The 55,591-nt window shown below is 51.8% G+C and carries 34 protein-coding genes and 1 riboswitch; of the genes, 9 read left to right on the plus strand and 25 right to left on the minus strand.

From position 1 onward, the window contains the following. Positions 1-351: 351 nt before the first annotated feature. The 8 genes from P8N76_23095 to P8N76_23130 all read right to left on the minus strand — a co-directional run bounded on the left by P8N76_23095 (position 352) and on the right by P8N76_23130 (position 8,624). Entirely contained in the window at positions 352-648 is a 297-nt protein-coding gene (locus P8N76_23095) for a hypothetical protein (GenBank protein MDG2384574.1), read from the minus strand. 66 nt (positions 649-714) lie between these two features. Then, entirely contained in the window at positions 715-993 is a 279-nt protein-coding gene (locus tag P8N76_23100; protein MDG2384575.1) for a hypothetical protein, read from the minus strand. Positions 994-1,447: 454 nt separating this feature from the next. Then, entirely contained in the window at positions 1,448-2,260 is an 813-nt protein-coding gene (locus tag P8N76_23105; GenBank protein ID MDG2384576.1) for a PEP-CTERM sorting domain-containing protein, read from the minus strand. A 426-nt stretch (positions 2,261-2,686) separates the two neighbouring features. Further along, positions 2,687-4,459 (minus strand): arsenical pump-driving ATPase, encoded by a 1,773-nt coding sequence (arsA, locus tag P8N76_23110; GenBank protein ID MDG2384577.1) that lies wholly within the window; start codon positions 4,457-4,459, stop codon positions 2,687-2,689. Positions 4,460-4,485: 26 nt separating this feature from the next. Next, positions 4,486-4,854: an arsenite efflux transporter metallochaperone ArsD gene (arsD, locus tag P8N76_23115; GenBank protein ID MDG2384578.1), complete on the minus strand. Its 369-nt coding sequence runs from the start codon at positions 4,852-4,854 to the stop codon at positions 4,486-4,488. A gap of 447 nt (positions 4,855-5,301) precedes the next feature. Continuing rightward, complete coding sequence (locus tag P8N76_23120) at positions 5,302-6,186, minus strand: sulfotransferase (GenBank protein ID MDG2384579.1); 885 nt, start codon at positions 6,184-6,186, stop codon at positions 5,302-5,304. A 221-nt stretch (positions 6,187-6,407) separates the two neighbouring features. Next, the gene (locus P8N76_23125) at positions 6,408-7,940 is read right to left on the minus strand and encodes a sialate O-acetylesterase (protein ID MDG2384580.1); all 1,533 of its coding nucleotides are present in this window, start codon (positions 7,938-7,940) and stop codon (positions 6,408-6,410) included. 267 nt (positions 7,941-8,207) lie between these two features. Then, positions 8,208-8,624 carry a hypothetical protein gene (locus P8N76_23130; GenBank protein MDG2384581.1) on the minus strand — a complete coding sequence of 139 codons (417 nt, stop codon included), beginning with the start codon at positions 8,622-8,624 and terminating at the stop codon, positions 8,208-8,210. Positions 8,625-9,296: 672 nt separating this feature from the next. Here P8N76_23130 and P8N76_23135 point away from each other — a divergent pair. The 3 genes from P8N76_23135 to P8N76_23145 all read left to right on the plus strand — a co-directional run bounded on the left by P8N76_23135 (position 9,297) and on the right by P8N76_23145 (position 17,228). Continuing rightward, a complete protein-coding gene (locus P8N76_23135; GenBank protein MDG2384582.1) occupies positions 9,297-10,883 on the plus strand; it encodes a TolC family protein in 1,587 nt (528 codons plus the stop codon). Between the two features lie 772 nt (positions 10,884-11,655). Next, a complete protein-coding gene (locus P8N76_23140; protein MDG2384583.1) occupies positions 11,656-13,719 on the plus strand; it encodes an efflux RND transporter periplasmic adaptor subunit in 2,064 nt (687 codons plus the stop codon). Continuing rightward, entirely contained in the window at positions 13,716-17,228 is a 3,513-nt protein-coding gene (locus P8N76_23145) for an efflux RND transporter permease subunit (GenBank protein ID MDG2384584.1), read from the plus strand. The genes P8N76_23140 and P8N76_23145 overlap by 4 nt, the downstream gene beginning before the upstream one ends. Before the next feature lie 103 nt (positions 17,229-17,331). Here the strand turns inward: P8N76_23145 and P8N76_23150 are convergent, their stop codons facing one another. The 3 genes from P8N76_23150 to P8N76_23160 form a co-directional block, all read right to left on the minus strand. Further along, entirely contained in the window at positions 17,332-18,969 is a 1,638-nt protein-coding gene (locus P8N76_23150; GenBank protein ID MDG2384585.1) for a sialate O-acetylesterase, read from the minus strand. Positions 18,970-19,096: 127 nt separating this feature from the next. Further along, a complete protein-coding gene (locus P8N76_23155) occupies positions 19,097-19,732 on the minus strand; it encodes a nucleoside monophosphate kinase (GenBank protein ID MDG2384586.1) in 636 nt (211 codons plus the stop codon). A 39-nt stretch (positions 19,733-19,771) separates the two neighbouring features. After that, a complete protein-coding gene (locus P8N76_23160) occupies positions 19,772-21,079 on the minus strand; it encodes a PQQ-binding-like beta-propeller repeat protein (protein ID MDG2384587.1) in 1,308 nt (435 codons plus the stop codon). A 513-nt stretch (positions 21,080-21,592) separates the two neighbouring features. Here P8N76_23160 and P8N76_23165 point away from each other — a divergent pair. Then, positions 21,593-22,273: a zinc-ribbon domain-containing protein gene (locus tag P8N76_23165; GenBank protein ID MDG2384588.1), complete on the plus strand. Its 681-nt coding sequence runs from the start codon at positions 21,593-21,595 to the stop codon at positions 22,271-22,273. Positions 22,274-22,288: 15 nt separating this feature from the next. Here the strand turns inward: P8N76_23165 and P8N76_23170 are convergent, their stop codons facing one another. The 4 genes from P8N76_23170 to P8N76_23185 all read right to left on the minus strand — a co-directional run bounded on the left by P8N76_23170 (position 22,289) and on the right by P8N76_23185 (position 32,104). Continuing rightward, the gene (locus P8N76_23170; protein MDG2384589.1) at positions 22,289-23,632 is read right to left on the minus strand and encodes a hypothetical protein; all 1,344 of its coding nucleotides are present in this window, start codon (positions 23,630-23,632) and stop codon (positions 22,289-22,291) included. Between the two features lie 110 nt (positions 23,633-23,742). After that, a complete protein-coding gene (locus P8N76_23175) occupies positions 23,743-25,392 on the minus strand; it encodes a carboxypeptidase regulatory-like domain-containing protein (protein MDG2384590.1) in 1,650 nt (549 codons plus the stop codon). 135 nt (positions 25,393-25,527) lie between these two features. Beyond that, complete coding sequence (locus tag P8N76_23180; protein MDG2384591.1) at positions 25,528-27,249, minus strand: CocE/NonD family hydrolase; 1,722 nt, start codon at positions 27,247-27,249, stop codon at positions 25,528-25,530. 301 nt (positions 27,250-27,550) lie between these two features. Then, entirely contained in the window at positions 27,551-32,104 is a 4,554-nt protein-coding gene (locus P8N76_23185; protein ID MDG2384592.1) for a CotH kinase family protein, read from the minus strand. Positions 32,105-32,981: 877 nt separating this feature from the next. On the opposite strand from P8N76_23185, the gene P8N76_23190 reads away from it, so the two are divergent. Beyond that, a complete protein-coding gene (locus tag P8N76_23190; GenBank protein MDG2384593.1) occupies positions 32,982-34,049 on the plus strand; it encodes a hypothetical protein in 1,068 nt (355 codons plus the stop codon). Positions 34,050-34,489: 440 nt separating this feature from the next. On the opposite strand, the gene P8N76_23195 is transcribed toward P8N76_23190, so the two are convergent. The 3 genes from P8N76_23195 to P8N76_23205 form a co-directional block, all read right to left on the minus strand. Continuing rightward, positions 34,490-34,762, minus strand: coding sequence for a hypothetical protein (locus P8N76_23195; GenBank protein ID MDG2384594.1), 273 nt, complete (start codon positions 34,760-34,762; stop codon positions 34,490-34,492). 460 nt (positions 34,763-35,222) lie between these two features. Continuing rightward, positions 35,223-35,753: a hypothetical protein gene (locus P8N76_23200; GenBank protein ID MDG2384595.1), complete on the minus strand. Its 531-nt coding sequence runs from the start codon at positions 35,751-35,753 to the stop codon at positions 35,223-35,225. A 438-nt stretch (positions 35,754-36,191) separates the two neighbouring features. After that, a riboswitch (cobalamin riboswitch) is annotated at positions 36,192-36,395 on the minus strand. 209 nt (positions 36,396-36,604) lie between these two features. Then, positions 36,605-37,798: a LamG domain-containing protein gene (locus P8N76_23205; GenBank protein MDG2384596.1), complete on the minus strand. Its 1,194-nt coding sequence runs from the start codon at positions 37,796-37,798 to the stop codon at positions 36,605-36,607. A gap of 245 nt (positions 37,799-38,043) precedes the next feature. Between P8N76_23205 and P8N76_23210 the strand changes: the two genes are divergently transcribed. Further along, a complete protein-coding gene (locus P8N76_23210) occupies positions 38,044-39,900 on the plus strand; it encodes a VCBS repeat-containing protein (protein MDG2384597.1) in 1,857 nt (618 codons plus the stop codon). 21 nt (positions 39,901-39,921) lie between these two features. Beyond that, positions 39,922-41,922 carry an ASPIC/UnbV domain-containing protein gene (locus P8N76_23215; protein ID MDG2384598.1) on the plus strand — a complete coding sequence of 667 codons (2,001 nt, stop codon included), beginning with the start codon at positions 39,922-39,924 and terminating at the stop codon, positions 41,920-41,922. Positions 41,923-42,052: 130 nt separating this feature from the next. On the opposite strand, the gene nrfD is transcribed toward P8N76_23215, so the two are convergent. The 3 genes from nrfD to fdnG are packed head-to-tail and all read right to left on the minus strand — an operon-like array spanning position 42,053 to position 47,112. After that, complete coding sequence (gene nrfD, locus P8N76_23220) at positions 42,053-42,988, minus strand: polysulfide reductase NrfD (protein MDG2384599.1); 936 nt, start codon at positions 42,986-42,988, stop codon at positions 42,053-42,055. A gap of 1 nt (position 42,989) precedes the next feature. After that, positions 42,990-43,940: a 4Fe-4S dicluster domain-containing protein gene (locus tag P8N76_23225; GenBank protein ID MDG2384600.1), complete on the minus strand. Its 951-nt coding sequence runs from the start codon at positions 43,938-43,940 to the stop codon at positions 42,990-42,992. Next, entirely contained in the window at positions 43,930-47,112 is a 3,183-nt protein-coding gene (gene fdnG / locus P8N76_23230; GenBank protein MDG2384601.1) for a formate dehydrogenase-N subunit alpha, read from the minus strand. The genes P8N76_23225 and fdnG overlap by 11 nt, the downstream gene beginning before the upstream one ends. A gap of 330 nt (positions 47,113-47,442) precedes the next feature. On the opposite strand from fdnG, the gene P8N76_23235 reads away from it, so the two are divergent. Further along, positions 47,443-48,303 carry a DUF4159 domain-containing protein gene (locus P8N76_23235; protein ID MDG2384602.1) on the plus strand — a complete coding sequence of 287 codons (861 nt, stop codon included), beginning with the start codon at positions 47,443-47,445 and terminating at the stop codon, positions 48,301-48,303. Positions 48,304-48,338: 35 nt separating this feature from the next. Here P8N76_23235 and P8N76_23240 read toward each other — a convergent pair whose 3' ends face one another. The 4 genes from P8N76_23240 to P8N76_23255 form a co-directional block, all read right to left on the minus strand. Then, on the minus strand, positions 48,339-50,036 hold the full coding sequence (locus tag P8N76_23240; GenBank protein MDG2384603.1) for a thiamine pyrophosphate-binding protein: 1,698 nt from the start codon (positions 50,034-50,036) through the stop codon (positions 48,339-48,341). Between the two features lie 336 nt (positions 50,037-50,372). Further along, on the minus strand, positions 50,373-51,275 hold the full coding sequence (locus tag P8N76_23245; GenBank protein ID MDG2384604.1) for a hypothetical protein: 903 nt from the start codon (positions 51,273-51,275) through the stop codon (positions 50,373-50,375). Positions 51,276-51,288: 13 nt separating this feature from the next. Further along, positions 51,289-52,728, minus strand: a complete 1,440-nt coding sequence (locus P8N76_23250) for a DUF1501 domain-containing protein (GenBank protein ID MDG2384605.1) — start codon at positions 52,726-52,728, stop codon at positions 51,289-51,291. A 500-nt stretch (positions 52,729-53,228) separates the two neighbouring features. After that, positions 53,229-54,338: a cytochrome c peroxidase gene (locus tag P8N76_23255; protein MDG2384606.1), complete on the minus strand. Its 1,110-nt coding sequence runs from the start codon at positions 54,336-54,338 to the stop codon at positions 53,229-53,231. Between the two features lie 195 nt (positions 54,339-54,533). Between P8N76_23255 and P8N76_23260 the strand changes: the two genes are divergently transcribed. Next, the coding region (locus P8N76_23260; protein MDG2384607.1) for a prolyl oligopeptidase family serine peptidase at positions 54,534-55,591 on the plus strand (1,058 nt) is incomplete at its 3' end.

Raw genomic sequence — 55,591 nt, forward strand, 5'->3', positions numbered from 1 at the left:
CGCACGTTGCTCATAAAGCTGGTTAACGCGCTAGCTGAATTACTCAACCGCCAGAATTTATTCCCCTCCATCGGATGGAGGCGATTGCAAGCAGCGTTCTCATCGGTTCCCCCTCGTCCCGTTGAAGTGTGTAGCACGTCCGCCAGTAAACCAACTTGGCAGAATCTTGTACAGCAAATCGCCTGCAGGCGCTTCAGGTACCACCGCCTCAGATGGTCCCTGAAATGGTCGTTTTGCCCCCTGCCCGCAGACGTGATTTCGAGCCTTTTGTAGTAGGTCTAGCGGGTTTTCAAACCACCGAATCCGCACCTAACAAACAACATGACCAGCTGACATGAGCGCCCCAAGAAATCACAACCCTCGTTTTTCTTGGTAAGGCTTCGCATATTCTTCCAAGGACGCTCGAATTGTCGATCGGGTTTCATCACTGGAATGTTTCGCGGTTTGTTCCAACATCTTCATGAAGTGTTCAATGCCGGCAGGCTCCACCGGACAGCCAATATTTCCGTTTGGCCCATCGGCACTAATCAGCTCGTCACCTCCCGCGTCCAAAATCACCATCCACGGTATCCCACCGGTTCGATCACCACGAAGCCGAGTCGCCACTTGTTCGCCATTCGTCATCTCATCCGTGTCAATCTTGACCACGATATAATCCTCAGCCAGCAATGCATGATTCGGCTCGAGAAACTTCTCGAGTACGCCACACCACCCTCACCATGGTGCCCCCAGATGAATGAAGACGTTCTTGTCCTTCACTTTGGCTTCCGTGAGCGCGTTTGCCAAAACAACTTCGGCATCAGAAGATTTCGTATCCGGCTGAGCGGATGCGGCAGACGCAGACCCATCCAGCGGCGGATCGCCAGCCACAACAGACTCTTTGCTGCCCGGATCGACTCGATCAGTCTGGCTGTTTTCCAGAGCAGTTCGACTACAAGCTGAGATCAACAAGAGCACCACCATGCTTGAGTAAAAAGCATCCAAGCGTCTCATCACTTCCCCCTTGAAATGCGTGATGGCTGATTCGATTCACCATCAAAAAATGAAACCCAATTACAGGGGACAAATCCGAACGTTAGCGATCATAAATATCCGCGATTGACCGTTTCAAGGCAAGCGACATCGTTCAGGGACAAATTAAACCTCCCCTCGTTCTTTAGCCCTGAAAATCGCACTCGAAACGATCGCGAACTTTTCTTCACAGATTTCATCTCGTTCATCAAAGATCGATTATCCGTCTCTTCACCCGCTTCCTCAGCGATTCTGACCGGAACAATTCTCGACATGAAATCGCCAACATCGCCTGAGGCGATTCGACGTCTCCCAAATCTCACGATGCATCCGAATCGCTCAACGGCCATTTCTTACCATCACGGCAAGGTAAAAAAAATCCGCTGACCAACGGTCAGCGGATTCGTAATCAAAACTGCTTATCTAAAAATCATCACTAGCTTCGCTTGCGGAAACGCAGCAAACCAGCCAAGCCGATGAAAACGATCGTCAACGACGACGGTTCCGGAATCGACAGCGGCGATGCGCCTGCGGCCAAGCTCGCAACTTGACCGTCGCTTAAGGCGAAATCATAGATCGCAGCATCATCGATGTTACCCAAGAAGTTACAGCAATCACTTCCACGGAGAATACCACCAAGGGTCGTAGTGTCCGGTGCGAAACCATCATTGACGAACGAAGCGTAATCGAAACTCTGGTCTTCAACGCCATCGATGTAAAGAGTTCCAACATGATCCGTGTCGACCCACGCCATGTGACGCCAAGTATCATCAAACAGATCGCCATTCGAGAACTGATGACCAGGACTTCCACCATTTCGGAAGAAGAAATCAAACTTTGCATCGGAACTGTTATTCTTTGTGCCCAAGTTGAACAGCGGATTGTTATTCGTCGTCATGCCTTCAGAAAAGACTCGGTCGTCCGAATTCGCTGTTCCCTCGCCTTTCACCCACATGGAAATCGTGAAAGCCGATTGAGTGGTAAGAGGCAAGTTTGAATTCTGTGTTACGTTCACCAAGGTTCCGGCAGCGCCATCAAAAGCGGCGGACTTACCACCGGCGGGCAAGCTAGTTGGAATGTCCGCATCAAAGGATACGCCACCGAGGATTTCTCCCTCGTTACCGTTTCCTGATTGATCGGCTGTGTTGTCGTCAAAATCCCAGTAACCCACCAATCCATCCGCGCTGGCCGACGAAGTCAGGGTCAGACTAAGACAAAACAAGAAAAGAAGAGAGTGCCGCAACTTCATAAAGAACTCCTCGTGATGAGAACGTCGAAAGATCTCGTGATAAGAAAAAGCGAATTTTTTTTCGCGTAATTTCGTATTCTTCGAATCTGTTCGGCTCAGTAGCGTTCTCGTACGGGAGAGGAATGGCGACGAAAATTCGTCGCCATAGAACGGAGGCGATGACTGATTTCTGTCAATTAGGTTTCCTGATTCCGCCCTCTTTCGGACAAGATAATTTTGCAAAGTTCACAAAACTGAGCGCAAAAAATGGCGTCGCATAAAAAGCGTGTTAACCAATAGCAACACCCATCGAAGGAGCCATCCAATCAACCCCGAGTGAAGTTCGGCTAGATCTTTATCTCATCGCAGGTTGCATGGCGCTGATTGCATGGCGCTGATTGCATGGCGCAGCATGACCGATGGCATCCGCGCTTGAAACGCGACGACTTAAGATCGAGGAGTCGAGACAATTTGGCGCAGGCCAGCTAGTCCTATCGGGGGAATCTCTTGCCAGGGCACCAGCGCGATACGATCAGCCAACTTGTTCTGGACCATCGCAATGAAATGTCGCTCATGGTGCTGCCGCTCCATCAAAACGGGATCCGTAACATTCAGCGGAACCAAACTTTGATTGACCACCCAAGCGTAAGGCTCGATTTGAGCTCTGCGCAGATCTTCTTGCAACCTGGCCGCTTCGTGCACCGGAGTAGCTTCCGGCACCGTGACGATCAAGACGCGGGTAAATTCGGGATCACGCAACAAAGGAAGTAACTGGGAAACTGGAGGAGAAATCTGAGTCGACTGTCGATCCAGTTCACGATGGTAAGCCAGTGCGGAATCCAGCAGCAAAATGGTGTGACCCGTTGGCGCTGTATCAAGTACAACGAATCGATCGGTACCATCGGAAACGGCCCTGGCAAATGCACGAAAAACGGCAACTTCCTCCGTGCAAGGTGAGCTCAAATCTTCCTGTAATAACTTTTTCCCCGCCTCATCGAGATTTTCACCCGCTGTCTGCATTACCTCCTTCACATAGGCGGATGTTTCCATCTGCGGATCAATGCACGCAACCGATAAATTTGCAAGTTTCTCTTCAGCCAAGGTTGCTGACAAATGGGAAGCTGGATCGGTGGTCGACAGATCAACCTGAAAACCACGTTCAGCGAGTGCGACCGCGACGGCTGCAGCAACAGTCGTTTTCCCGACGCCGCCCTTCCCCATGGCCAAGATCACGCCATGCCCACTGGCAGCAAGCTGGTCGATAATTGAACTAATTTGATCTGGCTGAGATTCCATCATCCTTGCATCGAGCGAGCGATTGATCGAGGTAAGTTCCTGGGGTGCATGAATAACCTGTCGCAGTGCGTCAATCCCCAACAAACTGCCGGAAGCAAGCGGCACGGTTGTCCGATGCAGTGCCTTTAAGTCGACTGGCATCTTGGCGAGTGCCGTCTGGCAGCGAACTTGGAGCGACTTCGCCACGCGATCACCGACGGCAGGATTGTCGAATGCTCCATTTACAATCAGATACTGATTTTCGACGCCAAGTTTTTTCAACTCAACACTCGTTCTCGCAGCTTCCCGGGACGCCGATATTTCGGGACGGGTTACAAGTACGAGCGTTGTCAAATCAGGATCACGCAGCGAATTAACCGTTTCCTGATAGACCTGTTGCTGGACTTGCAAACCGGCCAATGAGCCCAAGCAAGAGCTTCCGGTCGTGTTGGCCTCCATGAATCCGGTCCATGCCGATGGCAAGGTCAACAATCTCAATGTATGTCCGGTGGGAGCCGTATCGAACACGATGTGATCAAACGATTGCGTCGCCTGCTGATCACCGAGCAACCGCGCGAATTCATCAAACGCAGCAATCTCTAAGGTACAAGCGCCGGAAAACTGCTCCTCCATACTTTCCACTGCCGCAACAGGTAGTACTCCACGATACGGTCCCACAATCCGTTCGCGATATTCACGAGCTGCTAACTCGGGATCGATATTCATCGCCATCAAATTCGCAACTAGGCGAACAGCGGTTGGCTTCGTATCAAGTGGGGTGGCCAACACCTCATCCAAATTAGAAGCTGGGTCGGTTGAAACAAGCAAGACTTGCCGACCTCGATCGGCGAGCTCAATGGCAGCCGCACAGGCCATGGAAGTCTTGCCTACTCCGCCTTTCCCAGTAAACAAGAGATTGCGAGTAGGATCTTTGAGAAACTGCATGGAAAACCGTTTTCGTTGACACCCAATCAACAACAACCCGTGTCGCCACAGCAACCGCCATCATCCGCAATCGGTAGTGAGGTCTTTTGCTGTTTTGTTCCCGTCCACAAGGCGAGGTTATCCCGAGTCGGATATTCGCTGCGGCTCACGATGCGATCATCGACGATAATCAAAGGCAGACATTCGACCCCTTCGTCAGCAAGCATCTGTTGAACGATTGGGTTACTCGAGAATTGGATCGGGTCTTGTGCCAAATTAAACCGATCGACATGGTTCCCCTGTGATTCAAGCCAATCAAGATCGGCTGCAAAACGGGGTAATACCGGATCGACGTCGGGTCCACAGACACCTGTTGAACAACACATCGCTCTGTCGAAAATCTGAACTTTGCTCATCCCGATCTCCTCGATTCTTGAATCAGACTTCGTCAACCACACAGGATTCCTGCTCAACGACAGCAGCCCGAAGCAGCGTCACATCACGCTGTCCCACGAAGACCTGCCTGCTTATCCACGACGAACCATATCGCCAACTCGTCATGGAGTCAATAATCGATCCATGGGCGGGTTCCCCATCCGATCCAACCCAAACGACCTGGGCTCACCCCGTCCGAGTCCCTGACTCTGCCCAGCCTCTATGGGCGACAATGCCTGAGCTGCCTTGAGACAAACCGCAGCTTAAGACATCTACCATGACACATCGATTGCGAACCGCCAACCATGAAAACAACCGGTCATCTTGCCAAGAGCAGGCGAAAACGACTTGTCCAGCCGTGCATAGCAACGAACAAGCTGAGCCGTCGCAGAAAATCCAGACGTTTTCCTAGGCAGATACTGAAATTCCTAGGCAGATACTGAAATCGTATGATTTAGTGGGTAACCATAAGCCCTTAATCCTCGATTCGCCCAAAACGTGGCGAGCCACCATTTGAAGGGCGAGATTTGATGCTGGTATTCCTGATCAAACAGAATTCTTTTCGGACCTTTTCGACGCATTCGATTGCCAGCAAACACATGGTGTTCCTGTGCCCAAAACTCAAGCTGTTGAGGCTCGAACTCCAGTCCAATATTTGCAAGGACCCGACGAAGCTGCTGCTCAGGACTGGTCACCAAGTCTTCGTATCGAACACGACAGTAACGAAGTTTCTTCCGCCGAATAATGCGGGAGACAGCTAAATTGATACGATTCCATGAACGAGCAGCTGAATAAAATCCATACGACCTTTTCTTCCAGATCGAATCAACCGAGCCTTTCCTCTTCCTACGCATTCCTTTGCGTTGGTAACTAAAGGCCACAGCACGAGCATCGCGAACCATATGCACGACGAACAAATCAATCGCTGAAGATCGAACAAGTTTATTCAAGCGTTGAAGGCTTTTCGAGCTGTCGCACAAAAAACGTTCTTTTCGAACAGAAGTCATCGCTCGCAGCAACGTCAAATTCCGTGATGCGAACTTCGACAAGTCATTTGTGTTGACTTCAAAACCGGACGCCCCATCGGCATGCTCGACTGACTTCCTGACTTGCTGCCAATAATCACATTCCGAAAACTTCACGCCGCACATGCAAAGCGAATCGCTGCGCAGTAAATCAGGTAATTTCTGCTCAGCTTGCGACAGCTCACCGGCGCTTCGAATTTGGGAATGCGACCCGAACATCAGGTCGAGCAATGTCGTGCCACTGTGGCCAGCACCTGCAATGTAAATCAATGGAAAAGTCTGACTCATACCCACCGGTCCAGAAGATCTCGGGACACCACATAACAACCGTCTACCAGCGCCGATTTTAGATGACTTTTGCTCCTGCTCCTAGATCAGGTTATCCCGCGAAATCTTGCCTTTCCATGCCCTGCTAGAATCCAACCTAAGTCGAATGGAATGTCCCTCTTTTGCGATCGTGCCAAGCAATTCAACAGACGACTGTTTCCATCAGAATCGGGACTGCTCCCTCAGTCGACAAATGGGGCCGGAGCACCGTCGAGCATGGCCAGATCTGAACAAAAGGGCGAAGCTGGAAGGCCAGCTCGATTGTACAACTTGCAAGTCAGAGGATTAATCTCGTAGGCATAGCGAACGGCAAGCGGCTTCGTTAAACCGTCGCACTGAACCTCAACAGTCTTATCACGAATGATGGCAACAGCCGGAGACCAACGTCCTTTTTCATCAGCCAGCTCAAAATGGGCCAACTGCCCATCGACTTGTTCCTGTGGCGGAGACAATCCATCTTTCCTTGCAATCATGAGTCCACTTTCGGAGTGCGAGAAATGAACGATTGCTCGGTCATCCAAAAACTCAACTCGGTCGAACAATGGACCACTGGAAGCAATCGGTTGCTTGTAGGCTTTCGACAAAGCCATCAGGGCAAGACGCTCGCCCACATCAACTTTATTCGCAGGATGAATATCCTCGTCGAGCAGATCGATGGTGACGACCATTCCGGCATGAGGCAGTCGAGCAACCTGGCGTTGCTGCTCTCGCAAATAAGGCCAATTGGGTCCGGCGCCACTTCCTGGTAGTTGGACAAAATAGAAAGGAAGTAAATCGTCGTTGAAGGCATTTCGCCAGCCAGAAATCAAGCCACGCATCTTATGCTGATAATCCCGAGGATCCTCACCCTTGCCTGAATTTGACTCCCCTTGATACCAAATCACCCCACGCACCGAAAAACGTTGGATCGGCGCAATTCGAGAATGAAATAGCCTCGCGGGCAACCAGTTCTCATCTCGAGCGCGCACACCGCCCGACAACTGCCGAAGACCCACCAGATCACTCTGATCACCAAGCTCCAGTTCGCGACGCAGCGTCGGATGCGACGCGAATGCAGATCGGGGTAGGTAAGGCTCAATGGGAGTTCCGCCCCTTGACGAGTCTACGATCCCAATTGGCACCCCTAAATCTGCGGATAGTCGACGAGCGAAATAAAAACCGACCGCTGAAAACCTTGAGGCAGTTTGCGGGGAACAAATTACCCATTGACCTGAACTCCTGAAATCTGCCAAGGGCTGTGACGCGGCAGCTTCAGCGATCCGGCGAAAACGTAGGGAGGGAAATGATGCGACGACCAAATGCTGCTTCGCAGCTGGTAGCCGTGAAGCCACAGAGGCCAACGTCATTGCCATATTGGATTGGCCGCTGGCGTGCCACACGTCTCCGACAACAACATCTCGAAGCACCACCTCTTGCTGACTACCACTGACCATCAAGTCCCGCCCAGACGAAGCCGCACCCATCGGCTTCAATTCGACGATCCAAGCCCCATTTTGATCCGCTTTGGTCGACAATGCTTGATCTGCAAAACGAACACTCACTGGCTGACGACTCCCAGTCCAGCCCCAAATCTGAACTGGCTGATCGCGTTGCAGCACCATGCGATCCCCAAAAATCTTGCCCAACCGCAACTCTGCACCCACCGGATTGGTCAGAATCACGAGCATCAAGATTGGCGCGAGCCACCGAATCCCCGATAAAATTTGATTGATCATGGTTGCCTCTAATTTTTGCTCACTCGAGCCTACGAAGTCGATAAGTCGCAGCCTTAGAGTAACAAAAGCACCAAAACATCGCCAAACTCTCCCAAAAACGAGGGAGCCTCAGCCGTTCTCGACGTTCTCAGCAACCGTGATTCGGAAGCGATCGAAAGTTTCAAAAAAAGCGAGACACCCACTAAGTGGTGTCTCGCCTGATCCGACATCGTCGTTCGATGATCGCGTTCACACTGCACAAAACGGCAAAGCGTGCCCGCTGAACATTCAGCCCACATTCCAATCGTTACTGAACCATTCCACACGATCGGCACGACGAGGGCTGTAGTTTTTGTCAGCCTTAAACTTGTGTTGTTGTAAGAAACTCAGAAACAAATCAAATGGAACCTGCACGTGCTGGGCCACTACATCCACCTTATCGCTCTCCGGCTTCCAATCGTAGAGCAAGGAATTGTCGCGTTCGAACCATTCGTCCAAATACTTTGCATCGGTCGGACTCGTCGCCAACAAACCGCAACGATGTTTGCAAAGAAAACCTAATAATTTGCTAGCAAGCATCCTGGTATTGGCTGCATCATCCCCCATCGTGGCAGCAGCAATATTCCAAAGACTCACGAACTGATCTTCGTCCAGATCTGCGGGTTTTACGGTGAATTCAATCTCAGTCAGGTCAAGCGTTTCCATGAAAACCTCATTTGGAGCAAATAAGCAAATGGCCGTATTCAATTCGGCAATCCGTGCCGATGGGCCAGCAAGAAGAGCACTGTCTTAGCAATTCATTATCCGGCTGTCCATGGATCCAAACCCAGATTGTGAACGCCAGCAACGATTGATCTTCACCCAGCCTGCGGCCACTCCAACCTCTTGGCCCGCGGTAGGGGAAATTAAACCCGAGCAAACCTCTAAAATTTTGATCGCAGATTGAAAAACGGCGAGTTCAAAGTCGCCGGCTTCATGGTCGATTCGAGGCAACAACCGCTCAGAAATTCCGATCAAAGCCGACGGCCATCTCTTTTGCTTTCCCGCAGCAAAATCCGCCCATCCGCCGATTAATTGAGCGTCAAGAGCAGCCGTGCAGGCCATTTTTTCCTATTTCTTCGCGATAGCTTGTCTACCGCATGCATGACTGTCAACTATTTCTGACCTATGAATGTCAACGTGATCGTCAAAGTCAATCATCTTTTCGCTCTTGCCTCTTACCCAAATGCTACTTTCAAAAACATCCGCAGGACCACTCCTCCTCTTACCGATAGCAAGATCTGCAAACGATATAGTTCCATTTGCAAACAGCTGGTAAGAGGCATCGCCGATTTGGTCGCTACTATTTTTCTTGCGATGGCAACTTGGAAATTGGCAATGAACAACAAAAAGCGAATTCACGCACGAACTGTGCGAATCCTCGGATTTGTCGCGGAGAGGATCTGGCCCGTGACTCTCCTGAGTCTGGTCGGACTCTCACTTGCGGGATGCGCATCTCCACGGCAACCAACGAGTTTGGCATGCGGCCCTTCCAAGAGCTCAGTCGTCTCCAGCAGAGCCGAACGGATCCCACCAGAAGTAACGCGAGTCGCACACACGGCGGTGGAGGAGTCGAGGGTCGAGGTCGTTCACCCTGAACAACTCCCCTCCCAGATCATGCACAGGCAAACATCGCTTGACGAGTTGACGCTTGCTGCGGAAGTCTCGAATCCATTTTTGCGTCGCCTCTTCCAGGATTACCAGGCTGCCCGCGCGAAAGCTCAGTACATCGGCAAATTGCCCGACCCAACCATTGGAACCAATGTATTTGGTCATCCAATCGAGACGGCTGCTGGAGCTCAGAGAGCGAATCTCACCGCAGCTCAGATGCTACCCTGGCTGCCTCGACTCAATGCGCAAGCGCAGCAGGCTTATTTTGAAGCAGCAGCGATTGGTCAACAGCTTGCATCAGAACGACTCAAAGTTTTCGCTCGTGTACGTATCCTTTGGTATCAACTTTACGTCATCGAGAAACACATCGAAATAAACACGGCGAACCAGCGTTTGCTGCAATCGCTCATCGACGTCGCCAACGCGCGCGTGGCAACGGGCAACACGTCGCAAGGCGATGTTCTGATTGGCACCTTGGAATTCAGCAGGCTTGAAGAATCCCTTGTTGAACTTCGTCAACAACGATCTTCGACGACATCAGAGATCAATCGACAGGTAGGCCGATCGGCCGAAATCCAGATTGCGTCACCTGAGCAATTGCACGTTGTCCTACCCGCCTGGCATCACTCCATGCTTCGGGATGCCGCCTGGGCCAATCAACCTGAAATCGAGTCGGCCAGAATTCGCACCCAGGCTTCGCGTTGGGGAATAGAAGTCGCCCGACTCCGTCGCCGTCCCGATGTTTCACTCAACGCTAACTGGTTTGCGATCGATGATAATCGTCCGCTCGTCCCTCTTGTTGATGTCGGACAAGATGCCTGGTCAGTGGGCGCGACGCTGAGCGTTCCGATTTACCACAAGAAAAACAATGCCATCGAACGAGAAGCTCGTTGGCAGCACGCCGCGTCTCATTCAACCGTAGAAGAAATAATGCAACGTTACGATTCTGCAATTCTTGATTTGTGGGAACAAGCACGCGCGGCAGACAAAACAGCGAGACTGTATCAAGATACGATCATCCCTGAGGCAGAACGCGCATTGAATGCGGACCAACAATCCTATGCAAACGGCGAAGTTGAATTCGATCGGGTGATCGGCGACTTCCGTAATTTGCTGACTCTCGAATTGGCGCACTATCGGTCGATCGGCCAACTGGCGACGGCAATCGCCAGAATTAAACAGGCGACAGGCACGGAACTTGCCGAACAGCCCGTTCCCCCCAACGAGACATCGCAGCAGTCTGCAACCGCAGAGTTTCCGGAGAGTCGCCCGTCTCACCCCCATCGGCCCCCAGAACCTGCCGAGATCGATTAGGATTTAGCCTTGTCGTCTGTCTCTTTTGCAGTGATACTTGCTAAGGCTGGACCCGCATATAGTATTTTTGGCGAGCAGATTTTTGCATGTTTATTAAACGCATCCGACCTTTAGCATCGGCCTTAGTGGCAACCGCCTTGTTGACCAGCCAAGTCGTTGCTTCGATACCGTCGCGATGTGGATGTTCTGAGAGTGGATGTTCTGAGAGTGGATGTTCAGCAAGGTCTGAGCAGGAAACCATTCAGCGGATGGCAAAAGGAACAGACTGTTGTTCAGCTGCCGTCGCCGAAACCCATTGCAACTGCGAAAACGGCTGCGATCCGTGCGACAGATCGCCTCACTGCAGTTGTGGCTTGACTCCGATCAAAGTTCCGACTCAAAAAGATCCGACAAGCTGCCGAATCGAACAGTTCAGCTCAGCAACGCCTCACGAAAACGGAACAATCACCGACGGGCTAGAGCACAACCACGATTCTTCTGTCCCGGCTGCTCCGTCGCTACGAGAAAGTGTCTCCATTCACATTCTCTTTTGTATTTGGCGAATTTGAGATCAATCGCCCGCTTCTGCGCAATTATGACTTGCGCCCATTTTGCGCAAGTCCTTGATGATGGCTACCGGCCTTCAGTTTTTCCGCAGATTCACTCGCCGTGATGCACGATGATTCTCAGGCAACTTCCTGAACAAGTCGCACCGCAGACTGACAACATCGATGCTTCAAGGCTTACTCATTGATGCAATGCATAACGCAGTAGTTTGTCATGAGGTGAAACGATGTCTGAATCCAGCTCGAAGACAGAAACCGCAACACCCCACCCCACGGATCATCGCAATGTGAGCTGGTGGATAAAGCTCATCATTCGGCCACTGTTATTCCTGCTCGTAGGCGTAATTCTGATCGCCGCGCTCGGGGTCGCTCAGAAAGCGGGTTGGATCACATCCGAGGGCGAGCCCCGCGCCTCATCGGGGACGGGTGGTAAGCAAACGTATACCTGTCCGATGCACCCTCAGATTCGGACTCCTGAACCTGATCGTTGTCCAATTTGCGGGATGGAACTCGTTCCGGCAACTTCAACAGGCACCGATGACTTGGATGAACTCTCGGTGAGAATCCAACCGGCACAGAGAAGACTTTCAAATATTCAAGTTAGCGAGGTGCGTAACGAACCGGTCGACGCCACAATCAATTCGATTGGTGCCATCGCTATCGACGAAAGCCGCATGGCCACAATCTCGTCTTATTTCGATGGACGCATTGAACGCTTATTTGCAGATTATACAGGCGTCAGGGTCCAGAAAGGTGACCATCTAGCGATCATCTACAGTCCTGAATTGTTTGCGGCCCAAGTCGAATATATTGAGAGTCGAAGATCTCTTGCTACCGCAACCTCGCTCGAATCTGTACGAAAGGCACAAGAAACGTTCGTCACGAATGCGAGACAAAAACTCCAGGAACTTGGCCTGAGAGAAAATCAAATTCAGGAACTGGAGCGAACGGGTAAAGCGAACTCCCGGCAGACAATCTATTCCACGATCGGAGGTACCGTCATCGAAAAACTGGCGGTAGAAGGAAAATACATCACGACAGGAGAACCCATCTATCGAATCGCCGATCTATCGATGGTTTGGTTGAAACTCGAACTCTATCCTGAAGATGTTTCGCGCATCCGATTTGGTCAGCAGGTCAAGGCTCAAATCACGTCGCTACCCGATCAGCTGCTCACAGGCCGCGTGGCATTCATTGATCCAGTCGTCAACGAAAAAACTCGCACGGTGGGTGTTCGTGTTGAATTCCTCAATCCCAACGGAAACCTTCGGCCCGGGGACTATGCGGAGGCTTCTATTCGCCTTCCCATTGGCCAGAACGGAGAAATCTACGATGCCAAACTTGCGGGAAAATGGATCAGTCCCATGCATCCGCAAATCATTCGAGACGCGCCGGGGCCCTGTCCTATCTGCGGAATGGCTCTCGTCCCCACGACGCGTTACGGTTACGCAAGTCAACCGGTGAAACAGCCTTCGTCGCTGTTCGTACCACGCTCTGCCCTGTTAATGGCTGGCAAAAACAGCGTGGTCTACGTGGAAGTCGAGCCGGGACGATTCGAAATACGACCGGTAACTTTGGGGCCACTTCTTCGAGATCGTGCGATTGTGCTCCAAGGCTTAAAGGCAGGGGAAAAGGTAGCGACGGCCGGCAACTTTTTGATCGATTCCCAAATGCAACTCGCAGGCAAACCCAGTTTGATCGATCCCACACGGGCAATCGAAAAAGCTGCAACTCGAAACAAGCCATTACAGTTACCGGAGCTTCTCGTCGCGGCGATCGACGGTGAGGCGGGATCCCAACTCGAATCGCTTTTCGCAAGCTATTTCCGCATTCAGCAACGATTGGCTGCTGACCAGCAACCCCCGCAAAAAGATCTCACAGAACTCCACTCGCTCGCTACGAGACTTGCCGCCGATCAAAACCTATCGACAGAAGCAAGGAATCAGCTGAGTGAAATCGCAACAAACAGCGAACACCTGGACCATCTTGATCTGAAACAAATAAGACATGATGCCTTCCGCCCCATTAGCCATGCAATCATAAAATTGGCCTCAGTCGCCCGGGGAAGTCAGGGCCAGCAAGCATTCCAGCAATTGTTTTGCCCAATGGTGGAAGGAGGATCCGGGGATTGGCTTCAGGCCGAAACCACACCGGCCAATCCGTACTGGGGCGATAAGATGACCACCTGCGCGATAGTAGTCCGTTCGCTTCCAATACCCCAAGCCAAAGCAAAGCAAAAGTCAGAACAGCGAGATACGGAAACTCATTCCGCGACCGGAGGTCAGCCGTGATTCGCCAGGTAATCAGTTTCTGTACTCGCGAACGAGTCATCGTCTTGCTACTCACGGCAGTTGTTATCGCTTACGGTTCCTATTGCGCGCTACAAGTACCCATCGACGCAATTCCGAACGTCGGTGAAAACCAAGTCATTGTCTTCACGGCTTGGCCAGGTCGATCTCCCAAAGATATTGAGGACCAGATCACCTACCCACTTTCAGTCGCGTTACTGGCGGTGCCCGAGGCTGAAAGCGTGCGAGGCAAGAGTCTTTTCGGTTACAGCTTTGTACAAGTCACCTTTTCGGACAATACCGACTTTTACTGGGCTCGATCACGTGTCGCGGAACAACTCAATGGCGCCACGGCCGATCTACCAGACGGAGTTGCGCCGACGCTTGGACCCGATGCGACCGGCATCGGGCAGGTCATGTATTACGTGCTTCAGCCGACGCCGGGAACCAACTTGGCCGAACTCCGAAGTTTGCAGGATTTCGTCATTAAGTATGAACTGCAATCCGTCCCCGGCGTGAGCGAAGTGGCAAGCGTCGGTGGATACGTCCGCCAATACCAAATCGAAGTCAATCCTGATCGACTGCGATTTCATGATATCCCCTTGGACAAGCTGATTCGGGCGGTTGAAAATTCCAACATGGACGTCGGTGCAAAGACCGTCGAATCAAGCGGAATGGAATTTATCATTCGGGGACGCGGATTTATTGGCGATGACGGAGGCCCCACGCAAGCGATCGAAGATATCGAGAACACAGTGGTCATCACACGTGACGGTGTACCTGTAAGGATTCGCGACCTGGGCGTTGTCCAGCTGGGACCTGACTTTCGTCGCGGAGCGATGGATTTAAACGGCTCCGAAGCGGTGGGGGGCGTAATTGTGATGAGATTTGGGGAAAACCCCCGGTCCGTTATCGATCGCGTCCGGTCAAGAATCAAGCAAATCGAACCCAGCCTCCAAGGAATCAAAATTGAAATCATCTACGATCGCACCGACCTGATCGATGAAACCATTGCGACGCTTACCACGGCACTTTTCCAAGAGATAATTATCACCGCCGTCGTGATCTTGCTCTTCTTGCTCCACTTTCGTGCGAGTCTCGTCGTCGCGTTGACACTTCCGATTGCCGTTCTGCTGGCGTTTATCGGCATGAAACAGTTCGGCATCGACGCAAACATTATGTCCCTTGCCGGTATCGCCATTGCAATTGGAACCATGGTCGATATGGGCATCATTGTTTCGGAATCGATCTACGGTCACATCGCCGAATGGGAAAAAGAGGGAAGTCCGGGCGGGAGCGAGCAGCGTTTGCAAGTTATCAATCAAGCAGCCGGCGAGGTCGCACCAGCCGTCATCACAGCCGTGTTGACGACGGTTGTCAGCTTTTTACCTGTTTTCATGCTCACCGGTCGTGACTTCCGACTATTCGCTCCACTGGCGTGGACGAAGACTTTTTCTTTAATCGCCGCGTTGATCGTCGCCGTCACACTCGTGCCTCTGTTCAGTCGAATACTACTCACCTCCAGCGGCCTGAAGATTCCCACGAAGCTTGCCGGCGCGACAATGTTCAGCATCTTGCTGACGACTTCGTGTTTCTTCCTCTGGGGCGACATGGCCGCCAATCAGTTCTCGATTGGAAAACCCATTTTGACAGTCATGACTGCTTTTGTTGCTTGGATTGGCGGAATACTGATGCTGGGTGAGCGTTTGCGTCCCATCGAACAAAACCCGGTCAGTCGGCGGATCCACCAAATTTATGAACCAACGCTTCGGTTCTTCCTGCGAAAAAAGGGGACCTTCCTTTGCCTACCCCTCCTTCTGCTGCTGCTCGGTACGGGTGCATGGATTGGTTTACCGACCGTACTACGTCCTGCTGAACGTTTCACAAAACTGCTGGGAACAGACCTTAACGAAGTTCCCGGATATGTTCGCTTCAAACATATGTTACCCGGGCTGACGACGGACGATTGGATTGCTTTAGACGAAGGTAACTGGTTCTACATGCCGACGCTATTTCCTGCCGCAAGCTTTTCTCAGGCAATGGAAGTCCTACAAACCCAAGATGCGCTCATCAAAGAGATTCCCGAAGTCGAAAATGTGCTAGGAAAAATCGGTCGTGTAGAATCAGCCCTCGATCCCGCACCGGCAGCGATGGTCGAAACCTATGTGATGCTTAAACCCAAAGAGCAATGGCCTGCGGGAGTCACCTCTCGCGACATCTGGGATCGAATCAATGCGGTAGCAACACTTCCTGGTGTGACTCCAGCCTCACCGCTTCAGCCAATCGAAGGTCGAGTCGTGATGTTACAAAGTGGCATCAAGGCGTCGATGGCAATTCGAATCTATGGCGACAGTCTCGAAGGTCTGGCGAAAGCATCCTTCTCCGTTGCAGAGCAATTAAGAAATATTCCTTATGTAAATGCAGCAACAGTCAATCCCGATATCGTGCTGGGAAAACCCTACGTTGAGTTCAAAGTCGACCGGGAAGCGACGGCTCGCTACGGAATGTCAACGAAGATGGTCAATCAGATCATCGAAACCGCCCTGGGAGGGATGAATCTCACGAAGACATTCGAAGGTCGGGAACGCTACCCGATTCGGGTTCGTTATCAACGAAACCTGCGGGAACGAATCGATGAGTTAACACAACTCCCCATCGTGACTCACTCCGGTGAGGTCGTACCGCTGAAGGTTTTGGCCAAAATGCAAACAAGTTGGGGACCTGGCGTCATCAGCAGCGAGGATGCTCGGTTGGTTGCCCACATTTCGTTCTCACCTTCCGGCGCAACGGGTGATCTGGAAACCGTAAGGATCGTCGAGAAGGCCTTGCGGAAATCTCAAGAAAATCGATCGTTAGATTTACCCTCCGGATATGCTCTGCAAGCAGTTGGTTCATTCCAAAATCAAATCGAAGCAAACCAAAGGTTGATGTGGGTTCTACCCCTCGTCATCTTTACTAATCTGTTCATCATCTATCTGCAGTTTCGACAGCTATCCACAACGCTCATCGTTTTCGCTGGAATTCCAGTGGCTTTTGCCGGCGGTATGATTTTGCTCGCCGTCAATGACATTCAAATGAACACCGCGGTCTGGGTGGGTTTCATCGCATTATTTGGCATCGCCGTCGATGATGGCGTCGTGATTGCGACCTATCTCGAACAAGTTTTTTCTCGTCGTCGACTGAGCAACATTGCTGATCTCCGCAACGCCACGCTCGAAGCGGGCCTGATGAGAATCCGACCATGCTTAATGACCACTTTTACGACAATCATCGCCCTGATTCCTGTTTTGCTGTCTACCGGTCGCGGTGCCGATGTCGCCAAGGCTATGGCCTGGCCCGTATTTGGAGGCATGGCCGTTGAACTGTTGACGCTCTTCGTGGTTCCGGTTGTCTACTGTGGGTTCAAGGAATTGAAAATGAATCTCGGCATGCGAGATCGACATTGGAGCACTGCAGGCAATGCGCTGCTATGCGAAGAACGCCCAACTACAACATCACTCATCAACGACTAGCGATTCGTGGAGCCGTCATTTACGAAAACTCGACTTCGATCGCTTCGAAAGAATAATACAAACCAACCCTTCGCACAGATGTCAACAGTCGCCCATGACAAATCTACTCCTGGTGGAGATAACTTTCGGCCATAAGTTCTCCCAGACGCACAACACCCAATGTATCCAGCACAAGCTGTTTCGATTGCGGCGGTAAATCAAAAGCTTTGATCAGGACGAGATTGTCATCGGTTGCGGCAATTGCCTCCAAAGCTGCAGTCACATCGATCGAATTAACACTTTCGTGGTCCGTTGGTGGTTGCTGACTGACAAACCACTTCAGTGCAGGAAGCGACAAGTCTTGTCGACTCTGCTTCACCGTTGCGCCCAGCCACTCTGGCACACGCTGCCGATAGGGTGGCATTGACATTTCATTCTCGCCGAGATGGAGAAATATCCCCGCAAGCTCCACTTGATGCCCACGTTGCTCGAGTTCCCGAATCGAGTCCTGAATAAAACGAATGAATTGCGGGTACAAATGGCGACTTTTGGCGACGCTACCTTCCGGCGTCCAATCATTCATTTGCGATCCGCTATGGGTGAATTTGGCGATTGCAATATTGTCTGAAATTTCTTGTTTGAGCAAACGTCCAAAGCTCAACTCAGGTCCAAAAGTATCGTAAAACCCAGCGGGACCCAATGGCTCCCAACCAAGAGACTTCTTATATCCACCACCAATGCTGTAACGAAAGGCAATTTCCGGATTATCGTCAAGTAGATCTGAATTGGCTGTTTTCAGTTGTTGAACAAAAGCCCGCTCACCTTCCATATTGCGAAACCCGCCGAGCACGAACAACTGGACCCTCTCGTCCGCCTCATAAGGCCATCGGTCCAGCACTCGTTCACTCCTATCCTGTTTTCCAATAGTGCGCAGATAGGCATCCGCATAATTGACGCCTTGCTCCAATTGCCCCAACGTTCCGTAATGGTAATGCAATCCAACACCGCCTCCGATTTCAACGCCGACATGCGAGGTCGGCACATATTCGGCTTGGGGATCAGCCTTGGTTACAGCACGCTGACCCTGACTGATCGCATACATTCTGGGGCGAAGATCCATTCCCCAAATCGTCTTCGTACAAAGCTCTCCGATATAAAACTTGAGGTTCGGCGCTTGCAGATCGCGTCGCCATTGAGCAAGAAATTTCGCCAAGTTGTCGCCATAATTGGGCATGTATTCTTCTTCAAACATATCGTTTTCGCCTTGGTGCCAGACAAAACCTTCCAGGCGATAAGGGATTTTTTTCTGATCAAGTTTCGCGAGAGAAGCTTTCACCAGTTCCAGCGTTAAGGGATACATCTTGAATCCCTGAGGATCATCCGGATTCCAATCCCCGCCTAAATGCGTTCCACCCGCAGCACATTTTATGATCCCAATCGGAGCATCTAGATTTCGACTCAATCGACGAGCGAAACTTAACTCCGGGCCAACGACATCATTGACGGGTTGCAGATCGCCCCAACCGTCTGACGTCATTTTTTCCTCCCGGCCAATGCAGTAAGAAAACAAAACGTCAGCTTGAGTTTTCCCGAACCCAACGAAGGGTGGGAACCGATCGATATCTCGAACGTGGGAGTCAGAACCCACCATATTCGACTGGCCGGCAAAAATAAAAATACGGATCGGTTCAACATCCGCTGCGACGACTGACACATTCCAATAAAAGAAAACAGTCAAGAGCCAATACAGTTCGGTTTTCATTTTCATTTCGGTTGAACGTCTCCAACAAGATTCGAAAAATTTCACAACGCAAAACAACGGCGAGGCCGGCGAATGAGCAATCGCGTCCAGGAATTTACGTTATCAGGGACTAACAGTGCCGTCTGCCTTAGCCAAGACCTAAGCGAGAACGAATTCCCGCTTGGATCGCATGCGGTTTCGAGGTACCGTCAATATCCAAAACAAGCTCTTTCCCACGAAACAGAGCCAAGACGGGCTCTGTTTTCTCATGGTAATCTCGCAATCGATCGGTCAGAGCAGCAGGCGTATCATCCGGCCTGGTCACAAGCTGTCCGGAACACACGTCACAGGTATTTTCTCGCTCAGGTCGATGAGAGATTAGATTGTAGTCCAAACCGCACTCACTACAGAGGCGCCGCGACAGTACTCGTTGCCGCACAACTTCGTCTGACACTTGAATATGGATCACAGCATCAATGTCATAACTTTCGAGAAAGAAGCGAGCTTGCCCCACATTACGCGGAAAGCCGTCTAAGACAAATCCGTAATTCCAATCGTGATCTTCCAGTCGACGGTGCACGATGCCTTCAACGATTTCATCACTGACCAGGTCACCGTCCGCCACAATTCGCTTGACTTGTGCACCGAGTTTGGTGCGGTTCTGAATGTGCCAACGAAAAATATCGCCAACACTAATGTGTACAAGATCAAGCGTCTCTCGCAGCAACTGCGCCTGGGTTCCCTTGCCACATCCTTGAACTCCCATGATGACATATTTGTGCATATCTGCCTGCCGTTCCTTGTCATAAGTCTGTCACACGGGTCAATTCGATTCTTTCTTCGAGATTCGATACAGATGGCTTTCGCTGCGCATGAAGAAGGACTTCCCCGAGATCGCCGGTGACGCCAAAAAAATCCCATCCAGCTGATTCGTGGCGATCGAACGGAATTCGGAGTCGATTTGAATCACGATCGTTTTTCCTTCTTGGCTACAAACGTAAACATTTCGACCAACGCTGATCGGTGAAGCTCGGTAATTGCCGCCCAGTCTTTTCTGCCACAGTTGTTCTCCTGAAATCGCATTTAAACAGGTGGCAATCCCAGAATCTTTGATCAAGAACAATTGCTTACCCATCAGCAGCGGCGAGGGCACCTGCGGTATCGTTTCTGTCCGGACCCAAGCAAGGTGTTCATCCCCCAATTGCCCGCGACCATCTGGTCGAATCGCATACAGCGCGTAATGACCATCCCGCAACCCGCCAATCGCATACACCAATCCGTTTCCGAAGACAGGACGTGCAACCAGCGAGAAACAATTGTAGGGCAACCACCAAACCTCTTCCCCCGTATCGACCCGATTGGCCACCACATGGTCAGCCGGAGTACTAACGAGTAAGGACTGGCCCGCTACCTCAATCACAAGAGGCGTTGAGAATGCGATGAACGGGAGCCCTTTACGAGAAACATTCTGCTCTTCACTCGATTTCCGTTGAGCCTCTTCCAAGTGCTGACGATCCCGTCGCCAACGAATTTTTCCATTCTGTTTGTCAAAAGCCACCACGAATTGTCGATCGGACCCATCGGCACAAACAATTAATAAGCCACCAACGACAACAGGCGAATTCGCACTGCCATGCGGAGTCGAATAGATCAACGCTTGGTTGCGCCAGAGAACTTTCCCGTCCAACGACAAACAAGCAGTCCCATTACGGCCAAAATGAACATAGAGTCGGCCTTCATCAATAATCGGTGTTGGTGTTGCATGGCTGTTTTGCGAGTGAACGTGCTCTACTTCATTGCGCCGGAACACCTCGATATTGTGAACCATTTTTCCGCTTACTCGATTCACACAAATCGCTCGCAACGACCGTCCCGCCTCAACAGCCGTTGTCAACCAGATCTGGTCGCCTCGAATCACGGGCGAAGACCAGCCCACCCCGGGAATCGCTGTCTTCCAAGCAACATTTTTCGTTTCACTCCAGTGCAGCGGAAACTGCTCCGCTATCGCATGTTGATTGGCGTTTCCTTGTCCATTCGGCCCGCGAAACTGCGGCCAATCAGCAAACAAGGGAGTCGCCAGCGTTAGCACCAGAGAAACAATCGCAAGTGTCTTCCAATCAATAAATCGCATGGCAGGCGCATCCACCGTCCCCGAAAGTTATGTCAATTCACGACGCCGTGAATCTTTCCGAACTGGTCCATCATGGCCTCGTCTGACTCGAAATTCAAACTGCACGACGGATTCCACTTCTGCGTCAAGGAATTCACCGTTGTCAGATCGCGGTTCTTTATCTTATCAGCTCTCAAACTGACTCGATTGCTCATGCGAAAAATTCGACTCGAATTTGGCTTCCCTCACCAGCCTTTACCGCGTTACTCAACCGGCGAATGAGAAACTTTCAACTAATTTGCACTCGCAAAATCCTGATCTTGCCTGACGAACGGTCAACACGACGGCATGCCCCGCTGCGATGAGGAGAAGCACGCTTGAATTCCTGCTTAACGAGGTAAAAATATCAGTCTGGTTGAGAGGGGGACGCGTCGTATCCGGATATTTAAAAGGATCGCCAGTTGCACTCGCTTCACAGGTCAACATGCAACTGACCAAAATACATTCCTAACAAACAAATTCGATGGGTGTAGGTTGAGCGACACGAGAAAAAAACACAAGTTCGACACCCAACGTGAAGCACGCCGCCTACGTCAATTGGCCGAGCAGGGGCGTATTGCGACGGACAGTGATATGCCAGCGGAAGCTGTCCCCGCCGATTGCACGCGTCAGCAGCCGAACAATTCTTACGCACCGGCCCCTCGCTTTTATACGGACAAACCATTCTCGTGTATCGATTGCGGACGCGACGACACATGGACAGCGCAACAGCAAAAATGGTACTACGAGGTCGCCAAAGGATCACTCTACGCCACTGCGGTTCGCTGTCGCGATTGTCGCAAAACCCACCGAGAGCAGCGGATGCAAGGCGGTGACCCCAATCGTTGGAAACGTCCCGGAGCACTCTTAGCCGCGATTCGAAAAAAGATTGAACCGACACTGATCGAGCAGGAATTCCAATTTGATGGACGGGATTCAACCTGGATCGATTATTCTCGCCCTGGCGTGATCCTGCGATGCCTGTTTGAAGCCGAAGAACCAGCGTTGATTGCCGAGTCACTCGACCATCGAGCTGACTGTCATCAGATCACTCATATTACGCTTTCCGGCGCGAAGTCCGCAGACACGATCACGGCACGAATGGAGCAATTCACGAATGCCGTGCTTAGCTTCGTGCGATCAGTTCCTCAGATCTCACCCAGCGATTCTCCTTAGATCGTTCGCACTGCATCAGTCGGTGCTTTTCGAGTCATTCGTCGAAGACAAGAAAGCGATCAAATCAAGAATCTCGGAGCGATCAAAATTCATCAACAACCCCTCTGGCATCGTTGACAATTTGGAGACACGCCGTTCCGCGATCGTCGCAGCCGGAATATCAATTGTTTCTTTTGGCTTCAGTGGATTTGGGAGTACGGTTACTTTTTCGGCATTTTCCTGCACAACTAATCCCGTAATGATCTTGCCTTCTTCAGTCACAAACAGTTGCGTTTGATAGTCTTTGTGAATCTCGGCAGATGGCATCAGAATCTGCTGAAGCAGTTTGATACCTTGGTGTCGCTTTGCGACCCCCATAAGTTCTGGGCCAAGCTTATTCCCCTTCGCAGCAACCAGATGGCATTTGCTACAACTCGCCTCCTCGAAAATCAAACGGCCTCGATCGATCGAAGAGTGATCCAGGTCATTCAGTTCGCTCGAGAAATCCTCCGTTTTCCACATCTTCACGAAGCGACGTTTTTTCTTGGGCGTATTATCCGTGCGAACCGCCCCTGGATTGGCAACTGCATTCGAGGCTGGTGAGGCGGTCTGCTGTCCCGTTTGTTTTGGTTGGAAGGCAAAGCCAATCGGGGCAATTGACTCATTGCTGACAATCAACTCCTTCTGCTGCTCACCAAGCGCTTCATGCCAAGCGGCTACCGTGTAGCTTCCCGCCGGAAGTCCTGAAAACTCGAACTTTCCACTCTCATCACTCACGGCAAAGAAAGGATGATCCATCACAAAGATGTAAGCGGTCATCCAAGGATGAAAGTCACATTGGATTTTGATCTCGCGTTCGGCTCGCCGAAACGATTTCTTACGATCCGGTGAAGAGGCAGGCTGCGCCACATTAAAAGCTCGGTTGCGGAGAGACAGTGAACGCACATTGTGAATCAGTTGATCGCTGTTGCGCATCAATAGTTCCTGTCCCGCACGAATCCCCTGGACACGAGGTCGAAACATGCAATCGATTTGATCGAGCACTGGCAATTTGCTCAAAAGCGGATAGTCCTGCTTGGGAATCCCTTTCTTAACATAGACAAACACGTTGGCGATTCCACCGTCTTCGCCCACGATCAAGTTTTCGTCTAACAACTGTTGTTGATGTAACTCATGACAGTCGGTGGGCTTTCCATCTTTGCCTACTAATCGAATCACTTGACGCTGGGGACGTGGACCATCGAAGGTCACAACACCAGTCACTTTCCGTTCCGCGCCAAAGGCCAACTGCTGCTCAAATAATCCGGCGACGAGTGCAATCAGCACAACCCCGTTGACAGCAAATTGTGAAGATCGGTAACAAAACACTCTGACTACCATTCGCCTATTTCCCTGTCAACCGATCGCAATCGCCGTTGGTGGGCGACGCCCTTTTGGTGAGTACGTTTTTGGTGAGTGCTCTTTTGGTTACTCACCGGCCAACATTGATCTCAACGATTCACCACTTCCGTCTTCTCATTAATTAATTCGAGTTTGATGATCGAACCAAACCCGCGTTCGGTATGCCGCGCGGGACCATTTGAGTTACAGGTCCACAAATTTCCGTCCGCATCAAACTCAATTTCTCGCGTGTAGGTAACTCGAGAAGGCATACGAAATTCAACGAGGTCTTCGGTTTGCGGATCAAACCGATAAAGCGTGTCATTGCCTGTTCCACAGATCCAAACGTTCCCCTTCGGATCAATATTCAAAGCGTATGGAATCTGATTTTCGGCATCAGGCAGATCATAAACTTTCCATTCCTCTGTTTTGGGATCAAATTTACCGAATTTCCCCGAACCAAAAGCTGGCACCCAAACAATCCCATTGGCGGCCACGTGTAAGCGTCGGGGGCCTCGAAAAGGCGGATTCCATTCTCTGATGTTTCCGTCTTCCGCATTCGGGTCGATTCTTCCAATCCGATTTCCATTCAGTTTGGAATACCAGATCGATCCATCAACGGGTGAATAATCGATCCCATAGGGAGTGATACCGCGAGACTCACCTTTACCAGCACCAACCGCCTGACCGGCATGCAACAGGCGATATTCTTTTACATCAAGCGTCTGCGGATGGATGCTGAAACAGGAATTCCGACCCGCATCGGTATACCAGACCAGCCCTTCAGGATCTTGAGGGTTGATTCGCAACGTGTGCGGATAGGCACCGCGACGAGCAGGTTTTTCTGCACTCGAAGCGATCGTGAACTCCTTCGTTTTCAAATCAAACTTGGCCATCTCACCTGAGATACAAAGCGTGAACCACATATTGCCATCGTTTCCCAATTCGATTGAGTGCGGGCCACGGTACTTTCCGGGGAACCGATAGACTTTTCGCTCGCCCGTATCAGGGTTCAAGGTCACCATTGCATTTTGGCCCATATCGACACCATAAACCAAACCATCAGGACCAAGTTCAATGTCATGGATCATCGCGTTAAATCGCTCACCCATGTCCCATTCTGTGATCTTTGCTTTGGTTGCCAAACCGCTTGGTGCCGCAGGCGCCACGTACTTGGGCCATTGGGCAACCGCTTCAGGCTTGTAGGTATCGACCAGTCGCTGGACAATTGTGTCCTGCGTATGTCGATAGAGGCCGCCAAAACCATCCATGCGACGGATCATGGTCTCCCAATCAACGGGCTTTTCCGGAGTTCGAAAGCCAATCGTTCCAGCTTGATGGCAATAAGTGCACATCATTTTGAAATTTTCTTTGTCCTTCGAATTATCCCACTCGAGCATGCTGAAACCGCTATTTCCCGGTCGCTGTTCTTCCAGATCCTCCCCTGTCGCGGGCTTCATCGTAAAGGCAACGAAATTAGTGTCCGGCGTGATGTCGTCCTGCCATTCGTCGAGCTGTCCAAGCAACCGGGCACGGACCTGATATTCGATATCCCGCAGTCCATCAATCACAAAGGAACCATCCGGTTGGCTGGATACAGAAATGCTTTGCTGATGTGCTTCATCGAAGGCGGAAACCATTACCCCCCCCATCGGGTTTCCTTCCACGTCCACCACGCGGCCACGAATTGCGGCACCATTGACTTGTCCGATCAACAGCCCCTGAGTTATCAGCAGCCCAATCATTAAGCTTTTTTTCATCGTACAATCCTCAAGGACTTCGAGTCCGTCCAAGTATTTGTAGGTTACTCACACTGGAGACACACCGCTTGTCACGCAGACGGCAGGCCCCTTTTTTTACTGCGAGTCAAATCACTTCCGCAGATCCATCTACTGCTATTCGATCGTGCCCGAAGTTTCCAGCACGCTTGACTTCAAGATTAATTGACGAAACTGTTTATCAGTCACATCGTCTAACAAACAGAGAAAGGCAGTCAACTGTTCGATATCTTGATCATCTATTCGCATTTTTGCGTATTCAAGTGCGTCATCACCCGGGTCCAACTCAGTCGACTCTGGACCTGCCTTGACTTTGCGACGAATGATGCCGCGCAGTTCCCCTTTTGTCTTACCCAAATTCCTAAGGGAAGGTGTTAACTGCGGTGATTTTTCCAAATTAGTGCTGTGCCGCTTTGAATCGGTGAAGTCTGGCACGGAATGGCAAGTTTGACAGTTCCCAACACTTTGCTCACCGTCGGATCGCAAAAAAACTTTCAAGCCTTCGTAAGCCTGCTGGTCCATGCCAGGTGGTAGCTTCAACAACACACGCCCCTCTTGATTGGCAAGACGGCCAAAGATTCGACCGGCAACATCGACTGCTGTCTCACCGGCCGCGGGTTTTTCGGGTACTCGGTTCACATAAACGAATGCATCGAACAAGGAACGCTTCTGGTTGGCGAGTCGATGAACTTTGGTTCGTCGCTCAATCACCCCTTGTTGTTCCACTGACTTGGATTTTCCTGCAGGCTTTGGTTTGAGATATTGATTGAACCAATCAATCGCCAATTGCTGCGCTTCGCGACGTTTTTCACGATAGATCCCATAGTGCTTAATCCCCCGTATCGTAGCCAGCTTCTTCACACCCGTCGCCCTTTGATGGGCTAAAATCGCGTGCTCTTCATTATCAAACAACTCTTCATTTTCGGCAATAATGAACAATTTAGCACAATTTTCGCATCGCCCAATGTCTTCGATCGGTGCGTAACGCATTAACTTTTCCCATACCGGTTGCCCTCGCATGTTATTGAAATTGGCAAAAGGTTCGGGATAACCAATCCTGCCACGCGATCTCAGCATTCCCTGCTGAAAAACAAGCTTTCGCAGCTGAGGAATCTGTATGGCCCAACGAGCATCCATTGCCCCAACTTGACTCACAAATGCCTTCACGCGCGGGTCACGCGCCGCGACATAGACCACGTGACCACCGGAAAAAGACGATCCCCAAATCCCAATTCGATCCTGATCACAACGAGGCTCGCCTTGCACCCAATGGATCGCATTCATGATGTCGGTTGTTTGGTCAACCGGGTCAACAACTCCACGAACTTCAACCACTTCCGCAATCAATTTGCCGTCTTTTTCAGTCGGCTCAGCTGTTGAAATCAATCGTGCAGCGCTGTTCCCCCAACCACGATAGTCGAATGTAACAACCAGAAATCCAGCCTGCGCGAACACAATCGCATCCGGCCGCAAGGCCTCCGCCGTCCCTCCCCATCCATGACTCATAATGATCGTTGGCAAACGCCCTTCAACATCCCTAGGTAAGAACACCTCCGCCGCCATGCGAGTTCCTTCGCTGGTAATATCGGCTTGACGAAAAATAACATCCTTGGGAACGTCAAACCCAACCTTCGCTTGAGCGGATTGGGAAGCACCAGTCAAACTGCAACAAATCACAAAAATGATCGACATGATCACGAGCTGATATGACCGAGAAACTTGGCCACCCGGATCCGCATTGATCGGTCGAGATCGCCCGATTCCAAAATATCGAAATACGGAAATGAGATTACTGCGAGACAATTTCAAGATCGCATTATTACCATTACTCGGAATCATGAAGCCATTCCCCCCATACGATCATCATTCAATCCAAATTTTTTTCGGGCCAAGACGTGCAATTCAGCGCAAGACCACAACGTCCCCATTCTAGCGTTTCATCCGTGTAACCGCTTGTATCGTTTCCCCTGTCACCGTTGCCCGATATCGCAGCGTCTGATCGCATCGCAGCGTCTGATCGCGATTGCGGATAAGGGGCAGAAATCGTGGGGAAAATGACAAGCCCGTTGCGTCGCGATGAAATCAAGAGGGCAAGCGTAGCTTGCGTCATGGGAGTCCGATTACATCAAGCAGGAAAATCTCAAAAGTCATCACTCGCCCAAACCGCGTCGGCCAAGCGGCGATGGATCAACCGATCTTCGTCGATGGCCGCGAAGTCGCCAGCCGATGTCGCTGCAGCCCCCGCTGCGTAGCTACCCGCCTGAAACGCCAGCACAAGGTCGCGAGATGTGAAATCGCCATCCCCATTCCAATCGCCATCGGCCCATCCGGAGTTGATAGAGATCTCGTCTTCATATTCGCCAGCCCGAAAGACCACGACGAAGTCAGCCGAGTCAAATGTGCCGTCCAAATTCGAGTCACCATACAGCGAGCCCAAGCCCACATCGATCATCAGATTTCGATCATTCGCGTCGACAACGCCATCCCCGTTCAAATCGAACCGCAAATCACCTTGCCGCACACCTTCGGACAAAAGATCGAGATCCTTCACACCGACCGATCCATCCTGATTGAAATCAGCATCCCATGGCAACGGATCGGTCGCCCCCGGAGATCCACCTGGTTGGCTACTCGGTCGCCACCTGGAGCCGACTTCCCAGCTTTCCGGCGCTCCCCAAGGATCGCGAATCACTAACGAGTCCCCCTCCCCATCACTCGTGGTGGGCCAATCGTTTTCCGCTGGCTGATCACCATCCTCGTAACGGAATTGCAGCACGGTCCCGTTCAGCGCGTCCTCGACTTTAATGGATTCACCGCCATTGCTGAGTGCTCCCTCGAAACTCCCAGCAATGAGATCGGCGGATACTGTCGGATAGGCAGCCTGGAAAGCCGGCAGATCGCGAACCAGCAGTACGAACGCGCCTGGAACCAGTGATGTCACCTGACTGGTCGCAAACAGGAATGGATCACTTGGACCATCGGTTATCCGAACTCCTGTTAGATCGAGCGTGGTTCCGTCACTCGTATTCTGTAGCTCGATAAATTCTGTCGCATCCCCCGCACCGGCCGGATTGTAATGGATTTCGGTGACGCGTAGATACTTCTGGACGTCCGAGGTGACTGTCGGAGTCTCCAAGGTCGCCATCACGACACCTTGAGGGCTGACCAATTCCACGGTCTCAGAGCGACTCGACAAATGCCCTTGGTAGCCATCCATCACAAACAATCCCTGTCCTCCGGTTGGACCGACTTGGCGATTGCGAAATGCCAGAGCATTCGGGCTGACGAATAATGACTCCCCTGTCGGAATGACAGCTCCACCGCGGAACTGATAAGTGACACCTCCTCGCAATTCCCACCCCGAAAGATCGAACGCTTCGGGTGTAGAATTCACCAACTCTAAATATTCTTCATCCTGATTACCACTGACTGGATTCTGGTCGAATCCGCCGAATGAAATGCTGGACTGATCGGATTGAGCGTAGGGAATTCCGACGGCCGAATCATTCGGCAAGAGCCCTTCCACTAATTCGAGTGACAATAACAGATCATTACTGGTTGCACTTGAGTTGAGTAAATGAACAGCCAAGACATTGTCGGCTCCCAAATCAACTTGCGACACCATCGAGGAGATATTGAAATTCTCAAACTCGACCGCTTCTGAGTCACGATGAGACCGCCCCCTCGAATCGAAGCCGTTATCCTGCGTGCGAGTGTTGGCTCGCATCACCTCAACACCGTTCACATAGGCAATAAACCCATCGTCATACTTCATGCGCAACGTCAGATGCTCAACCGCCGACGGATCGTCTAACGAAAACGGCACACGCACCAAGACAGAAGTACAACTCGCACATGATTCAACCGGACTAACACGGGTTTGAATCAAGGATTCGTAATCCGCAGGACTACTCTCAAATCCGATCCCTAACGCCCCTGTCTTCCATTGATCTGCGTTAACAGGAAGTTCACGCCCGGTCCACGTCAGCCCGAGGTCATTGTTTGTTGGCACGAAATACTCGGCTTGATCCGTTCCCTCTGGGATCACGACCTGGTATTCCGTCTCTTGCAAATGCGAAATACTGTGAGTCTCGAAGAGATGTACTCGTCGTGGGATCAAGTAGTCCTGCTTAATTCGATCTGCAGCTTCCTCTAACGTATATCGTCTGCCGCCGAAATGCGTCCGATTCCCCCAGGTCTCTTTATCAAGCAGGACATCTGGCCCAAGCAAACCGACCAACTCATCGATACGGTTTTCAAAATACCGTTGCTCGACAGGCGTTTCCGCAGCGGCCATAAATTGGTCCATCAAGGAACGCACCCGTCGCAAAAACATCGCATTGGTTCGAGGCGAATTGACCACTGCGTGAAAGAGGTGATTTTTCCGTCCATGGAATGGGTAATCAAGTGTTCCCATATAGGGATGGCTTGTATGCGCGGGCCGTTCATCATCGGACGTTGAGAAAATATCAGTGTTGAGGGCGTTGGGCCCCAAAACTAAGTCCAAGTCCCAGGGCAACATCTTCCACTCCTGGTTGCCCTCGGTATCACGATAGATGTAGTAATTTTTGTCCGTCGCATCCAAATTCTGCAGAATCACGTTGACTGCCATCAAATTAATCTGGGAGGCCAAATCGACGTGATCAAACAGAAAACGCTCCAATTCCTCCCCCGTCAACTTCAGTCCGTCAATCAAACCCTGCAAATCAGAGGCATCTTCCGCATGTCGCGTCTTCTTCCGGAAGTAGCCTTCAGCGCGACCGGTGAGTCCATTGAGTCGATCGGCTCGAGCCTTATAGAGAGCCCCATCGGGATCCAATCCGTTACGGCGTAGATAATCTCGATCTGGTTGCTCGACAAAGTGGGCTAAATTCCAAAACTCGCCGTTTTGCTCAACTCGAATCGGGAATGTGATCGGCGCAACTCCCCCCGAATCGCGCGTCAGCTCGTATGACAGAATCGCCCGCACATACGATTTATCGGTGTAAGTGGTATTCAAATTGAGTTCATCAACACGTGGTATATCTTCCTGAAAGCGAAAATGGTAATCGTCGTTGAACTCAATCTTGTATGCCTTCTTGGGCCAAGATCGGGCGGTTCCACCGCGGATGCGAATAAAAACATTATCGTAGAATTCGCCCTGGTAAAAGACGGAAGCGCGTGTCCCACCTCCTGTTTCGGCTCGACTCTCCCGCTGAACGAAGCGGTGCAGCACTGGCAATGCTGATTCGATTGTCGTATCGCTAATCATGGTGCCGTAATATTCGGGAGAGTTATCATCCGTCAAGAACCGAGGCATTCGAGATTCAACCCCATGTTCGTCGGTGATAGAAATCGAGTAGCGAAGCATTTCGCCCGGCTGCGCCGTACCTGCCGGTATGACGCCAGTCAACAAACCGTCATTGGCTAATAAGTCAGCACCTGTGCCATCATCGACCATCAGAACCGTTTGTTCCTCGTCGAACATTCGCCGATAGGTCAGCCGCGCCTCGGTAACGCTAACAGTCGGACCCGAGAGCTGAGCTGTTACCACCAGGGCAGTTGACTCGTCCGTCGGATCCTGGAAAGCATGGGTCGGCGGCAGCAATGACGGCACCACGAGCGCATTTCCAGAAGCCGGAGTAGGAGTTTGTAACGATCCAAACGTTTCGCCGAAAAAGCCAAGCGAGACATCCGATACCGAGGACAAGGCAGCCGCCTCAATCTGATCTACCAGCTGACCGGATGGATCGGCCAACGAAACAAATTCACCATCACGATCCAATGAAAAACTCGCATGCAAATTACCCTGAGCGTCCAAGCTGGGATCCGTCACATCCAAACCGGAAGCGAAGATCACCATCGCACTGCTGGCTGGCAGAAGCGTCCCCGCCGGCATCTTCCACTTTTGCGGCGCATTAACATCGTCCGACAAAAAGTACCCGCCGAGATCAATCGGCTGCAATGTCGTGTTTTGGATTTCAATCCAATCATGAGCATTTGTCGGCCCAGCAAACGAATCCTCTGCACTAACCCGAATCCGTGTCGGTAAAGTACTGGCATTGGCAGCCATCACCTCACTGATTCGAAGTGGCGCAGTGGCAACGGTCATTACCGAAAGCGCATCGCTCCAAACCGTCCCACCACCATTCACCGCAGCAAGTCGAACGTAATATTGAGAATTGGATGAAAGATCTCCAATCAACGTGCTAAACTCGCCATCCGTCCCTTCGAGTTCCAAGCTTTGCTCCCAAAAATCCGCGTCATTCCCTCCGTCGACACTGCCGTAATAGAGCGTCGCAGAAATCAATGTCGATCTTCCGTCAATCGTTCCCTGGATCAGAGCAGCCGCATCGCTCACCAAGGGCGATTCATCCAAGGACAAATCCGCTTGAGGAAGTGCGTTCGTCGTGAAAGAGGCGATGGAATCGGCCCAGACCTGAGCCCCGGCACTCAAGCTGAAGGCAAACGCGCGATAATAATACGCAGCGCCAGCGGTAAGGCCGGAAATCACAACCGTATGTTGCCCTGCCGGTCGGGGCCCGAGATCGGCTGAATGGTCCCAATCTCTCAACTGGTCACCACCCGCTTCGTCACCCCAAAAAATGGTAATCGTCGGTTCAGCCCCCCCGGCTTCGATCAGATCAACGCCGATCGTTGCCGAGTCAAATGTAATATCCGCTGCCGGAAGATTCGCGACTGTAACAGCAAGCATTTGCCTGGCCTCTAACGACTCAAGCTTTACCCGTCTCCCCATTAACCTGGCCGACTTCTTGGCCGACTGAATCCGTTTCAAACGTCGCAAAATACTTTTTGGGAACATACAAAACCTTACAGCTGACAAGGAAAAATATCTCACCGCTTGATGAGCGAATTCACCGATTAACTAAATTTCTTCATTCACCACAAACACGATGGTGACAGCGAGATCAGAATTCACGCAGCGATCGACAACTCGAATTCGATGCACTTCCAACAGAACTCAATGCCATCCATTAATTCGATCGTCGTCGCCCGACCCTCAACTTGCAAACATCCTGGTCCGCATTTCCCACCGAATTGCTAACGTGAATAGTTCGAAAGTCGTCTGAATGATGCTAATCCGCAATAGGAATCGTTGCAAGAAAATCTATTCGCTGGACGTCGAATCCACAAAAAAGCGACCAAACACCCCATCTTTTCGTTGACAAATGCACGCCATCCGAGGCGGTCGAACATTGCCTTGCAAACACAACCCGAGACTCAAACAGCCAAGCAACCGATTTCTCACCTTAATCCAAGGAGCGACCCACTTGAGCCTGCCAACACGGCGGACCGCAAACAAACTTGATTGTGTTGATTTGACAAACTCAATGAAGACCGCGCAAAGGCGCGATGAAAACTTAATGAACAAGGGTTTCAGGACGAAATGATTCGTTAGGATACGGTCCAGCGCTATCGGATTGTCTTACGCATGAGCAGATATTTCCAAGATGAAAGCTGTACCTAAGCTACGCGAATGAGCGCGTTGAATGAAATCTCGTTAGACGTTTTGATCGCTAACTTCCTGTTCCTCACTCTTCAAAAAATTCCAATGACAAACGGACTCAACCATGTATCGCTTTTTATTGTTTCTGACGTTTATGCTTTCCTTCGTCTCCATTGGTCAGACGGCCGACGTAATCCTAAACGAATACAATGCTGTAAGTACAACAAAAATACTTGATGGAGGTGAAGGTGAGGACTCGCAACTTGGCCTGGTTCTCGGCAACGGTGGAAATTGGTTTGAATTGCTTGTAGTTCGCGATCATGTCGATATGCGAGGTTGGGCACTCGATTGGGTAGAAGACGAAGAGGTCGGCAACGACGAAACAGCGGCGGGCAGAATCACGCTAAGTGAAGATGCCATTTGGTCTGACCTGCGTTCCGGATCAATCATCACCATTGTAGAGACAGCTGACGGCGGAGACATCCTGATCGATACTCAAACGGATCTAAGTTACGACCCGCTCAACGGTGACTGGTGGATCAACGTGGTCACACAAACAGAACAAGCAAAAGGTACATCAGCTCTTATTTCAACAGTAACCAATGACGGAGAACCAGGTGATTTCTCCGTAGGTAAGGATGATTGGACTCTGACCATCTTGAATGCCGATGGTAACACCATCTTCGGCCCTGCTGGTGAAGGGGCCGAAAGCTGGGCCGGGGGTAAAGTGAACAGTGAAGAAGCAGGCAGTCTGGAAGGACCGATTCAGACGGACGGACAACCACTGACAATCGCTGCCTGGCAAGCGATCACCCCAAGCAGTGAATTCTACGACGACACAGGCACAACCAGCTTCGGAGCAGCCAACGTCGATTTCAATACCGAGACAAACGAATTCACCACCATTCAAGATCTTTCCGTCTTACGAAACCCGGTCCTTGGCATTTTTGCTCCGGGCGACTTAAACGAAGATGGTCTTCTGACAGCCGACGACCTTGATCAATTGAGCCTAGCAGTCCGCGACAACTCGATCGATTCTCGTTACGACCTCGATGCAAATGGAACGATCAACAACGACGACCGTTTATTCTGGGTTTCTGAAATTCGGCACACCTGGCTGGGTGATTCGAATCTCGATGCGGGAATTCAACAGCTCAGATTTTGTATACGTATTTTCGATTGGCCAGTATGAAAACGGTATCGACGGCAATTCAAACTGGGAATCGGGCGACTGGAATGGCGATGGCGAATTCGACAGTTCAGACTTCGTCGCTTCCTTCGCAGCTGGCGGATTTGAAAACGGACCACGCTCCACGGTACAAGCGGTGCCAGAACCGACGAGCCTCGGGCTAGTCACCGTCAGCCTCGTTATCGGTCTTGGCCTGGCGCATCGGCGTCAAAAGAGCCTCACGTAACCAATCGATTTCAGACGAAACGTCAATTCAGATCGGTGAGTCCAGCCGCTGGATCGTCTGACGTCTAGCCTTCAAACAATCGCCGGCGATTACGTAATTTGCTGTGGCGCAATCCAAGAGAGCACCAACAGTTAAAAATTGAGAAAAGCCACACTGAACAACGTGGCTTTTCTTTTTTTGTAGCTTACTCGCTCTGCGCCCAACCAGGGTGGCTCACCTAGCGAGCAGCGACGGCCAACTCGGATTCGAGCTGCTCTCGTAAAGCTTCGGCACCGACGCGCTGTGCATGCTGTCGACTCAGCAAATTACGACCTTTCTCGGTCCATACTCGTATCTGACGTTGAACCTGTCCATCCGCATCAACAAATCGAATTTCCGTGGGAGTGACATCTTCGATCTCGATCCGGCTGTCAACGATCTGATAGTCGACCGACAGCTGGACGAGGCGATTGCAATCATCGTCCTCCCAAGTAGTTGCGTGAGTTGCCATAGTGAGTCACTCCCAATAAAAAACGTGGAAACAATTGAAGAGCCGCTAGATTGCTACCGATCAAAGAAACGTCGGTCAGCCGCGACGGAAACTTTGTCCAAAAATCGAACTTCTAACGATATCCACGCCTATCGATCTGGCAAAGGGGCTATCGCTGAAGAAAGGACGAATTCATCATTCTTTTTTATCTTTGGTATTTATTGCTTAACACGACTTCCCCCTGGGGGCGGCATAATCGTGCCAGCAATCTCCACCCGACGCTCCTGTCAACGTGATCAAACGGCAGCCTAGCGGGACCATTGGGGAGCCAAAACGGCCCGCCACAACGGTGGATCACAACGGTGGATCACAACGGTGGATCGACAGCCAACGCCGCTCCAACCGTCAGTAAAGCCCCTTCGACGGCGACGATCGGTCGGAGTCAATCGGGCCAGGGGCCGCCAGCGAAGAAACCCAAAAACTACGCATCCATGGCAAGCGTCGATCGATGCCTCACCGGCAGCGTCGATTTGGCCAGGGCAACAGCGCCAAAGAAAAGTGTCGTGTAAGTCAAATCACTCAGTAACGTATTGCGAAAAAAGGGCAATGCCAGCGTGTAGCAACTGATGAATCCATTCAGATTGGGTTCATAAAATGACAGCCAACAGGCAAAATTCGTGGCACAAAAGAAAAGACAACTGCCGATGACCGAGGCGGCGACGAGTTTGCTGGGCTGCCTTCCCGATTGACCAATCCAGTACTGCCCAATCACCACATTGAAAATTAAGCAACCATAGACGACGAGCATCAGGGAATGGAACCCGAGCATCCAATCACTGACCAACATCGCGATGACGGGGATTAGCAAGCCAATTTTTTTCGAGCGACAAAGGGATCCAGCGAATAGAGCAAGCGCCGCGACGGGAGCAAAGTTCGGTGGATGCGGCAGGAATCGCATGGCGACAGCAAATAAAGTGATCATTGTCACCACGAGCAAGCGGGAAGAGATCATTGCGGGTTTCCTAAGGACAAGTTTCGCGGACCGAAGATACAAGGCTCATAGCGACGCGGGATCGGTTACTTCGACTCCCCAGGCCTGCCATTACTTTATTCCGTTCTGATGGCGATAGAAAACGCCAAGCAGTGATTTCATCAAGACTGCGACAACAACTTACGCATAAATCAGAACGGTGATCAATTCGACAAACTCCGTTACACGGGGAAATTACCGCATCCATCACGGTGCTCCATTTTTCGCTACGTTGATCGGCAACAAAATACGCGTCTTCCTGCCGACAAAACAAAACGACGAATTAACTTTGATCAGTACGACACCAGTGGGACCGGTAAAAACAGATCCGGGCGTGTCGAAATTCGCATGACCACAAAATAACCAAAGCGAACATGCAATCTGAGCAAGCGACTCGAAGTTTCGTCCGTTCGCGGCGAACGACAACTCAACTGTCTGGGTAGGTCTTCTGACTTCTGCACGGGAAACCCGCCTTCTCGCTAAGGCAATCGCCTTTTGCAATGGCCAAGAAAGGGTTTCCGCCGTTAGCAGTCACAGCGGCCGGACCGTTCCGGAATTTCACCGGTATTCCCTGTTCGCCCAGTTGCCGCAGGCAACTGGGCCACCCAAACACGCTTGGAATCCAGCTATGTTAAGTTCGCGCAAGCCGTTGTCAACATGAGACCGACTTATTTCCCTCGGCGGTGCTCAAATGCCCCGCATTTCGAGACCGCAACGAAAAAAACATCTTCGACTTTGAGCCGCTGGGCAACCCAAGCCAGCGTTACAGCAGTCTGAGCCACCACGTAGAGTTCGCCCGTCGGTCAACGACCGACTTTTTCTGAACGACGCTTCTAGCGTCGCCGGAACACCAACCCCCCCCAAGCCCCCAGCATCAACCAAGCGGTCGTTGGTTCGGGAACCACAGCGGGCGAGGCAAGCGGCCCCTTCTCGTAGCCACCATCGCTAAAAGCGGCCACCAGATCACCACTATCGAATCTCATATTGCCATCAAAATCACCATCCGCCCAACTCGCATCTTTGGGCCTGTCGTATTTCGCGGAGCTGAACATCTGCACAAGGTCCGAGCTATTGAACTCACCTTCCAAATTTGCATCGCCCACCCATGTCTTCGCATAATCCTTCACCCAAATCATCCGGTCAGCACGGTTAACGAGCCCATCGTTATTTTCATCGAAAACTCCCAGGTCCGGTGCTGCGTCAGCCATCGCAACGGACTGCAGGTCGATGTCAGCAACATCCACCATGCCATCCCCGTTGTAGTCTCCGGAAACGTTATCAAGATAAGCATTAAAGTCACCCGACATGATCGCGAGCACTTCATCCGAGGTCAGGGCGTGATTGAAGATGGCCACATCATCCAACATTCCATCCATATTGGTTGTGCCATCAAGTCGACTGCCAATAAACAATGGCATGTCTTCGTCAATCAGAAATACAGTTTCGCGATCGATAAAGGCGTCGCCATTTTCCTCTCCGTCGAGATAATGCACGACTTCTCCATCTTCGTCCATCGTGATGGTGATATGCGTCCAAACTTCTGCCTCGGGTGGGTCAAGGGCTTGAGAAGCCTGCAGCCCCCCGTCACCTTCACCAACGTACAATTGGACGCGTCCATCACCTTGTTGCAACGTATAGACATCGTAGGGAGAGGGTTTGTTTTGTGCGTTCGCCCCCGTCTTGGCGACAATGCTATTCCAAGTATCAAACTGAGCGAAGTTGGCCCAAGCGGCAATCGTTAACCCGGTTTCTTCAATTGAGAGTGAATCGGAGTCCGGAACCTCAAGCCATTGTTCGGGTACACCGTTACCTTGTCCCTCAAAATTCATCGCCCCGCCCCGCTCATCATCATTCACCCAAGTGGCTTCAATGACTTCGGCATCATTACCGAACGCGCTGGAATCGGGCTGAGGATTGGCCGCCTCGTCAAAACGCCAAAGCCCAACCAGATCGGCATGAACTGGAGCACAAGTCCACATCGTGGCGATGCAAAGACCCGCACAGCTCAATAGCAACTTCAAAGTCATCGGTGTTTCTCCTTCTTTGTTTTCCGGGGTCTCCGCGTTTAGAATCCATAACGAATCCATAACGAGGTGTCGCCCCAGGGAACGCAAAATCGTGCCCCACTCCTCGCACCAGCCGATCTCAAAGAATCGGTCTGCTGCGGCTTTCAAACTTGTTGGGTCATTACAATGTGGTGATCAAGAGGTGGGCTAGTAAAATAGCAATTGGACGTGACACAATCAATAAAAAAATCACTCCGAGCGAATCCATGCGAAGATTCCTGGTTCTGATCCCGACACTCGTGCTATTGGGCTGCCAAATCCAAACGGCGGATCCAGACCGGGCCGCAAAAACGAGCGCAAAGCCAGCGGATCCAGGCGATCGCAAGCCCGCCACCGTCGAGGCTTCGCTGCCGTCGGATCAGGTCATCGTCGGGGCAACCGGTGATCAATGGAAGACGGAACAAGCCAGCGAGAAAATCGATCGTCATTTAAAAGCACTGAGTGATGTCATCCTTGGCAACGCACTCAGCGGCAACAGCGACGAACTCCTCTTTATCGACGAGGCGGTAGAATATACAGAACTCCACCCGACTGAAACCGATCTGGTTTACCAAGATGCGAGCTTGGAAATCCGACAAGCATCGGCGAATCTAAGCCAACAAATCGAGGACCAAGCCCAAGTGGGCCGAGCAGGTTTACTCGCAGAATTGAAAACGGTTGTCAAACAGCCACGTCCCAACGACACCCCGAATCTCCAAACGGCATACGGAAAATTCAAGATCACTTCGATGAGGGAAACTGATCGAGATTTCCAAGCCGAACTGTTGTGGCAGCTCAGTCTTCCAACTCGTTTCGGCAACTATCAACAGATCGCCCGCTGGCACAGTCGCTGGATCCTAAGGGATCAGAACCCTCATTTGCTCTCGCTTTCCTTGATTGAGTTTCGAGAAGTGCAGGCTCAGGAACAACGAGGGTTCGTTGATTGCACGAATGCGGTCACACGCAGTGCAAGCAACTTTGCGCAACAATTCAGTAACTCGATGAACTACTGGCTCGATCGTCTGGAATATCGTTTTGCGATCTTGCCATCAAGTTATCAGGGGATCGCCATCGCCGACGTCAACGGCGACGGGCTGGAAGACATTTTCATTCCTCAACCGGGCGGCGTCGTTGGCGGACTTCCCAATCGGCTCTTGATACAACAGGCTGATGGAACGCTGCTCGACCGTTCGACAATTTCAGGCCTGGATTGGCTGATCGAGACTCACTCCGCATTGTTTGTCGATCTTGACAATGACGGTGACCAGGACATCATCGTCGCCACAGTAATGGGCCTCGTCTTTGCGGCAAATGACGGGACAGGGCGTTTTGAGAAACGAGGTGTAAAGCTGACGCCAGAAGCGCCTCCAATGTCGCTCACTGCGGCTGACTTTGACCATGACAGCGATCTCGACATCTACGTCTGCTGCTATTCGCCTCGCACGTCATCAAGCTTGATGGGTCGACCGATCCCTTATCACGATGCAAACAACGGGGGTCGCAATCTTTTACTGCGAAATGATCGCGATTGGCGATTCCGCGATGTCACTCAGTTGGTTGGCCTGGACACCAACAACCGACGATTTAGTTTCGCAGCAGCATGGGAAGACTACGACAACGACAACGACATGGACCTGTATGTAGCCAACGACTACGGCCGCAACAATTTGTTTCGAAATGAAGGTGGCAAGTTCACGGATGTTGCAGCGGAGTTGGGGGTCGAAGACATCTCGGCAGGAATGAGCGCCACATGGGGAGACTATAACCGTGACGGCTGGATGGACCTTTACATTAGCAACATGTGGTCCTCAGCCGGAAAACGAATTGCTTACCAACGACAGTTCCAACCCAAGGCCAGCGGAGACACACGCTCCTATCTACGCCGACACGCGCGAGGAAATTCGCTCTTTGCCAATCAACTGGGCAGCGGCCAATCAACCTTCCAGGACACTAGCTTGACGTCGGGTGTCACGATGGGGCGTTGGGCCTGGGCATCTCGCTTTGTCGACCTGAACAACAGCGGTTACCTCGACTTGGTGGTTGCCAACGGATTCATCACCCAAGAAGACACCAATGACTTGTGAAGTTATTTCTGGCGACAGGTCGTGTCGCAATCACCGCTCACCAACGAAATTGACGAGAATGAACAGCCCCACGATCCCTATCTCGAAAATTGGAACAAACTCGCAACTCTGATTCGAGGTGGACGAAGCTTGAGCGGTCGGGAACGAAATTGTTGTTTCTTAAACCACGGAGCAATCCCACCGAACGAACAACAATTCTCCGATGTTTCCGCAGCAGTCGGGCTCGATCTAATCGATGACGGTCGTGGCTTGGCTGTCGTTGACTGGGACCACGATGGCGATCTCGATTTATGGCTGGCCAATCGCACAGGCCCCCGCATAAGATTCATGCGCAATCAGCTGGCTGAAAACACGAACTTCATCTCACTCCAACTGCAGGGCACCACCGCCAATCGCGACGCAATCGGTGCCCGCGTCGAGTTACTTAGCCACGGTGACGATGCAAGACAGATCGAGACCGTGAGAGCCGGCGAGGGTTTCCTGAGTCAGTCGAGCAAGCGGGTCCACTTCGGCTTGGGAGAAAACGAATCGCCACGCACCGTGCGTGTACGTTGGCCGGGCAGCTCGAAAATCCAGGAGTTCCCCGAACTGAAAGCGAATCGCCGATATCGTCTCGTGCAAGGGGCCGAACAGCCCTACCTTTTCCCGAAACGGAATCCAATCACGCTTGAACCCGGCGAATTGACAGCTCCCCCGACAAACGACGCCACGCGTGTCGTACTCTCACAGCGCCGAAATCTCCCCAAGCTGAATCTGATTTCTTTTACAGGAGAGCAACAGCCGTTGTCGTCGATCGGCAGCCAACCCACGTTGATCAATCTTTGGGCCAGTTGGTGTCAACCGTGCATTGAAGAGTTGCAGCAACTGGCAAAGCAAGCTCAGGAGTATAAGGCACAGGGGCTTGAAATCGTGGCGATCAGCGTCGATGAAGACGTCGCGGCTGCAACCCAAGTATACGAACGGTTGGAATTGCCGTTCACGGGCGGAATGGCCCCGAACTCGACAGTCGAACAGCTAACTCAAATCGACCGCGAAATTTTCTACCGTTTTCAAAATCTTCCACTTCCCTGCAGTTTCCTGGTCGATCAAAGTGGCAAAGTCGCGGTGGTTTACAAGGGGCCCGTCAGCGGAGACCAACTACAAAGCGACATCGATTCTTTGCAGGGTTCGCTCACCCAAATGGTGCAGACAGGGCAACCGTTTCCCGGACAATCGATTGCAGCTTGGTTTTCACCCGATCCGGTCAATATTGCTCGCGCTTATTGGGAGGGCGGTTATGCGGACGAAGCAATCGATGCTTTGACGGATCCAGTGCAAAAACCCACTTCAACCCAGGAAAAACTCCGGGCCCTTCAACTGTTGGCCACCATCGCCAAGAGTAAAAACATGCCTGCCTTGCATCAATCTTCCCTGCAGCAACTTGTCCGTCTCCAACCCAACGGATTTGCGGCCAGAATTCAACTTGCCCTTAGCTACCACCGAGAAGGCCGCGCGAAAGAGCTTTCTGCACAGATCGATCATCTCGAAAGGTCTGCAGCCGATCATGCCCAATTATTGCGAATGCTTGGACCGTTCTACATCAGCCTAGGGCAGCCCGAGCAAGGACTCAAACGTCTCAAACAAGCCCAAAGACTTTCACCGAATGACGCCGAAATACAGATGAGTGTGGCGTTGGCCTATCAGATCTCGGCAGAAATCAACCTTGCCATCAAGCAGTACGAAGAAATATTGCAAAATCATCCCCATCGACTGGATGCAGCCAACAATTTGGCGTGGCTATTAGCCACGGATCCAAGCACGGCTGCAAGACGATCTGAAGCTGTAGCGCTTGCTAAGGAGACATGCCGTCAAACCCAAGATCGCCACCCCGCCTTTCTCGATACACTGGCGATGGCACTCGCTAACTCCGGAGACCAAGCTGCCGCGGTTGATGTTCTTCGTCGAGCGATTCCTGTGGCGCAAGGACGTGGCGAGATCGATCTTGCCAGAAAAATGAGAGATCGGCTGACCTCTTACCAATAGCCGTCACGGGCCCCGTCTTACGGATTCCCTGCAGCTCGCATGGGCCCAGGATTATTTCCTAGCGACCTCTCCGTTTTGATAGCGATCTGATTCATCGTCGGCTTTCCGTCTTCCGTGATCCGTTGTTTCATCAGGCCAAACGGCCCGTTGATCGATCACTGTCCTGGATGGGATCAACAGCCGCACCTGCTTGACGATGGGCCGCCGCTTCCGGTAGTTGGATCAACTGGTAGCGTGAAATGAGTGCGGCGAAAATGATCAAACAAGCGGCAGCAAGCAACGTCGATCGCCCTACCATTGCGATCAACACCAGGGGCATGAAGTACCCGCCGACGAAAGTTGCAAGTCCAATTAACCAATGCTTCGATCTCAAATCGAAACTGCCAAACGAATCGCGCAAACCGACAAGTAACAGACCAATCGTGACCCCATTCAACAATAACAGGCCAACGAGCGTCGGACGAAGAATTTCAATGGCACGATCCTGCTTCATCCAGATCGCCAGTACGACGAACAAGGCACTGCCGAGTAAAAATGCAGAACTTGTTAAATAACTACCGAGCCAGCGAGCGTCTTTCCACCCTGGCTGTGAACTGGTACTAAAGAGTACACCCTTGTAGATCGCGGTACCCAAGGCAGGCAAGATCCCAGTGATCAACACCAGAGCTTCAAACCAGCCGGGTTGAATCCCTAACAAGGCTAACAGCGCTGCAATCGCAAGAGGCAGGGAGTAGGCAGTCAGGCACCAAGTTCCCAAAGACATCGGCGAACTTGGCTTAAACACTCGTAACATGTGATGAAAACGCCACGGGTCCCCCAGATCGAGCACCAGCAACACCAGATCAACAATCAGCAAAAGAAAAGCCAGTGGAAACGCAACGCGTGTCACATTCGAAAACGGTTCCGGGGCAATCAGCTGTGATAATGCTGCAACGAGAAAGAGTCCGGCAGTCAGATTGTTGAACCAGACGTCAAACACGACGAGCCCATGCCAACTCGGCGCCTTCGTAGGGGGCTTCGTCAGGTAATCGCTCGCAGGAGATGGCAGACCGGATTTACGTCGCATTTCACCTTCCCAACACAAGGGTTGCCCAGAGAAAAGCAACGCAAACGACGGCGGTAAAAACGGCGCGAAGATAATCACCCTTCATTTGCAGCCAGGGATTGACCGGAGAGTCAGGAAGCCCATAGACAGCGGGCTCGTCAACCAACAAATAGAACGAGTTCAATTCGGAATAGCCTTCCGTCGCCTGATCGCCATACAAGTAAGCGGCAGTAACCCCGTGTTGATGTAAAGTTTCGACTCGTTCGCGTGCTCGTTGCCGCAGATCTTCGATCAATCCAAAATGAATTGATTCGGTAGGACATGCTTTTGCGCAAGCGGGTTCTAACTGGTCTCGCTGGCGATCATAACAAAGCGTGCATTTATGCGCATGCCCATCGAAGGTCGCGCGACCGATCACTCCAAATGGACAAGCAGCCACACAGTAAGAACAGCCGTTACAAATATCCTGTTGTACGTAAATATTCTCAAACTCATTTTGAATCAGCGATCCTGTCGGGCATGCCTGTTGGCAAGGGGCCGTGACACAATGCTTACACACATCGCTCATCATCAGCCATCGGCCAGGACGATCTTGATCGGTGGACAACAAATCGAGTGGATTAACAGATGAGTCGCCCCTCGCGGGCGTATCCACTGCAGGTTCAATCAATTGCTCGATAAATTTGACATGTCGCCAAGAGGTGGCTGATAAGTCAGCCGTATTATCATGGCTGTTCCCCGTCCAATGGAATCCGTCGGCAGGCAATTGGTTCCACTGTTTGCAGGCAACCTCACACGCCTTGCATCCGATGCACACCGACGTATCGGTAAAGAATCCGGTGGCAGGCTGTGGCTCAGGCGCTCGTCCTCGCCTAAACGGCTTCAGCGCATAATCGATTATCATCGCCAAGCGACTGGGTGAGTGCTCAGCACCTGAGGCCAGCTCAGACAGGCTTTTCTCTCTACTGACCACGTTTAAATTTTCCCTCGGGTTGAGCATGCGGAGGCGTATCGGGAACCGGCTCTTCCGTAGGCCAGCTCGCGATGGATTTGGTGGGATTCGGCGAACGGTGTTGCTCAGATCGACCAGCGCGCACTTGGCAGGTAAATGCCTTACTTTCGTGAATGCTAATATTGGGTTCGCCGAGCAAAGAGGTGAGTTGATTGGCCGTATCCCCCACCGTTTCTCCCGCGAAAGCCCAATGAAACGGAATGCCGATTTGATGCACAACTCGACCATTAATGGTGAGTGGTCGCAATCGCCGCGTCACCATCGCGCGAGCCTGAATTCGTCCACGTGCTGATTGAACAGTCAGCCAACTACCAGGATCAATTCCCTTTTCCGCCGCCAACTCATGACTTAATTCAACAAACATTTCAGGCTGCAACTCATTCAGCCAACTATTAAAGCGACTCATCGGTCCGCTCAGGAAATGTTCCGTAAGTCGAAAGGTGGTCGCGACAATCGGATACTCATCGGTTGGCGATGAGGCCAGGGGATTTAACGGTCCCGGAAACATCTCGACGACAGGGCTGCTCCTTTGATCGGGATAAAGCAGATTTTCAACCGGAGCCTCAATGGGTTCATAATGCACCGGCAGCGGGCCATCTTTCAGCCCAGTCGGCGCGAACAACCAACCCAATCCATCACTCTTCATGATGAACGGATTGTGACCACCGATCGCCGCCATCCCGGTAGATCCGTTGGGGGGACGATAATCGGGAGACTTGTCGATCTCAAAATCCGGCACATCTTTGCCAACCCATTTTTGCGTGGCTTCGTCCCACCAAATCAACTTTTTCCGTTCTGACCAGGGTTTCCCAGCGGGGTCAGCTGACGCTCGGTTGTAGAGAACCCGACGATTGGCGGGCCAGGCAAATCCCCAACTCGATTCAACGGAATCATGCTTGCGTAATCGTTCGCGCGATCGATTTCGACCAGGGCTCGGAAATACGCCACTGTAGATCCAACATCCGCAGGCACTTGAACCATCATCTTTGAGTTCGGAAAAGCCTGCTAACAACCGAGGCTCGCCTGTCTGCGGATCGATTTCAGTAAGCGATCGACCGTTGATCTCCTGTAGAACTCGTTCTAGATCAGGTTCGCCATCGATTTGGCTGAGCGATCCATCCGGTAGTCGCGGTGGCTGTCGAAAATCGTACTCCCAGGTAAGGTTGAGCAACGGCTGGTCCTTGGGATCCGTCGAGCCGGCATAAAGCCGCTTTAACTGTTTTCCCAACTCGTAAATGAACCAGGCATCCGATCGACTCTCGCCTGCCGGATCTCGCGCCTTATCGTGCCATTGAATCAAACGTTGTGTGTTGGTCAGACTGCCTTCTTTTTCAGGAGCCGCAGCGACAGGAATGAAAAACACCTCGGTCTTAATGTCCTCGGCAGGAGGTCCCTGGGGATCATCTTTCCAGAACACCGAGCTTTCCGTCTCGAACCAATCTAAGACAACAAGCCAATCTAGATTACGCAATCCTTCCTGATGCAACATCGCATTCGGACCACCCCCTGCCGGATTCTGACCGAACAAGAAATAGCCTTCCAGCTCACCTCGCGACATCCGATCGAAAGAGGCAAGTTGCGAGTAGTTCGCATCAAGTCGAGGCAACCAGGAAAAACCATAATCGTTTTCTGGAGTCGCTGCATCTCCGTACCAAGCCTTCAGTAGACTGACAATAAACTTGCGAAAATTGGACCAATAACCGGTCGATTGTGCAGCACTATCGACATACGCATCGAGCGTCTCATGGTGTGACTCTGCGATTGGCTGCGGCAAATAACCTGGCAGCAAATCGTAAAGTGTCGCCAAGTCGGTCGACCCTTGAATGGTCGAGTGACCACGCATGGCCATAATCCCGCCGCCAGGCCGCCCGATGTTGCCCAACAACAACTGCAAAATCCCGGCTGCTCGAATCAGTTGGACTCCCGTGCTGTGCTGGGTCCAGCCCAGCGCATAGACAATCGCACTGGTGCGTTCGCGTCCCGAGTTGCGGCAGAGCGTTTCTGCAACCCGAATTAACTGCTCAGGAGTACAACCGCAGATTTCCGCTGCCATCTCCGGCGTGTAGCGAGCAAAATGTCGCTTCAAGATCTGAAATACACAATTGGGATGCTCAAGCGTAGGATCCCGCAAAGGCTCTCCGTCGTCAGATCGGGAGTAGTGCCAGCCCCCCTTCTTTGCGTCGTAACCTCGCGAAGTCTCGTCGGACTGAAACCCACTGAACAGCCCATCCAAATCCTCGGTCCCTTGAAACCGTTCATCGATCATTGATGAAGCGTTCGTGTAGTTCAACACATATTCTTTGAACCATTGTTCGCTTTCGATGACGTAATTGATCAAGCCCCCAAGAAAGGCGATATCGGTACCGGCTCGAATGTCCACAAACACATCACACAGGGCAGAAGTGCGCGTATAACGAGGATCAACGTGCATCAATGTCGCACCATTCTCTTTTGCTTTCATCGGCCAGCGAAAGCCAACAGGATGTGCCTCTGCCATATTCGAGCCCATGAACAGGACACTATCGCTGTGCGCCAGGTCTTGCTGATAGGTCGTCGCCGCACCACGCCCAAACGAAGTGCCCAGACCGGGCACGGATGAGCTATGTCATATTCGCGCCTGGTTTTCGATCCCCACGATTCCCAGCCCGCCAGTAAACAACTTTTTGAGCAGGTAATTCTCCTCGTTGTCAATCGTTGCACCACCCAGACTACCGACTCGCCGTACTGAATTCAGTCGCCGCCCCGTCTGATCGCAAGCGGTAAAGTCTTTGTCTCGGGAGGTTTTGACTCGCAAGGCAATCTGCTTTATCGCCCAATCCATCGTCTTCTGCTCCCAACGGTCCGAGTAAGGCGCACGATAAAGTACGTGTGTAACCCGATGGGGATTGACCGCGAGTTGAAACGCATTCGCTCCCTTCGGACAAAGTGTTCCTTCGCTGATTGGATTGTCAGGGTCACCCTCAATATCGATGATCTGACCTGCCTTCGTATAAACAAGCTGACCACAACCAACCGCACAATACGGGCAAATCGTTTCCGAGACGGCCGCCCCACGCAACCGGGAATACTTGGTCGCGGTCTGCGGACTGTAAGGTTGACGAGAAGAATCAGATCGGTTCGTTCGACGGAACATTGCCAGGCTTTCTGAGTCGCGGTACATGCATCGTTGAATCGAATTCGATCCAGTTGAATTTCATCGTAAACTTTTCCGCTCTGCATGTCTGCAGCACCTGCGGCAAGACAGCGAACAGTCACCTTCCCGGCAGAAAGCTTATCGAGGAACCAATCATCCATTTGAATTCCCCATCGATCGCCAGCAAGGTCGCAACAAGACCAAGCATTGTGGCACCAACGAATCCGCAGCAGAACTCAGCAGAAACAGTCCATCGGCAAGCGTTCAAGCGGAACATAAAACGGTAAGTGCTCACTCCACTTAATCCTCGGGATGGGTAGAATAGTGAACATGAAAAACTTGTCACATCTGACGCAACCGGCCTTCGTCCTGCTACTCACGACCGCGATCGTCCTCGCCGACGCAACACTCCGGCAGGCCGATGAAACACCTCGTGCGCCGAAAAATCCCGCTGACCTGATGAAACAGGATCGGTTCACATTCGTACGTGTGGAGTACGACAGCAGCGGCGGCTTTGGGGAGTCTTGGTATCGCTATGAGGGTCGCGACTGGGAACGGTGGGAAACCGATTTCCCCCGAGCCGAACGTAACCTACTTTTTCGACTCACCGAATTAACGTCGCTGTCGATTAATCCAGAACCTATCTCACTGCGACTGACCGACTCCCGAATCTTCGACTATCCCTTCCTATTCATGAGTGACGTCGGATGGCAAGTCTTGTCACGGCAAGAGAAAGGCCAACTACATCGCTATCTTAAACGAGGAGGTTTTCTGTGGGTCGATGATTTCTGGGGGGCCGCCGAGTGGAAAAACTTCTACGAAAACACATCCGATTTGGCAGCGGATTGGCATTGGAAAGAAATCCCCCCGGAACACGCTTTGATGTCAATTGTCTATCCGCTGGAGAAATGCCCACAAATCCCCGCTCGCATTTTCTACGCACAACGAAAATTGAGTTACGACCCGCCAGAGATTCACCGACGGCCCAATGGAGGAGTACCCGACCTGAGCCAAGTTCATTTCATGGGTTTGTTCGATGGCGAAGGACAGTTGATGGCAGTTGCTACCCACAACACGGATATTGCGGATGGCTGGGAACGTGAAGGAGAGTCCCAAGAATTCTTCAACAAATTTTCCATTCAGTCCTATGCCATGGCAATCAACATCATTGTGTATGCTCAAACTCACTGAAACGCGTACCGATTGAGCAGCTCAATCAGTCCCCGCTAACCGTCCAACGAAATAAATCGCGCTGGCCGCCCGTTGTTTCTTGCCACATGAGCACCCCATTCGAGCAAGGTACGACTGCAATCATCTCGTTCAATCGTCAATTCAATCAAGCTCAATCCATCGTGTGCAACGGCCTTCGTGATCGCCTCATCCAACTCACCTTCGGTCTCAACGCGGCAACTCCATCCGCGTCCGTCCTCGGCATTGAAAACATCCACTAAACCGGCGTAGTCCCAATTCTTGATGTAGTTATAGGGACCATCGTGAATCTCGACCTCAATGGTATAGCCACGATTATTGATCAAAAAGATAATCGGATTCACACCGCAACGAATCATCGTTGAGACTTCCTGTGCGGTCATCTGGAAAGAACCGTCACCGATCATGGCAAGCACACGACGTTGAGGACTCCCTAGCGCGTAGCCAAGCGTCGCTCCCACGGACCAACCGATGGAACCATATTGCATTTGAATTGCAAATTCACAATCTTCGGGCAACTTCAACGCCATTCCGTTGAACCAGGAGTCGCCCGTTTCTGCGACTAAGGCTGACTTTTCATCGATCAGGTTTTGGATTCGCGAGAACAGTTGGCCAGTCGTCAATGGAACATCAGCTCCCTCAGGAGAAGGCCACTTCTGTTCAGTACGAAAACGATTGTATGCGGTCAACGACGTTTTGTTTTGCTTGACCTGCGGCGTGAGCGCTTTGAGGAAATCATTCAAAAATACATTGCTAAAGTTTTTTCCGCCTAAGCGGACGCTATCTGCCTTTGCTTCGATAAGTTTTTTGCTGTCGACCAAGATGGTATGACCAACCGTCGTGTAGTCACTGAACGTTCCCCCGGCAAACAAATAACAATCAGCAGAATCAACCACCTCACTGCAGCCGGGCGAGCTGACGGCGCCCCAATAGGTACCCATTGAACTAGGATGCTGTTCAGAGAAAAGTCCCTTGGCATTCGGCATCGCTGCGACCGCGTAGCCAGCTGCATCCGCCAACTCAGTAAACGCCTGCTGAGCTTTATAAGGACCAATTTTCACGCCGGCCACCAAAACGGGCTTCGTCGCACCATTCAACATCTCTGCGGCTGCCTCCACTGCCGCGGCAAGTGAATCGGGGTCACTCTGAGGCGGCTGACCAAAAGTGCGAGCTTGAGGGGCAGAGGTCGGAGCATTGGCGATGTTACAAGCAACTTCGATGTAAACCGGCTTGCGAAGCGTCAGTGCTTTGTCGATCACTTCGTCAATTTGACTCGGAGCATCCGCCGGATGCTGAATCACCACTGCGTCGGCAGTCACCTTTGAAAAAATTTCTCGCTGATAACCGTAATCCACCTTACCGATGGTGTGATGCAACAATTCATACTCGGATTCGGAATTGGTATTCGGTCCACCGGAAATCGCAATCACGGGTAAATCTTCCGCGTATGCCCCAGCGACCGCATTCAGTGCGCTCAAACCGCCAACACTGAAAGTGACCACAACTGCCGATGCACCGCCGGTAGCACGCGCGTATCCATCAGCAGCATAACCTGCGTTCAATTCGTTACAGCAACCCACCATTTGCAGATCGGGGTTTGCGATCAATTCATCAAGCAACACCAGGTTGTAATCGCCAGGCACGGCAAAGTAGTGCTTCAATCCAATCTGTTGCAATCGAGCCGCGAGATACCGGCCAACGGTCCAATTTTCCATATCTGATTCTCTCCTCATCAAGATTCTCTATTCAGCGACAGGGGGCAAAAACCGCTTCGGCACGGGGTGCGTCGAGTCTCCCGATGTTTTGTTACGCACATGTTACACCAGCCAATGCTCTCCCCCAAGATGCTCACGAATCAATCGATCGGTCGATGCAAACAAATCGATTCGGCGGGTACGATGATTAGCCTCTTTTTCCACCAAAAAACCGCTTACAGGTGTGAGAAACTGAGCTCCATCAACGACCGGAGAGAAAAGGTCGTGTCGACCCTGATCATTGCAGCCAATTACGAAGCAGCAACAGAACAACCACCCAACCTGCTTCTAACCCACTCACCATTCCAGCCGGTAACGTAGAACCTTCGCTCCTCGACCGATATCCTCGGGCAAAAGATACAACGTATCTTGATACCAAGCGAGCCCTTCGTTCGTAACGGGCCGACTCACGTCACTTCGATCCGCAAAATAATGATTGGTATGGATCACGCCTTGAGCCAAATCAATCAACTGCAGATTGGCTTTCCCCCTTTGCCGTGATTTATCGATACCACCAGCAATGATCCATGCACGATCGGACAAGCGAGCAAACTTCCAATCTTGAATGGCAAAGCGAGAAACGGGGCTTTTCGCAAACATCTGTCGAAAGCCCATCCGTTTGATCAACTGCCCATCTTTCGACCAAAGATAAACCTGCTTCGTATCCCAATTCGCCCCTAACAGGCGGCCATCACCAGCACCAGCCCGACAAACGGCACCAATATGATCGTCGACTTCAAAACAAGTCTCCGCTTTTAAGTCGGACAACGGACGTCTCGAATCCAAATTGTATCCACAGATCAAGGATGGACCTGCCGGCCGACTGGTGGATAAGGGGATCCAATACATTCCCTGCTCATCACGGTCAAATCCCCCCGGATGATCAAGACGTTTGCCGTTGACTTCACGAGGTGCCAAATCGACGTATTCAAATCGCGCGGAAGCATCACGGCGGTCTAACCTCAACAAAAAAGCGCGTTTGGGCTTGGCTTCGCATCGCCCGGTAATCAGATAGTGATCATCAGAAACAACGAGACCTTGACAATGAATTTTGACCGATTGCCCGTTGATTTCAAACGGGGGAAGAACATCGGCCCCCATGTAGTGGAAGCGAGCCGGACTGGCCGTCGCGCCGTCGACCCAAACACCGCTGGCAAGCAGCAACAAACTACAGATTGTGGTTTGAAAAGAACGGCACATTCTGTCCCTGCGTCTAGATCAATTCTCGGATTGGTTGACCATTTTCTTGAACCGCGTAGCGAGGACGGCCGCTGAAATCCGCGTAAGTCGTATTCAAGGGGACACCAAAGTGATGAAAGATCGTCGCGGACAAATCACCGGGAGTCACCGGTCGCTCACGTATGTGGCCGCCGTCAAACTCAGTGCTGCCAATCACTTGCCCATGCCGCAATCCCCCACCCGCCATACACATCGACATAACGTCTGGCCAGTGGTTACGACCGTCCGTACTCCCTTGCGTTCCCAAATAGGGTGTCCGTCCAAATTCACCCATGGCGATAACTAAAACATCGTCCAACAGTGCTCGTTCTTCGAGGTCGCTGACGAGCGTTGTGATCAGATGGTCGAACAGCGGCAAAAGCGGCCCCAAACCGTTCTTAATACCGCCATAGGGAGGAATATTGTCACCATGCGTATCCCAAGTTCCCGACGCAGTATGGTAACTCAAATCAATCGTGACGAACGCGGTGCCAGCCTCGACAAGCCGTCGCGCTAGCAAGGCCTGCTGACACCAGAGATGCTTACCGTATCGCTCGCGACACTTGGCGGGCTCTTGATTCAGATCGAAGGCGACTTGTACGCGTTTCCCCGCGATCATTTCTACGGCTTGCTGAGTGAACACATCCATCGCGTCCATCGCACCGCTCTGGTCCACATGGCGTCTGAGGCGGTCCAGTTGAGCCAGCATCGAACGCCGTTGATTGATACGATCAAGCTTCAAAGCAGTTGTCGACTGAAACATCTGAGCGGATGTCATTCGGCCCGTATTGTTACCAACAAGATCATAGACTGGCAGGCGAGCGGCACGATCAGCGATGAACGGATCGTAAGCTTGGCCCAAGTAACCTGCTTTGGCAATGTGCGAAACGGATTTCTGAAAGGCCACATAGGGTGGTACACCAACTTGGTTGGCCCCGTGGTGCTTCGCAACGAAAGATCCGATCGCAGGATATCGATGGCCGTCTCGGTTCACGCGAGGCGCCGCCTCGCGATGGCCCGTTTGCAAGACAGCATTGGGTTCATGATTGCTCTTTTGGCAATCGACGCTTCGAATGATCGAGAAACGATCTAGCATCGCGGCCTGCTTGGGCAGATGCTCACTGATGAAAACACCAGGCAGTTTAGTGGCCGTGACGCCAAAGGGGCCACGATTTTCGTAGGGCCGATCGGGCTTCGGATCCCAGGTATCAATCTGACTGGGTCCACCCGCCATCCAAAGCAATATCACACTCTTTCCCGTGGGAGCCTGCGCACCCAACTCGCTGGCCAAGGCGCGAGCTTGCAACAGTTGTGGCAGCGTTAAGCCGGCCATCCCAGCCAACCCGGCCTTCATCATGCCGCGGCGATTCAAGAGCGTCAGTCCCTCTTGACAACGCGCATTGAGCGACGTGAACGCGTGCGAGCCTTGCTCCATAACCAACGCCTCCGCCAGTGATCGAAAAATAGTTTCTCGCGAAACTGCATGATAACGGGCAGGAATAGTCCACCGCAAGCAATGCCTTTCGTATCGGGCGTCCAACTTCACCAGTAAGCTTAGCAGGCAAGCTTCGCAGGGCGACAAAACACCCAATTCCCCTCAAAGCTTGCCAAGCCGTTTCAGCATGGTCCGTCCCCGCTTATGAGCTACTCCTCACGACTTGCTCGCCTCAAGTCAAGGCGTTCTTTCGCCAGAGTGACCTTTCGGAAGCTAACTCGGATCAGCGATCCGGATCAAAAGCGATTGCAGGGTGAGGAACCAACCAGCACACGATCAGTCAATCCAATCCTAGCTCCGGGGAGCACCAGTGCCCTAGATCCGGCCATCAGCGAGGCTTGGACAAAACCTTGCCTCCATCCCTGTTCATCCCAGGGCTGTTTCCAGACGTTTTAGCTCTTGTTTCTCACGGGATCATTCCCTGGCCCTCTCGCTTCGCATCACGGAACTCCAGAAGTCTCCTCTTTCAGCAAACCTTGCCGTCCCACCGGTAACTGCGGTGGAATGAATTCTGGCACCGTTCCCGTCAACGATTTCAGAAAGGCAACGATCAAGGGAATCTCGGAGAAACTTTGTCCGGTCAAAGCTTGCGTATCAGGCAGCAAGCCGTTCCGACGGCTCGAGGGTATTTCGCGATAATAAAAAGTAACCACATCATCGAGCGACTGGAGAGAACCATCGTGCATGTAGGGTCCCGTTTCGGCAACATTTCGCAAACTGGGAGTTCGAAAACGATATCGGTCGTCGTCATCGCCAGTGATTAAGGCTCGCCCGAGATCTCCACTCAGTCGCAAGCGATAGTATTTATTGTCACTCAGCAAAGGTCCATGATGACATTCAATGCAGCCGGCATCACCCTGAAACAACTCCAAACCTTGCTTCGCTTCCTTCGAAAGCGCTTCTTCATCCCCCATCAGAAAACGATCGTAGGCGGAAGGTCCCGTCACCAACGTTCGCTGATAGGCGGCCAGCGCCTTCGCAATTCCATCTCGATCCGGGGCGGATCCGAACGCCTTTTTAAATTGACGAACGTAACCGGGGATGCGCGCTAGTTCTTGCTCAATCTCAACTAACTCCTGATTCATTTCCCGCGGGGATTGGATCGGAATAAGTGCCTGTTGCTCGAGGCTTGCCGCACGTCCATCCCAAAACAAACTCGGGTAGAACCCTACATTCAGACAGCTTTGCGTGTTTCGTGTTAAGAGTTGATCTTGCTGCCCTCTGGCCAATGCAATGCCATCCCCGTACGCCTTTCCCGGAATGTGACAACTGGCACAGCTTATCGTGTTGTCACCCGAAAGTCGTGGATCGAAGAACAATTGTTTCCCCAGAAAAGCTTTCGCCTTTGTGGTTGGATTATCGGCTGGCGCCGTCGGCGTCGACGTTAAGGGAGCCAACAAAGGGCCGTCCTCTTTCACGTCCTCAGGAACCGTTTTCTCTGCTGCATTTCTTTGCGCAACAGCTCGGGACACAAAAACGGCACAGACGAGCTGAAACATTACCACCCACGTCAATAACTTCCGACAGTCGCATCCTTTTGGCTGGTTCATTCTCGTTACACCGTCCATTCGATCATCGTTTCATCTCGATCATATTTCGAGCCGGGCATCGCTGCAAACACAATCAGAAATCAAATTCGCATCAGATGACAAGAAAGGGAAAGGCTGTTTCCAGTACAACAATTTGCTGGCTACAATGTAGGTTCGAGGCCAATTTGCTTCCCTCCAGTGAACCGAGTTCAAAACATGCCATCGCTATTTACTCATCCACAAATCACGCTGCCGCTGATCATTGCTGCCATCCTTTCATCATCATCTTTGTCTTTTGCGAACGATGATCAACCATGGTTCGAACGAGAGACCCCATGGCACGGTTTTCGACAGCAGCATTTTCACATTGCAGATCGCCCCGCCTATGTGGTTATCCCGGAGCGTGCTGCAACGGGAAATCCTTGGGTGTGGCGAGCGCGTTTCCCGGGCTACCACGCGGAGATGGATCGAGAATTACTCGCGCGCGGTTACCATATCGGTTACGTCGACGTGGCCGAACTATTCGGCAGCCCAACAGCGGTCGAGATTGGAAATCAGTTTTACGACTTCATGACGAACGAGCGAAACCTTGCCACCAGACCCGCCCTTGAGGGTGTCAGCCGTGGCGGATTATTCGTTTACAACTGGGCCGCGGCAAACCCACAAAAAGTAGCTTGCATCTATTGTGATACTCCGGTCTGCGACATCAAAAGCTGGCCGGGCGGCCAAGGTAATGGCCTGGGTTCAAAACCCACATGGCAAAAGTGCTTGGCGGCGTATGGCATGACCGAAGAAGCAGCTCTCCAGTACAAGCAAAACCCGATTGACCACGGCACAGCCATCGCCACCGCAAACATTCCACTATTACATATCGTTTCGGAGAATGATCGAGTTGTCCCACCGCAGGAAAACAGTTACTTGCTGCAGAAACGACTGCGTCAGCAGGGACATGAGCTAGAAGTGATCTCCGTCCCAGAGGGCACTGAGAAGTCAAACGGCCATCACTTCGACCATCCCGAACCAGAGCGAGTTGTTACTTTCATCATTGAACATACGCGTTCATCTGATTCGTCAAACGTTGAACGGATGAATTTGCTCCAGAATGCAAAACGCATTCTATTTCTTGGCGACAGCATCACCTATGCCGGGGAATACATTTCATGGTTCGATGCCTGGTTAGTATCGCAAGAGCTGGCCAATCGAGCCGTGGTTATCAACGCAGGTCTTCCCAGCGAAACAGTATCCGGACTTAGCGAAGCTGGACACGCCGGTGG

It is taken from the genome of Pirellulaceae bacterium (assembly GCA_029243025.1).
Classification (GTDB): domain Bacteria; phylum Planctomycetota; class Planctomycetia; order Pirellulales; family Pirellulaceae.

Bases quoted from the DNA above. Each gene is read 5' to 3' on its own strand.
- P8N76_23100 (MDG2384575.1), bottom strand. From the start codon at position 993: ATGAGACGCTTGGATGCTTTTTACTCAAGCATGGTGGTGCTCTTGTTG.
- P8N76_23105 (MDG2384576.1), bottom strand. From the start codon at position 2,260: ATGAAGTTGCGGCACTCTCTTCTTTTCTTGTTTTGTCTTAGTCTGACC.
- arsA (MDG2384577.1), bottom strand. From the start codon at position 4,459: ATGCAGTTTCTCAAAGATCCTACTCGCAATCTCTTGTTTACTGGGAAA.
- arsD (MDG2384578.1), bottom strand. From the start codon at position 4,854: ATGAGCAAAGTTCAGATTTTCGACAGAGCGATGTGTTGTTCAACAGGT.
- P8N76_23120 (MDG2384579.1), bottom strand. From the start codon at position 6,186: ATGAGTCAGACTTTTCCATTGATTTACATTGCAGGTGCTGGCCACAGT.
- P8N76_23125 (MDG2384580.1), bottom strand. From the start codon at position 7,940: ATGATCAATCAAATTTTATCGGGGATTCGGTGGCTCGCGCCAATCTTG.
- P8N76_23130 (MDG2384581.1), bottom strand. From the start codon at position 8,624: ATGGAAACGCTTGACCTGACTGAGATTGAATTCACCGTAAAACCCGCA.
- P8N76_23135 (MDG2384582.1), top strand. From the start codon at position 9,297: ATGAACAACAAAAAGCGAATTCACGCACGAACTGTGCGAATCCTCGGA.
- P8N76_23140 (MDG2384583.1), top strand. From the start codon at position 11,656: ATGTCTGAATCCAGCTCGAAGACAGAAACCGCAACACCCCACCCCACG.
- P8N76_23150 (MDG2384585.1), bottom strand. From the start codon at position 18,969: ATGAAAACCGAACTGTATTGGCTCTTGACTGTTTTCTTTTATTGGAAT.
- P8N76_23155 (MDG2384586.1), bottom strand. From the start codon at position 19,732: ATGCACAAATATGTCATCATGGGAGTTCAAGGATGTGGCAAGGGAACC.
- P8N76_23160 (MDG2384587.1), bottom strand. From the start codon at position 21,079: ATGCGATTTATTGATTGGAAGACACTTGCGATTGTTTCTCTGGTGCTA.
- P8N76_23170 (MDG2384589.1), bottom strand. From the start codon at position 23,632: ATGGTAGTCAGAGTGTTTTGTTACCGATCTTCACAATTTGCTGTCAAC.
- P8N76_23175 (MDG2384590.1), bottom strand. From the start codon at position 25,392: ATGAAAAAAAGCTTAATGATTGGGCTGCTGATAACTCAGGGGCTGTTG.
- P8N76_23180 (MDG2384591.1), bottom strand. From the start codon at position 27,249: ATGATTCCGAGTAATGGTAATAATGCGATCTTGAAATTGTCTCGCAGT.
- P8N76_23185 (MDG2384592.1), bottom strand. From the start codon at position 32,104: ATGCTTGCTGTTACAGTCGCGAATCTTCCGGCAGCGGATATTACATTT.
- P8N76_23190 (MDG2384593.1), top strand. From the start codon at position 32,982: ATGTATCGCTTTTTATTGTTTCTGACGTTTATGCTTTCCTTCGTCTCC.
- P8N76_23195 (MDG2384594.1), bottom strand. From the start codon at position 34,762: ATGGCAACTCACGCAACTACTTGGGAGGACGATGATTGCAATCGCCTC.
- P8N76_23200 (MDG2384595.1), bottom strand. From the start codon at position 35,753: ATGATCTCTTCCCGCTTGCTCGTGGTGACAATGATCACTTTATTTGCT.
- P8N76_23205 (MDG2384596.1), bottom strand. From the start codon at position 37,798: ATGACTTTGAAGTTGCTATTGAGCTGTGCGGGTCTTTGCATCGCCACG.
- P8N76_23210 (MDG2384597.1), top strand. From the start codon at position 38,044: ATGCGAAGATTCCTGGTTCTGATCCCGACACTCGTGCTATTGGGCTGC.
- nrfD (MDG2384599.1), bottom strand. From the start codon at position 42,988: ATGCGACGTAAATCCGGTCTGCCATCTCCTGCGAGCGATTACCTGACG.
- P8N76_23235 (MDG2384602.1), top strand. From the start codon at position 47,443: ATGAAAAACTTGTCACATCTGACGCAACCGGCCTTCGTCCTGCTACTC.
- P8N76_23240 (MDG2384603.1), bottom strand. From the start codon at position 50,036: ATGGAAAATTGGACCGTTGGCCGGTATCTCGCGGCTCGATTGCAACAG.
- P8N76_23245 (MDG2384604.1), bottom strand. From the start codon at position 51,275: ATGTGCCGTTCTTTTCAAACCACAATCTGTAGTTTGTTGCTGCTTGCC.
- P8N76_23250 (MDG2384605.1), bottom strand. From the start codon at position 52,728: ATGGAGCAAGGCTCGCACGCGTTCACGTCGCTCAATGCGCGTTGTCAA.
- P8N76_23255 (MDG2384606.1), bottom strand. From the start codon at position 54,338: ATGAACCAGCCAAAAGGATGCGACTGTCGGAAGTTATTGACGTGGGTG.